Origin of the sequence: Anabaena sp. CCY 9613 (assembly GCF_963920895.1) — a bacterium.
Classification (GTDB): domain Bacteria; phylum Cyanobacteriota; class Cyanobacteriia; order Cyanobacteriales; family Nostocaceae; genus Cyanocohniella.
This window is the reverse complement of sequence record NZ_CAWUDE010000008.1, coordinates 115,344-173,014: the sequence shown is the minus strand read 5'-3', so window position 1 is coordinate 173,014 and position 57,671 is coordinate 115,344. Positions and strand designations below refer to the sequence as shown.

The following is a 57,671-nucleotide window of genomic DNA, read 5'->3' as shown; positions in this document are numbered from 1 at the left end:
TTGTCTACACTCACAGGAACGCTAAACTCATGTTCTAACAACTGTTTGAGAGGAATATTTTCCCAACCAGCCACATGATGAGATAGCCGCACCGTACCAGTGGAAGCGTCAACAGGCCCCCCAAAGCTGACACCAATTGCAGCAGGTTTTTCTCCTGGCAATAGAGAATTAATGAGCGATCGCATAATATCTAAGTCAGTGTTAGCATTTGCATTAACTGGGGAAAAACGACGTTCATAGGATAACCATTTCTGAGAACCAGAATTTACAATTGCTGCGGCTAGCTTAGTTCCACCAAAATCCAGCGCTAAAATTAATGTCATAATTTCTAAGTAATAAATAGGGTACTGATATTAACCCATCACTCATTCTGACTTTTCACGTTATGTAAAAAAGTTTACGGAAAACCTAAATTCCTCGCCCCAAGAAAAATAGATAATTTTCCTGAAACTACGCAAAAGCTGATAGCGTCAAACAAGATAAAATATTTTTGTGGAAGTTGCAGCTTGAAAACCCGTTCTAATTACTGGCAATTATCACCCTATCTTCGACCCCAGTGGCGAAACATTACCAAGGGATTTATTGGTATCTGTGGATATGTACTGGCGACATTAACGCTCATTAATCTGGCGGGTAGATTGGCAACTCCCTTCGGTGAAGGTAATGTAGTAGCGATCGCCCAATTGGCTGGAAGTCTGGTTTTAGTGTTTCTGGTGCGTGGCTTGTTTCAGTCTTTGCAAGATATTTACATGGCAAAAGTTGCTTTAAGGGTAGCTTTTAATCTCCGCAAGCAGGTTTATTCCCACTTACAAAAACTCGATTTAAGCTATTTTGAGACAGCCAAAGCAGGTGATTTATCTTACCGCCTCACAGAAGATATTGACCGTGTTGGGGAAGTAGTAAATAAACTGTTTCACGACTTTATCCCCTGCATTTTGCAACTGATAGCCATACCCATCTACATGATTTACCTGAATTGGCAATTGACACTAGCTATAGTGATTATTGCGCCACTGATGGCTGTTTTAATTACCTGGTTTGGCGAACGGTTACGCAAATATTCTCTCAAAAGCCAAAATCGCGTTTCTGGTTTATCGGCAATTCTTACCGAAGTATTTAGCGGTATTCGTTTAGTACAAGCTTTCGCCGCCGAAAACTACGAAATTGCCAGGTTTGGTAATGAAGCAGAACGCAGTTTTCAAGCCAAATACTCTGCCGAACGCCTAAAAGCAATTCAAATACCCATAGTGGGCTTTCTGGAAGCCTTAAGTGCCATATCTTTATTAATAGTAGGAACTTGGCAAATTTCCCAAAATAATTTAACGGTAGGGGAATTTTTCAGCTACTTAGCAGCGGCGGCGTTATTAATTGACCCCATTGGTCACACTACTAATAATTACAACGAATTTAAACAAGGTGAGGCATCCGTTGACCGGGTTTTTGAATTGATGGCAATTCAACCCACGATATTAGAAAAGCCCAACGCTATCGCCTTACCTCCAGTTAATGGCAAGGTGGAATATCATCATGTATCTTTTGCCTATAAACCGGGTGAACCTGTAATCAAAGATATCAGTTTATTGGCGTTACCAGGAGAAGCCATCGCCCTTGTGGGTGCTTCTGGTGCTGGTAAAACCACATTTGTTAATCTCCTTCCTCGTTTTTATGACCCGGCATCTGGGAAAATTTTAATTGACGGTGTGGATATTCGGGATGTGAAGTTGCAGAGTCTGCGGCGACAAATTGGCATTGTTCCCCAAGAAACCGTGATGTTTTCGGGAACTATTGCCCAAAATATTGCCTTTGGCCAAGACTCGTTTGACATGGACGCAGTAGCCGCAGCCGCGAAAATTGCTAACGCCCACCAATTTATTACTCAACTACCAGAAGGTTATTATACCTGGGTAGGTGAACGGGGTGTGAATTTATCTGGTGGACAAAGACAAAGAATTGCCATCGCCCGTGCAGTCTTTCTCAACCCGCAAATTTTGATTTTGGACGAAGCCACATCGGCGCTAGATTCCGAATCAGAAGCACTAGTCCAAGAAGCATTAGAAAGACTGATGCAAAACCGGACAGTATTTATTATTGCCCACCGTTTAAGTACAGTGCGCCGATGCGATCGCATTTTAGTACTCGAACGGGGTCAAATTGTCGAATCGGGAACCCATGAGGAATTGATCGCACTTGAGCAACGCTATGCTCAGTTTTATGCTCAACAGTTTAGTTAAAGCGATTGATTATTTTTTAAAGCGGTGCGATTTTCATAAATAAAGCCTGCTGATGCAGGCTCAACATCTTAATTTCTTGAATCCACCCAGGTTAACTTTCCTTTGAGAGATTAACGATTATCAACAACATATTGAATCAACTGGGTAATCCGTTGACGTAGGGTTTCTAATCCCAAGCGTTGACTTGCGGAAATAAACACCGCTAGAGGAAACTCTTCCTGCGCTAGAGCCAATGTTTCACTGTCAACTTGGTCAATTTTGTTAAACACAACCAAAGCTAGTCCAGGAGTTACTGGCATTTGTGCCAAAATTTCCCGCACTGAGCGAATATGGCTCAACCAAGCCGGATGGGATAAATCCACCAAATGCAGTAGAGCATCAGCTTCTGTGACTTCCTCCAATGTGGCGCGGAAGGCGTCCATTAAGGAATTAGGCAGTTCATGTATAAATCCTACCGTATCTGTCAGTAGAATCTCTTGAGTTTCCCCAGTTTCACCATGAGAAATTACCAGGCGGCGGGTAGTCGGGTCAAGAGTTGCAAACAATTGGTCTGCGGTATATACTTCAGCATTGGTTAGGGCATTCAGCAAGGTAGACTTACCAGCATTGGTATAGCCCACCAAAGCCACCGAAGGCACTTCCTGATGTTGGCGACGTTGGCGCAACCGCGAACGATGAGCCTGCAACTGATTTACTTCTTGTTGCAATCGGGAAATCCGTCTTTGAATAGCCCGGCGTTCTGTTTCCAGTTTAGTTTCACCGGGGCCACGAGTCCCAATCCCACCACCTAACCGCGACATGGCTAGACCTCTACCACTTAGTCGCGGCATCATATATCCTAACTGTGCTAGTTCTACTTGCAATTTACCAGCACGGGATTGGGCCCGTTGGGCAAAGATATCCAAAATCACTTCAGTGCGGTCAACTACCCTGACACCAATTTGTCTTTCTAGGTTACGGACTTGGGCGGGTGAGAGGTCGCGGTCAAAAACCACGAGATTAGCTCCCAGGGTTTGGGCCGTTAGAGCAATTTCTTGCACCTTACCCTCACCTACTACTGTTTGGGGATGAATGCGCGATCGCTTTTGTTGTAATGTTTGTAGTACCTCGCCGCCAGCCGTATCCACCAACCGCGCTAATTCTATCAGGGTATCCTGGAATTGTTGGGCAGTCACATGATCTGTTACTACTCCCACAATTAACACGCGATCGTTTTCCGCATCTACTTCCTGGGCAACAAATTCTCGCTGAAATTCTGCTTCCAGATTTTCCACCAATTCGATGAAATCCTGTTCTGCCAGCATATCTAAGCTCATAGGCGGCGATACACTGGAGAAGATTTCCGAATTTTGCGTACCGATAGCTGATTGCTGAGTTGAGACTAGTTGTTTAGTATTAGTGTTTGATACTAGGTGCGCTAAATAAGCTTCTTTAACGTATCCAGTAGAGCCGCCACCTCGTCGCGTAAATCCTGTCCCCGTAATATTTAATACTACTAGGGCATCTAAACGTTGCATCGCCATGGCCGTCAGTGCCGATTCATTGGGTGGTTCTGGCTTCAGATGGGTTGAAATACAACGAATACCGCTGAGACGTTCTGCACCGTAACGGGGCAATTCCAGCGGTGGGATTTGTGTTTGACGCGGTGTGCCTACCCCTACCCGGAACACTTGTCCACGACGATTGAGGTAGGCAGACACAGGCTGATTGATTTCTGTGCTAATGGCTGCCAGACGCTGGGAGAACTCAGGCGTTGTGATGCGATCGCCTGGTATGCGCTGGTGGTACAGTCGCTGTAGTTGTTTCAGCTGACTGGACTTTAAGCCCTGAAGATTTCCAAAGATAGTTTCTATAGGCGTTTATGACCAGTAAATGGCCCCCCGAATCCTGCTTATGTCTATTTTACAACAGGGTTTGGTGTGCAAACTCTTTCTTTTGGTAGTTGCAATCTTGATTAGTATCCACATACTAGTCATTTACAGTTGTTGTTAGTGGTAGTTAGCACCCCATCAAGTTATGGTCACTATACGCACAGCTTCTGAACAAACTGGAGTTTAGACTATTTACTACTTGCTTATTTCGGAAAGTGACAGAACAGAGGTATATTATTTCTCTTTTTTCATTTCTTGACTTTTGAAGTCGTTGTTATCCTTATTCATCAAATTTGCTACTTCTTGTAGAAGTTCTTTTTGCTCTTCTTGAATTACTTCCAAGCGATCAATAATTTCTACTAAACGCTGTTGTTTATCTTGATAAATAATCTGAGATGTTGTAGGTAATGATTGTAGCTTATTATTTACTTTCTGGTATGTTGCTTGTTGAATAGTAGAACTATACATTATTTTTTTTAAATAAACAAAACTGTTTTGGATAACAGATTGAATTAGTTTTAGTGGAAATTGTATAATTGACCAACTTGCTGTCTCAATCAAACGAATAATAGCTTTGATAATACTCCAAATAAAAGCAATGCTGAATAGTAAGACTACTAAACTCAAAATTGGGTGATTGATTGCCGAAGATAAAATTTGTAATAACCGCAAAATTGCAGGATGCTGTGCTAAAAAATCATTTACATAAGAAGTCATCCCTGTCTTAATTGCTAATGATGTTGTATTATGAATTTGTTCGGCGGTTTGCCATGTCTGGTCTATAGAACTTTTAGCTTGTTCAAGGGTATTTGTAATTTTATCAATTGCTATATCTGTTGTTGTAGCTGCTGTTTCTTGTAACGACGAACCAACTTGTTGAAATGAGTTAGTAAGAATACCAACTCTTTGTCTGACAATAATTTTGGCATTTTCCCAGGTTGAAACTCCTGCTAAAAAATTGATATTTATTTTGATGCTTAGTATTTTAAACATACAATTTATGTATACTTTTACTAGATCATGCTAATTATTATAGTCAAAATACAAAATTTATCTGTCGATATCCGTTACAATTAATCTCTATGTTTGAACTGATAGCATTTTTGATTTAAATATAATATATCCAGGAGAGTGTGTAGCCTAATTTTTGGATATTCTAGTAATTAACAATGTATTAACTATGCTAGGTTTTAATCTAAATTATCCACAAACCGGATGTACAGCCACAAGGTTTTCTCTTTCATCTAGTGTGATGCGCGCCAGTCTAAATTGTTCAATTATGGCTGCATTAGTTGTTAAATGTGTACTCAATTCAGCTACTCGATATTGACTTTCATTGCTAGATAACACAGCAGGCAATAATAATTGATCTGCTAAATGTTCATCTACTGGTGCGCCAGTTTGATGAAATCTCATCAGTTGTTTGCAAGCAATTTCTGCCACTTTTTCTGATGTCATCCGCAAACGACCAAATCCACCAAAGCCAGTTAAACTATTTTGATATTCAGCAGTTAAGAAAATACCTGCCCCTGGTGCTACACCCTTTTCTCGCAAAGCCTGTATATTGACTTTTAATCCTGCTTCTTGCAACAAATTTTCGGCCCGATTCGCCATGCGTTGGGGAATATGTGCGGGTAGTTGCGTAACTACCGCTAGTCCCCGTACTTGCTGTAAATCTCCACGTTCTACCAAGTTGATTCCGCTGAGTTTTCTACCACCCCTCACCCGCAACTTGATTTCTCCCCCACCTTGGGGATACCACCCCCAAGCACCTAATTGAACTTCTGCTTCTATCCCCATACGCTGGAGTATTGGTAGATAGACTTGTTGAATATATGTAATTGTGGGGCTGAAGTTGACATGAGTTCCACCCCGCAGCGTCACCAAAGAATCACCAGAGGCTAGGGACAAAGGTAAGAGGATAGTCTGTAAAACTAAAGTAATTGCACCAGCCGAACTACCTTGTCGAGCTTCACTGACATCAAAGGTATAATTTCCCGCTTGTACATAACTACTGGGAATGAATTCTAAGTTCAATGAACCTAAAGCATCACCGTGCATTTGGGCGTGACAAACTCTCGCAGCTGCGCGAACAGCTGTTAAGTGTTGCGCTGCTAATCCTGGTTTTTTGCGTTTGGCGCGAATCCCTGCAATGCGTATCGGTTGGCCAGTGATGGCGGCTAAACTCAAGGAGGTACGAAGAACCTGTCCGCCTCCTTCTCCGTAGGAACCGTCAATTTCAAGCATGGGAGATGTTGGATATTGGATTTGAGGATAGTCTCCACGGTTCTGGAAACATACCATAGATAAACACAGATTAAGTATGATCTGTGATTTCTTAACTTAATGTGAAATTTGGCATTGCAAAACTTTGCTTTTACCAGGATTCATCAATCCATAAGGATCAACCATTTCTTTAAATTTTAACTGCTCAGGATCAATAATTTTTCTCCCGCCATCTTCAATAATGTATGTGTGAGGATTGGCAATGAATACACCTTTAGCTTCGTGATAGCGAATAATTTCATTGAGACGTTCTTCGGTGCTGTAACGCACAAGCTGTAAAGCACCAGGAGTTACTCTACCATTCACCCGAATAAATTCTAAGTGCATCATTACTTCATCACCAAAATGATGATACATATGCTCCACCAATTCTAAGCTGGTATCAGCAGGGAACATACTTTGTAAGTAAGTGATGGAAGTATCGACAGTCCGGGCGTGTAAGGTGGTGTGATTCCAAGTAAATTCTCCTAAATTCGCACCTTTATCATTTGCTGGTTTTTCATAAGTAATTTTACCGCCGTATTGCTTTACTAAACCAGGTAATGATTCTAAGTTGGGTTCAGCCAGCATTAATAATACTGGGTGAGTACCTTCGGGAATGTACTGTTGTAAGGGATGAAAATATTGGGATATTGGCGATGCAAAAACAGCAATTAATTTTTTCATCATGCCATCGGCATTACCCAGGGCTTGCCCAAACTTGGCGGCTGCCATAAAGTCATCAAAGGTAACAATGACTTCGGCCCAAGGATAAGCTGGCCCTAAGGGAATTTCTATTTCGGTGATGATGCCATTAATTCCCCAAGCATGATTGACCTTTTGCACATCGTCGCCGCGTAATTCGATGACACGGGGTTCATCTTCTAAGGTAACAACTTGCAGACCTAAAAGATTACCGCGATCGCCTAATAATCCATATTGAATTGAGCCAATTCCCCCACTCCCACCAGCAATAAATCCGCCAATTGTGGCTGTACGGTATGTGGAAGGTGCCATGCGGATTTCCCAACCGATGTCTCGCGCTTTTTTATCTATGGCTACCAACTTTACGCCAGCTTCTACCCGCGCTACTCCTGGTTTTACCCAAGGAATATTGTGCATTTTGGTCATATCCAGGATGACACCGCCATGCAAGGGTACGCATTGCCCATAATTACCTGTTCCCGCACCCCGCACTGTTATGGGTATTTTATTTTTAGCGCAAGCGGCTGCTACTGTGATAACTTCTTGTTGGTTAGCAGGACGCACAACAATATCCCCCACTTTTCCCTCTAGCTTTGGTACTAAAACAGGGCTAAAGGTGTGGTAATCCTGAGATAATTTGGCTACTTGAGGCGGATCTGTAATAATTTCTATGCTTTGTAGAGAGCTAATTAATTCATCTAATTGCGTCATAATTTATTTCTGGTTGTAAACTTATAAAAGTGCTTTTGTTGACATCCTCACCGGGCTGAAGCCTCGGTGATTCCAATCTAATCAAACAGACTTAACCCTTCGGGTTCGCCACTTTGCCATCGACGCAAAGCGCCAAGACGGCAAGTGGACTCACTGAATGAATTCTTGGCGGGTTGACGCTTCGCAGGATGCTGCTACTTTTGTCGTAGTCTGACGCTTTCCTCCACGTCCGTTTTGAGCCTCCGAATATCCTCCGGCGGCTTTAATATTAGTCGCGGCGTTCACGTCCCTATCGTGTGTAGATTCGCAATTTAAACAAATCCATTCACGAATTGAAAGGTCGAGCTTACCGCCTCTAAATCCACAGCATGAGCAAGCTTGGCTCGTTGGTTCCCATCTGTTGATAATGCGAAATTCGCGCCCGTATTTTTCGGCTTTACCTTCCAAAAATGTTCTAAACTGTCTCCACCCTAAATCGCTAATTGCTCTGGAAAGTTTACGGTTTTTGAGCATTCCTGAAACATTTAAATCTTCTAAGATAATCGCTTGATTTTCACGAATTAACCTAGTAGATAACTTGTGTAAAAAGTCTGTTCTAGTGTCCTTAAGTTTGGCTTGTAGTTTAGCTTTGCGTTTACGCGCTACTTCGTATCGTTTTGACCCTCTTGTTTTGCGAGATAAGTTTTTGCTGAGTCGCCGCAGTCTCCCAATACGCTTTTTTAACGGTTTTGGTGCGTCTACCTTTTCGCCAGTGCTGAGAGTTGCAAAAGTTGTTATACCTAAATCTACTCCAACAGCATTGTTTAGCGACGGCAAGGGCGAGGACTGAATTTCTACTACAAAGCTAGCAAAGTACCGCCCCGCAGCATCTTTGACAACAGTTACAGATGATGGCTCGGCAGGTAGCTGCCTTGACCAAACAACTTCTACTTGCCCAATCTTGGCAAGATAAACCGATGTTTGGCATACTTTGAAACCACCCTTCCGAAAACGAGCAGACTGAGCAGCGCGACGCTTTTTCAACTTGGGAGGTCGAGCAGGTTTACCTTTGCGCTCCTTCCTGCATGATTTAAAGAAGTTTTGATATGCCTGTTCTAAGTCGTTTAGAGATTGCTGTAAGGGGATGTTTGATACTTCAGATAACCACTCCCTTTCAACTGTTTTCTTGGCTTGAGTGATGAACAGCTTTTGCAAGTCTGCACATGAAGGCTTTTTATTGCCACCAAGATATTCAGTCTTGCAATGAGCAAGCGCGTCGTTCCACACCACACGAACGCACCCAAACAACTTGCTTAATAGCAGCTGCTGGGCATCAGTCGGATAGATTCGGTAACGATAACGTGCTTTCATAGTGAGTCCAGTGCGGTCTTGGGGTTTCCCCAAGTAGAGCAACTGGCGAACCCGAAGGGTAAAATTATACCATTTGGTCTACCACTATGAATAAAGAATATGGACGCGGTAAACACAGCGTTACATCGCTTAAGTCTCATTTGGTCTTTGTTACTAAATACCGTAAAAAGATATTTGATGCCGAACGTCTGGATGTCTTAATCCAAGCATTTGAGGGAGTAGCAAAGAAGATGGATTTTAGTATTCTTGAGGTTAACGGGGAAGGCGACCACGTTCACTTGCTGGTTGATTATCCACCTAGGTACTCTGTATCTCAGCTGGTGAACCACCTTAAAGGCGTATCATCAAGGCTTTACCGCAAGCAGTTTGCAGACTCTCCCCACGCTGAACACCTTTGGAGTCCTTCTTATTTTGCTTGTTCTGTAGGTGGCGCACCTATTGAAGTTCTAAAAGAATACATCCAAAATCAAAAGTCGCCCTAGAAGGGCGAGGCTTGAATCCCATTCTTTTGGTCATCAAAAAAACCATACTTGCCTTGAAGTAATAACAACTCAGTGACATTAACAACCGTAGAAATATAAATAGGTTAGCCTTTGAGGTTAGAAAAAATGTTAATTGCTGTGTTGGGATGGGCTATGAGACATTGCGGGTGAAAGATGGCCGCTACAGAAACTTTGGAAATTCCCTGGGCTATGGCGTTTCCGGCATAAATTCCGCAACCCATAAACAAGGTTACTCTGAGTACAACCAGCTAAAACACTGCTACCCATGTAAATGAAAGCAAGTTAAAGCAATTGGGACAACTCAACCAATGAGTTGCAGTTGACGTTGGTGTGATCAAATCCATCAAACAATAAAATCAACTTTTTATTTAACACCAAGATTGGTACAACTGCTGGTTTAGCTGAGTCTGAGTGTACATTCTAAAATTAATTTTTGATTTACCAAGGAATAAGGCTGAATTTCTAAAGCGCGCTTAAAGGCTTTGATTGCTTGACTATATTTTCCTAGTGCGGCGTAACACAAGCCCATGCCATGCAACGCTCCAAAATGAACTGGATTAATCTGAATCACCATTTGGCAGTCTGCCAAGGATTGTTTATAGTCTCCTATGCTGTAGTAGAGAAAAGCGCGTCGATTCCAGGCTTCGGCAAAATCTGGTTGGTCTTTGATGAGTTCTGTCAACATGACTTTGGCTTCAGCTGTTTCCCCAGCATCAAGTAACTTTTGACTCTGGTCAATTCTCTCCAGCCCATAAATTCCCTTTTGTTGAAACCAGATCCGCCAGAGTTTTTTGGTAGCTTGGTCTCTAACAGTGGCGTCGGGGTTTTTCAAATCTTCAAGTAAAGAACTGATAGATAAAGAATCCATGAATTTGAGATAAGTGATTATATCTTTGTATCTTTGTATAAAGGTATCAACTTTCCCAGGAAATCTACTAAGTCTTTTTTAAAGTCATCTTTAAAATTCTCAGCCCGGAATTGTAAAGTCAGCAATTTCTGTGTTACTTATTGTATTAAGCAATACTATTGACCCTAAAAGCAACCTGTAAAGTAATGAGTGATTAGTCGTTAAAATATCAACATTTTAAAAAGAAAAACTAACTATAAGTAGTTGACAAATCACTGGTGACTAATAGTTTATAAAAACATCACAAATAAACATATGACTATGCCAAAGCAAAATAGCGTTTCCAGGCATATTGTTCTCACTTCCCATCCCAGTAGCTTTGGCCCTAAGCCAATTGCCATTAATTGGGGAACCGCAGAGCCGATGCAACGTGGCCCGGTGATTGCTACTTTGACCAAACAAGCACATCGCAACGTGATTGGTACCCACTCTGGCAGTTATGCAATTTATCGCGCTTTAGCCGTGGCTAGTGGTGCTTTACAGACAGATCATCGAGCTGATTTAACTAACACTTCCCCAGTAACAAAGATTGGGCCCCATCCTAGTTGGGCTGACCCTGATAAGATTGTCTCACTAGACCCATTCGGTGCGATCGCCTCTGAAGTCTTTGCTTCTTATTGTCAACAGGGTTACGATATCCGCCCCACCATCGCCATCACCACGGCTCATATCAATATGCCGGAATTGCAAGACGCTGTAGCAAAAGGACGTTTGCAAGCGGATGGTCGAATTATGAAAGCAAACGGGGATTTGGTAGTCACTAAAGCTGCTATAGAGCCTGTGTGGTATTTACCGGGAGTAGCTAAACGCTTTGGTATCGCCGAACAAGATTTGCGCCGGGCTTTATTTGAACAAACTGGGGGAATGTTCCCCGAACTAGTAACACGTTCAGATTTGGAAGTATTTTTACCGCCCATTGGTGGACTGACAGTGTATATTGTCGGAGATCTCGCAGCCATTACAGATCCTAGTAAACCTGTAGCTGTACGGGTACATGATGAATGCAACGGTTCTGATGTCTTTGGCTCGGACATTTGCACCTGTCGTCCTTATTTAGTACACGGGATTGAGGTATGTATCCAAACGGCACAAGAAGGCGGTGTGGGAATTATTGTTTATTTCCGCAAAGAAGGCCGAGCATTGGGAGAAGTCACCAAGTTCTTAGTTTACAACGCTCGCAAGCGTCAAGAAGGAGGCGATCGCGCTGATGCCTATTTTACACGGACAGAATGTGTGGCAGGGGTGCAAGATATGCGTTTCCAAGAATTAATGCCCGATGTGTTGCATTGGTTGGGCATTACCCGCATTGACCGTATGGTGTCGATGAGTAATATGAAATACAACGCTATTACTGAGGCGGGAATTGAAATTGGCGAAAGGGTCGCAATTCCCGAAGATTTGATTCCTCAAGATGCACGGGTGGAAATGGAAGCTAAAAAGGCTGCTGGCTATTACACTACAGGTGATGTTTTAGATGCTGGCGGTTTGGCAGATGTGAAGGGACGTTCTTTGGAATAGAAAGATGAGGGGGATGGAATGTAGCACTAGCTTCACATATTACCTAGTCCCCCAGTCCTCACAATTTCTTTAGGAGTTACAGAGTGGAAATACTTAGACGCACAAGCGGCGTGTCACAGGCTACCGCGAAGACGCAAAGAGAAGAGAATCAGATTGCATATCTTCGTTCTCCAATAGCTATTCGGGAGCGTTGTGGACAGGTCTTTGCATGGGTATGTGAAGGTAGGTCGCATTATTTTAGCTGTGATTTGGCACAGTTGGGACGGGTGGCAGACTATGTGATTGAGGTGATGCGCTGTGATTACCCGCATCTGCAAGTTCCGTTTCACAGTCGTTGGCGACATTTTGAGGTTGGGGGTATGCCACGATTAAATCAACTGAATAATCAATTGGCAGAAATTACTCCTTTGGAAAGGGCGATCGCTAAGTTTGATTTGGCAATTATCAGTGTGCTGTTGGATGCTGGTGCTGGTGAAGTTTGGCGTTTTCATGAACAGTCTACGGGATTGAGTTGGGGACGTTCTGAAGGGTTGGCTATTGCGAGTTTACAAATGTTTTGTCAGGGAGTTTTTTCTAGTAAGAATTTACCGCAAGTAGATGCGCTGGGATTACAAGCGTTAACAGCAGCAGAATTAACAACTCAGTTTCAAGTAAATGAAAAAAATCCACTTGTGGGTATTGCTGGACGATGGGGTTTATTACAAAAATTAGGTCAGGTATTAATCTCCTTACCGCATATATTTGGAGGTGAAAACCCCCGTCCCGGCAATTTAGTAAATTATTTGTTAGACAAATCAAAAAATGGACAGTTAGCAGCTACAACGGTTTTAAATGCAGTTCTTGCAGGATTTAGTGATATTTGGCCAGGAAGATTAGAAGTTACTGGGGTGAATTTAGGTGATGTGTGGCAACATTCAGGGGTTGCAGATGATCATTTAGTGCCATTTCACAAATTATCCCAATGGTTGACTTATTCTTTATTAGAACCACTCCAAGAACTGGGTTTGGAAGTCATTGATTTAGACGCCTTAACTGGACTACCAGAATATCGCAACGGTGGATTATGTTTGGACTTAGGATTAATTAGTGTTAAAGACCCGGAAATTTTACAATTATCCCACTCTGTAAGCTCAGAATTTATAGTTGAGTGGCGTGCTTTAACAGTGGTTCTTTTGGATCGAATTGCTACTACTGTACGCGAAAAATTAGGGATGAGTCAGGAAGAATTACCCTTGGTGAAAATCCTGCAAGGTGGAACCTGGACGGCGGGACGCAAAATTGCTGCTGAACTTAGAACAAGTGGTAAATCCCCCATAGCGATGGCCAGCGATGGCACTGTATTCTAATTTATCAGTCAAACAATTTTAAATTTTAGTCAACAGTTCTCAACCTGTTGGCTGACTAAATAATTAATAACTAATGATTAATCAAGTAAACATCATTGAGCATCCTTTGATTCAGCACAAACTGACGCTCATGCGTAAAGCGGAAACTAGTACAACAAAATTTCGTAATCTCCTCAAAGAAATTAGCTTATTGTTAGCTTATGAAGTGACACGAGATTTACCTTTAAAATATGAGTCGATTAAAACACCACTAGCTCCCATGAATGCCCCCATATTGGCACCTGATAAAAAATTGGTGTTAGTTTCTATTATGCGGGCAGGACAAGGTATTTTAGATGGAATGCTAGAGTTGATGCCATCCGCACGGGTGGGGCATATTGGTTTATATCGTGACCCAAAAACTTTGATTCCGGTTGAGTATTATTTTAAAGTTCCCCATGACGTTGAACAACGAGACATGATTGTGGTTGATCCAATGCTGGCCACTGGTAATTCAGCCATCGCCGCGGTGGAAAGGCTCAAATCAACAAATCCTTTATCTATGAAGTTTGTTTGTTTACTCGCAGCACCAGAAGGTATTGAGCATTTTTGTGCGGTACATACTGATGTGCCGATATATACAGCAGCCATTGATGACCATCTGGATGAACATGGTTATATTATTCCAGGATTAGGAGATGCAGGCGATCGCTTGTTTGGTACACGTTGATCACTGTATTTTTGGAGCAGTTACCGCAGGTTCGCAACCCTGAATCTATTCCCAATACAAATTTGAAGTACTTACCCGACGGAGATGGCGATTAATAACTATTTCTAATCTACTTAAATCATAGGGTTTGGTAATATAATCATCAGCACCTGTTAAGCAAAGACAATTCATATTTTGTGCAGAAGCTAAAGGTATTACTGAAATTATCGGAATAGTTGCGGTTTTTTTGTTGTGTTTGAGGTAATCAATTACTTGACTGCTATTTAAATCACATAACATCATATCTAAGATAATTAAATCAGGTTGATGAGTTTGTGCCAATATCATCCCCCTCAATCCCTTGGTGGCACAAATACATGATAAATTTAATTTTTTCAGGTAAGAATCTAGCAGTTCTAAGTTATTCAGATTTTGTTCTACAACCAAAATTAACGGTTGTTTGTGCATAAGTAAATAGTCGCTCTTTCAGAAAGGTCATACACCCAGAATTAATTTTTTAGGTGGGGATGTACGAGGTTTCCTTCAGGCGGCAGAATGCGGCTTGAAATAGACTAGCTCGTATCAAGTTTACTAGGTTGTGTGCTTACGCTCATCTTGAGGGTAGATGTTAACAAACTAGTAGTTTTATCAAGCAAATACCACCATAAATATCATAATTTTAAATTTAATCAAGCAGTAATTTTTCGTAAATAAAGTATTAAATTTTTACTAAATGCTTAACAATACTTAATTTTGGAAAATTAGGCGAGTCAGAACAAAAGAATTGACATGAAACAGAATATATACTGAAATCTAGGAAAAACAACAGTAAATATACGCTAATATTTTGCTGATACCATTAATCAAAGCTATTGACAAACTTCGCGCTGATCCTAGCTGCGGGTAAATCTACTCGTATGGGTACTTGTAAAACCTCCCTAGCTTGGGGAGGAAAAACATTATTAACTTATCAAATAGAACAGTGGTTAAGTGTAGATTTTATCCCGGTAATTGTGTTCGGTTTACACAATAGCCACAAACAACAAGATTGTCCGCCTGGTAGTGTAACAGTAATTAATCCCCATCCTAATGCTGGTAAAACCACTTCAATTCTGGCAGGATTAGAACATATTCCCGGAAATTTTCACATATTAGCAATTTCTGCTGTTGATCAACCCCGGAAATCAGAAATTTATCAGCAACTTATTTCAGCACATGTAAATAATCCTACCTTGATTACAGCACCCACCTATCAAGGTAAAATAGGACATCCCATACTGTGGGGAAATCACATGCGATCGCACTTACAAAATATTCGGGAAGAAACTTTAGGATTACGTCAAATTATCCAAGAATTTTACTCAGATATTCATCAAATAGAATTTAATTGTGCGGATGTATTACTAGATATTAATACCCCTGAAGTATATCAAAAACACTTCTTACTTTAGAAAGAAAATCAAGTTATTTGAGTAATGCCCTAAATCATCTCAAATTCTACCTGACAACTTTGTAAAAAATCATGAGTGAAATGGTCTACCACATTAGTATCAGCAAGCTCTAAATTATAAAAATCCACCACCTCATGCTCAAAATAGGGGCCAGCGTGCCAAGTCCCTTGATGCAACTTAATAAAACAATTTCCGGGAATGCGGAAAGCTGCAATTTCTGCTAATACTGGTTCTGGCAAATCATTATGGGGCGGACAAACTGCAATTAACCAATCCTTACCCTCCAAAGATCCTAAACATTGAGTACATTGCAAATGACGAGTAATTTTATGAAACTTCCGCCCTCTTTTCTCCAGTCTCATAATATAAAAGCGCGGCGTGCCATTGTTTAAATTTAATTGAGCATCTTCTACATCAAAGTTTTTACCATCTGGGCTAGGAAAAATCACTTGTCCATAACGCCGAAAATTTTCTGAATTTATCAACGTAGTTTGTAATTGCTGTACTGTTTGTGATGTATTCATAATTAATTTTATTAATTTAAAAATCAAATCTTCAAAGTCGTAAAACTCTGTATTTTTCTCTTAATCTTCTTCTTCATGTACTACAGCCCTTGTGGGCATCACTGGGCGCGTGCGTATTTTGCGGTTTGTTAAAAAAATAACTTTGATAACGCAGAAAAAAATTGCTATATTTCTATAGTGTAAATTCAATTTTACTATGACAAACACCCCTTTTTTCAAGACATCTGGCTGAAAACCTGCTGATATTATTCCTAATTCCTAAACTTGATCTATGCCAATTTATGTTTACTGGGGTGAAGATGATTTCGCCATTGAAAAAGCGGTGACAACGTTGCGCGATCGCATCCTTGATCCCCTCTGGACAAACTTTAACTACACCTCATTATCTCCAGATCAACCAGACGCAGCAATTGCAGCATTAAATCAAGTCATGACACCAGCCTTTGGCGCTGGTGGACGCTTAGTTTGGCTAATCAATACTACCCTTTGTCAGCATTGCCCAGAAAATGTCTTAGGAGAACTCACACGCACCTTACCAGTCATCCCCGAAAACTCATTTTTATTACTTACCAGTCGCAATAAACCAGATGAACGCCTCAAATCCACAAAACTGCTGAAGAAACTAGCTCATGAATTCCGAGAATTTCCCCTTATTCCACCCTGGAAAACCGAATTGCTAGTCCAGTCTGTCAATCAAGCGGCTCAAACAGCAGGATTAAAACTAACTCCCCAGACTGCGGAATTTTTAGCCCAGGCTGTAGGCAATGATACAAGGCTACTTGATAATGAAATTGAGAAGTTACGTCTTTATACCTCAGATACCCGTAAACCTTTAGACGTAGATACAATTACGCAATTAGTCAGAAATACTACACAAAATAGCTTACAATTGGCTACGGCAATTAGAATGGGAGATACGGCTAAAGCCTTGACTATTTTGGCGGATCTTATGAATGCTGCTGAACCGGGATTGCGGATAATTGCGACTTTGATTGGACAATTTCGTACTTGGTTGTTGGTAAAGATGGCTATAGAAAGCGGTGAACGTAATCCTCAAGCGATCGCCCAAGCCGCAGAAATTAGCAATCCCAAACGTATTTACTTTCTACAGCAAGAAGTCAAATCACTTTCTGTGCAACAACTAATCTCCTGCTTCCCGCTACTGCTAGAGTTAGAAGTTAGTCTCAAACAAGGTTCCACAGAAGTATCGGCACTGCAAACCAAAGTAATAGAACTTTGTCAAGTATGCCAACACGGATATTAACTATAAAAATTTATATCAAAATTTAATTGACATATGCTTGCCTGGAACTTCTCGCTCCTAAAATAATTCAAAGCCATTAACATCTCCCTACTATGGTTCTGTGTCAAACATCTTATGAAAAGAATTACTAATTTGTTTTGCCAAAATCCCTTGCCATATCTACTTTCCCAACGCTTATTTTTTGGCATGATTGCCACAGCTAGTTTGGTTAGCAGTTTAACTTTCAGTAGCAAAGCCAACGCACAAACAGCATCAGTTAACAATGCTGATATTGACAGCTATGCTCAAGCTGTGTTGGCAATGGAAACACCGCGTCAACAAGCCTTTGAAGAAATTAAGAGATTAGTTGGAAGTGGAGATATGCCGAGGATTGTTTGTAACGATCCCAACAGTATGAGCGCTTTACCACGCAAGGCTCAAACCATCGCTGTGAATTACTGTAACCGCTCTCAACAAATAGTCGAAGAGAATGGTCTAAGTATTGATCGATTTAACAATATTACTGTTGAGCTACAAAATAACAACAACTTAAAAAGACAAGTTTACAACAGCTTAATTCGTCTGCAAACAACTCCAGAATCTCGGTAGATAAACACATGAAAATAGGGCGTTGCTGGGTGCGGTATGAATTACCTAAACAGAGGGATAGAACCATACTTCAAGTAATGAAGTAATAATCGAACAGAGTACTTAAGCATTTCTACGGATTTAGAATAACACAGTGTTTTTCGATGAAGTCGAGCTAAATAATGACGCAAACGGGAGTTTTCCCCTTCTACTCTGGTCATATAAATCTTACTCACAATTTGATCGCCTGGGTCAATAAACTGAGGATCAACTTTCCATCCATCTGTGACATAAAAATGGCAATGCCAACAGCAAACTATTTGCCATAAAGGTTTGAAGGTTTCTGCGCTATGATCACCCAACACCCAAGCCAGAATACCTTTTTGAAAGTGATTTACTGCTGTCCATATCCAAATTTTGTTTTTTTTAAGCCAACAAAAGTTTCTAATTACCTCTTTTTATCCCATTATTACGGATATGATGAGAGCCACATTCAGGACAATTCATGTTTTAGCACCCTATTATGCAACGCCAAAAAAAATACCCCCGAAGTCGAGGGTAAGAATTACAGCAGATTTCATAGCGGTGAGGTACACAATGGCGGGCAAGATGCCCACCCTACAAGATTTACAATAGATAAGTCTGTACCTCATTTACTTGCAAAGCGCTGTAATTATTAATGATGACTAATTAATAACTATTAATCATTTTCACTGTCACTCATTAAATGTTTGACCTCATGACGAGAAATTTTGACTTTTTGTCCATCGAACTTAGTGAGTGTGAAAAAGTTGTCTTCGTTATAAGTAAGTGACTGCTCTTGCAGAAGTCCAATTGCTATCTGTTCACCTAGTTTGACTGATTCAGTATAATCAGTGCGCCAGTGAACACCAGCCCCATCACGACCAAGTGAAATATTGGCAGCCACTTTGTTCAACTCACCACCGACAGTCAGTTTTCCCGCATCAGCGCCAGTGTATGCGACTAGTTCGGTACCATCTGCATTGGGAACCACTGGCTGGGTAATTACAGATGATTCGTCAAACCAAGCTTTGAGAATGGTCACACAAGCACCGGCTACAGTAGCGTGTCCAGCACCATAGGCGGGATGGGTAGGAGAACCTTCAGGAAATGCCATTGGTAGTAAATAAGTACCATAGAGATTATGGACTTTTTCCAATGCACTGGATTTAAGAATCTCTTGATCAATCGGATATTTTGCTCTTCCAGTCAGATGGTTATGAATTAGTCCACCAAATGCTTCTGGACGCAGGCGGCGATGCACATACCACTTTTGGAACCATACAGCTTTGAGGGCGCGGGTTGCTACTTCAGTTACTAAACTGAGAACGTGTGGCCCACCGAAAGTACCAAACCCCATTTGATTTTTCGAGTTCTTATAGGGGTTACCCTCATATACTTCCACTTCTCCTAGATCTACTAGTTTTAACAGAATCAAACAAGCATTTAGGTAAGCTTCATAGAGAGCATCGACGTGGACATACTGACCGATGTCTCGAATGTTGCGGATATAGCGGCGTTGTGGATCAAATTTATCTTGACCTGATTTACCGCCGTTTTGCACATTTAACCACTCGTCATATTCAGTCATGTAATTAATATCTGACACGACAGTTTCCTGTCTTTGGGAAATTGTCAGGGAACCGTAGGGAATATCCTTGAGCAAAAACTGAGAAATGTAAGGGCCAACTAAATCACCTGCATAATTACCTCGAAAAAGAGTCTCTGGGGTAATTTTCCCGCCTACCTTTGGCCCCTGAAAATCAGAAAATTGGGATAAATCTGCGATCGCTTCTGCTACTTCTGGACTTTGGTTAAAGTCAGTAAAGTTAATATCCCGCAACAATGCCATCCAGTAAACTTCCGCCGCTTCCCCTGAGTTGAGTGGTGAATCAATGCGGGGTGCTGGAGGGATAGTAATTGCATGACCGTCAGGCCCTTGTAGGTCAAAACCCAGCCCAGCTTGGGGATTAGTCAACTTACGACCTTTGCCCAAAGGAATAGCTTCAAAGTCTTGTGATTTACCACTTTCTAGTGCTTTGAGTAGGGCTTTGTAGGCCTTGGGATCTACTTCACCTAGTTGATTGTGTGGCAAACCTTTGGAGAAGTTAGCAATATAATTAGGTGATCCATCTGCACCCCGATATTCCTGTTCTTCACCATTACAAACATGGTCTTTAATCCCTCTGTTAAAGGCAATTTGGGCTGCTTGACGGCGGATTGTGCGAGATGACTGTTGCCGTTGTTTATTATTTTCCGGCCCAAGTTCTTGACAGTCTGGACAGTCTGGACGACCTGGACGATCTGGACGACCTGGACGTGTTGGACGCTCGTTTTTCATAATGTGAAGTTCCTTGAGAATTTTAATAGAATGAGGCCACAAAACTAATAAGTAGATACGCCTGAAATTCCCGATATGCTTGCCTAGTAGGTCTAACGGGACTGTTTGACAAGATCGGGAAAGTAGATTTATGAAGTCAGATGCTGGAAAATTTCAGTTATTCAGGTTGGATAAGCACAGGTCTTTTCAAACTTGAATAACTTGTGTTTGTTGAACACACCGATATCTACTAATTGCCTGCACAGCATTTCGGAAAAGTTGGGAGATTTTTCCCAAAGTTCCTAAAAACCGCCCCAGAAGGGACGGACACCACCACCCTGAGAAAGATTAAAGCTCCTTAACATTCCGTTACAATAAAGACATCGAGAGGAGTTAAAGCAAATCTCTCGCGTATTAATTCAAAGGTGTACGGCATGAATGGCACAATTCGCGTTGGTAATCTCTTCGGGATTCCCTTCTATATCCATCCGTCGTGGTTTTTAGTTCTGGGCTTAGTAGCTTGGAGTTATAGCAGTGGACTAGCGGCACAGTTTCCCTGGTTATCTGGGGGATTAACTTTAACACTGGGATTGATGACAGCGTTGTTGTTGTTTGCCTCTGTCGTCGCCCATGAATTAGGACATAGCTTTGTCGCCATTCGCCAAGGAATTGATGTCAAATCTATTACATTATTTATCTTTGGTGGCTTGGCTAGTTTAGAAAAAGAATCAGAAACCCCAGGTGAAGCATTTTGGGTAGCGATCGCCGGGCCGTTAGTCAGCCTACTATTATGTGGTGTCTTTACAGTCATTGGTGTCACCACCGCAGCCACAGGAGCAGCCGCAGCTATTCTGGGTGTTCTTGCTTCTGTCAACTTAGCGTTAGCATTGTTTAACTTGATTCCTGGTTTGCCCTTAGATGGTGGTAATATCCTCAAGGCTGCTGTGTGGAAAGTTACAGGTAATCCTTATAAGGGTGTAGCTTTTGCCAGTCGAGTGGGACAAGTATTTGGTTGGGTAGCGATCGCCTCTGGTTTAATTCCTCTATTATTCTTTGGTAGCTTTGCTAACTTCTGGAATTTGTTAATTGGTTTCTTCTTACTACAGAATGCAGGTAACTCAGCGCAATTTGCCAGAGTGCAAGAAAAATTCACAGGCTTAACAGCAGCAGATGCGGTAACTCTCAATAGCCCTATCGTTTCTGCTGATCTTAGCCTCAGAGAGTTTGCTGACCAACGAATTTTAAATAATCAAGACTGGCGACGGTTCTTAGTCACTGATGAAAGCGGAAAATTGGTAGGTGCAATCAATATTGATGACTTGCGAATCATTCCCACAACCCAGTGGTCAGAGACTCAAGTTAGAGAACTCATGAAACCCATAGCCCAAACTACCACAGTGACATCAGATCAACCCCTGTTAGAAGTAGTGCAACTACTCGAACAACAAAAGTTATCTGCACTACCTGTGATTCGTGATAACGGTGTATTGGTGGGAATTTTGGAAAAAACTGCGATTATTCAACTACTGCAAAATCGGACTCAACCAAACCCTGCATAGTTATTACTCTTCACCAATACTCCCTCAGCATTTGGGGGAGTTTTTTTATGAGGAGGTAATGTCGTGTTATCAACCAACGGTTAGACTGGTTAATAATTACAGGGTGAAAGATTCATGATGAGCGATCGCGACTATACATTAATCATTGATAAAAGCGGAAGTATGTCTACCCCTGACCAAGTTGGCGGTAGAAGTAGATGGGAGATAGCCCAAGAATCTACTCTGGCTTTAGCCAGAAAGTGCGAACAATTTGACCCCGATGGCATTACAGTTTATGTATTTTCTGGCAGATTTAAACGCTACGACGATGTGACCTCAGCCAAAGTCGCCCAGATATTTCTAGAAAATGACCCATCTGGAACCACAAATTTAGCCAGTGTACTCCAAGATGCCTTCAATAATTACTTTCAACGCAAAAGTGCGGGTCAAACTAAGCCCAATGGCGAAACAATATTAGTAATTACTGATGGCGAACCCGATGACCGCCGGGCCGTATTTGAGGTGGTGATTCAAGCCACTCGCCAGATGGATAGAGATGAAGAATTGGCAGTTTCGCTCATTCAAGTAGGTTCCGATTCCCAGGCTACAAAGTTTCTTAAAGCTTTAGATGATCAGTTGCAAGGCGTTGGTGCTAAATTTGATATTTGTGATACGGTCACTTTAGATGACCTAGAAGATATGAGTCTCGCAGATGTCTTAATGAACGCGATTACTGACTAATTTTTTGAGTAAATGGAGAATTGAAATGCTGGAAAATCGAGACTATACCCTAATTATTGATAAAAGCGGTAGCATGGCCACCCCAGATCAGAAAGGTGGTAGAAGCAGATGGGTATCAGCCCAAGAATCTACTTTAGCTTTAGCTAGTAAATGCGATCAATTTGATCCAGATGGCATCACTGTTTATTTATTTTCCGGTAGATTTAAACGCTATGAAAATGTGACAGCAGGCAAAGTCGCACAAATTTTTCAAGAAAATGACCCTTCGGGATCTACAGATTTAGCTGGTGTATTAAAACACGCAACTGATGATTATTTTCAACGCAAAAGCGCGGGTCAAACTAAACCCAATGGGGAAATTATTTTAGTTGTGACTGATGGTGAACCAGATGATCGTAAAGCAGTAATGAAGGTCATTATTGAAGCTTCTCGCAAAATGGATCGGGATGAAGAATTAGGTATTTCTTTCATTCAAGTGGGTAAAGATGCCCAAGCTACCCGCTTCTTAAAAGTCTTAGATGATGACTTACAAAGTGCTGGAGCTAAATTTGATATTTGTGACACCATTACAATGGATGATATGGAAGATTTGAGTTTATCGGAAGTGTTGTTGAATGCTATTACGGACTAGGGGCTAGAATGTACCTGGTGTAATTGGGAACTACTATGTATGGATTCTCTTGATAAGCTGTTAGCTCAACTTAAAGCTGAATATGATGAAGATAAACCCACTTTACAACATTCACAGGTGGCTAAATCATTTAGCACCCAAGAATCTAAATCATCATCTTTAATAGATAACCTTTTAGCAGAAGTTCAAGCTGATTTTGCAGTCCAAGATGCAGCTGAAGAGTTAAAAAAACAGCAAGAACTAGAACAAGAAAAAATTCGCCTAGCACAAATTAAAGCTCAACAACTAGAAAGTTTAAAAGTTGAGGCAATAACATGGTTAGAAAATTTAGATTCTTTCTCATCAGAAGGACTGTGGTTTGAAAGATTTGCTCAAGGTTATCCCTCGAAATTAGAGGCGGCTATCGAATATTTACAAAGCAACTCTTAAATTCAAAATATACTCAAATACACTAATCGTTAATTTGCGAAAAGTGTTCAACAGCCCAATTGTGCATAGCATAAAGAATAGGTTTTAAAGTTTCCCCCATAGGAGTTAGTGAATATTCTACCTTTGGGGGGATTTGTGCATACACTTCTCGATGTATGATTCCGTCTTCTTCCATTTCTCTTAGTTGCTGTGTGAGCATTTTTTGGGTAATTCCTGGCAAAGCTCGTTGTAATTCTCCAAAGCGTTTTACCCCAGCTATTAATTCTCTAATAATTAAAACTTTCCAGCGTCCACCAATTACCTTGAGTGTGGTTTCAACTTCACAAGTGAGTCTGCTCTGGTGTTGTAATTCAGCTTTCATAGTTACTTTTGAGTAAGTATCTTACTTTGAAGTGTCTACTTTTTATATTAACTTTAATCGATTTAAATTATATTTAGTAACTTTTTTGATCTTTGATTTTTCCTGAAGCAGCTTATGATTATCAAGAATCTTACCTCCGCGCCATTTTTGGGTATATGGGACTGACAGATCTTACCTTTATCCATGCTGATAATTTAAATGCGGGTGATGAAGCGCGTAACAAATCTCTAGACGCAGTCCATGAAGCGATCGCCCAAGCCGTGGCTAACTGGTAACGTTAAATATGGGGGTTTTCGCAACCCCTCTTATAAGATAAAACTCATTCACACATTTAACCCTATGGTTCAGTCTTCTAATAAACGTATGACCTTAGAGGAATTTCTCGCACTTCCTGAAGGTGATATTACATATGAATTTGTTAACGGTGAAGCTGTACCCAAATATAAAGACAATGAAATGTCTCCTAAATTTTTTCATTCTACGGTACAAAAATATTTACTTATTCTTCTAGACCAATATTTGAATAATCAAGGTCGTGTGGTGGTTGAATGGGCTGTTAAATTAAAACTGGATCATGAAGATTGGATGCCCATACCTGATTTAACTTATATTTCTTATAGCCGTCTTGCTGCTGATTGGTTACAAGATGAAGCGTGTCCTGTCGCACCAGAATTAGTAATAGAAATTATCTCCCCTGGTCAAACATTTGGAGAAATGACTGAAAAAGCCACTGATTATCTTAAAGCTGGTGTTGATCGCGTTTGGGTAATTGATACAAAAGCTAAAACTATAACTATATTTGCATCATCTTCCCTGCCTATGACTTATCGAGGTCATCAAATAATTACTGATGATTTACTACCAACGTTAGAAATTACCCCCCATACCATCTTTCAACGTGCTGGAATAAATACATAAACTCCCAAACCAAAAACGGTAATTGAGAAGAAATGAGTAATTAACCTGAGTGCGGGATAATCTGAAACCTCGATTCTGTGAATACTTACGATATGTTCGCCGCGAGTGAAAGAAGCAGAACGACGTAATTACAAGGGTTTTGGGATTGCTTCCCTTTGCTCCCAATGACAACTTTTATACTGGACATGATATTTAGTTCTTCACCCGAACTGACGTTACTTAAATTTGTAAGGCTTTAAACCAACGACTAACAACTGTGTTAATGGTTTGTTTAATTTGATGTTGGCGATACCATTTTTGAAAAGCCATTTCATACTCTTCACCTTTAGTTTGAAAAGTATTCCAAACATCCAGACCTAATGTTAGTCCACAAAATAATAAAATAGACAACGACCAAGTTAGACCGCCACCAGTCACCAAATCTAGCATGATTAAAAAACCATTGACGATCGCATAATTGCCAACGCGTTTTTTAAATCTGCTGATACGGTAGGTCTTAAATGCCTGCCGCTGCTGGATTTCGCTGCATTGCGATCGCCAGTCCTGTTCCGCCAAATTTAAAGAACTTGGTGATATATCTAACTCCGTAGCAATTTCCAACAGTTGTTCATAAGAAAATTCTTTATTTTGATCATCAGCTTGACGAGCGATCGCTAACTGTAAAATACGCTGTACATCCTCTTGACTATAAGAATAGAGGCTTTTAGGTTCTGTCGTCATAATTATTTTCTCTTAATGTGACTTTTACTAAGAACTTGTCACTGACCAACAATATTGACTGGTACTATCCCTAGACTAACAAATTTAGTCATTAGTCATTGGTTATTAGTCATGGCTAAAAACTTTCCCCAGTCCCTAGTCCTTACTCCCCACACCCCAATCTCCATGACGCAAAGCATAAATATCCTGGATAGCTTGCACCCAACCATTAGAAACAGATTCGAGGATGCGATCGCCTTTTTCTTTAGTTGCGGTTGTAGCATCGCCAATGACACCACTTTTACTGATATCTTTTGTCACCCAAGACACAGGTAACTTGCCCTCTAAACTTAGTAAACTGCTTTGTGTTGGTTCCGGTGGATACTCAGCAACGGCTTGATCCATTTTTACCTGTTCCGGCAAAATCGCCAGCATAATACTAGTTTCCGCATCTCCCGCGTGCATTCCTTGGGCTGCTTCCTTGGGAGTTAATAATTCTTTAGTAATATTAGGCACACGCCAAGTAAACAAGGGAAACACCAAAAAGTCTTCATACTTAACATGCAAATCTCGCGCCGCCATTTGCATCACCTGGGGTTGTCCACCGTGGGAATTCATCAACACCAATTTTCTAAACCCAGCACGGTAAATACTTTCACCCATTTCCATAATGGTTGCTGTCAAAGTTTCCGTACTCAAAGTAATTGTTCCCGGAAAATGCCAATGCTCATTCGATTTACCATAATAAAGAGTAGGTAGAGCATAAGCGGGAATGCTAGCATTCAACTTTTTCAGGGCCTCTCCCAAAACTCCTACACCAATGGCAGCATCGACAATCAGCGGTAAATGAGGGCCATGTTGTTCAATGGCCCCAACTGGTTGAATGATCACCACATTTTCCTTATTTGGCATAGCCTGGATATCAGTCCAAGTGAGGTAGGGAAAAAAGCGTTCTGGGGGAATAAAGCTGTGCATTGTACTACTGTCGCGTCATTTTTATGTTATCGGGATTTGGGAAATGAGGGGATAGGGGGATGGGGTAGATGAGGGAGAGATGAACAACAAAGATGTTGGTACTTACCGAAAGTCTTTCCCCCCTGCTCCCCTGCTTCTTCTTTCCAGTCCCCGGTACACCAAGCAGTAAACAAAAGGACAAAACTCAATGTTGGAAGATAACGGATCTATTCGTACCCTATCTGTGGATATTGGTGGTAGTGGTGTCAAAGCTATAGTTTTGGATATCACGGGTACTCCAGTGACGGAAAGGAAACGTTTAGAGACTCCCCAACCTGCTAAACCAGAGACAATTATCAATGCCATCGCCGTGTTAGCATCTGCCCAAGGTGAATTTCATCGTGTGGCTGTAGGTTTTCCCGGTGTGGTGCGCTGCGGGGTGACGGAAACAGCAGCCAATTTAGATCGAGATTGGATTGGTTTTGATTTGGAATCAGCGTTATCACAACGTCTCCATAAACCTGTACGAGTAATTAATGATGCCGATATGCAGGGGTTTGGCGCAGTTGCAGGTAAAGGTGTGGAATTGGTAATAACTTTGGGTACAGGGTTTGGTTCGGCTTTATTTGTAGATGGCAAATTGGTACCGAATATGGAAATGGGACATCATCCGTTTCGTAAGGGAAAAACTTACGAAGAACAATTGGGACGTGCAGAGTTAGAAAAAATTGGTGAGAAAAGATGGAACAGACGTTTAGATAAGGCGATCGCTTCTTTACAAAGTCTGTTCAATTATGATTACCTTTACATTGGTGGTGGTGAAGCTGTGCGGGTAAATCTTCAGCTACCTTTAAATGTCAAACTCATCCCCAATATTACTGGTTTATTGGGTGGAATTGCTTTGTGGCGAAATTAGAAATTAGCGAGTAAAGGGGTGGTGGGGAAGCAAATACAAGAAACGCCGGAAAAATGCGCGTATTTCTTATCCAGTAGGTATTGTCGGCATTTAACCAGCAATGAGAATTATTTTCTTTTCTCTCCCGCTCCCTGCTCCCCTGCTCCCTGCTCCCTCCCGATTACGGTAAAGTTGCAGATAACCGTGCATCTTCGGAGGAAAAATTCGTGAAAGCAGTTTTAATGACAGCAGCTGGTAGTCCTGAGGTTCTGCAATTACAGGAAGTGGTAAACCCTAGCGTACCTTTAGGAAATACTGAACTTTTAGTCCGCTTAGTCGCGGCTGGTGTGAACCCCATTGACACTAAATTGCGTCAGCGAGGTACTTTCTACCCTGAGCAAATGCCTGCAATTTTAGGCTGTGATGGTGCGGGAATCGTTGAGGCGGTGGGTGCTGGTGCGGAACGGTTTCGCCCAGGGGATGCAGTATTTTTCTGCTATGGCGGTTTAGGCGCCCATCAAGGTAACTATGCTGAATATACAATTGTTGATGAGCGATTTGTGGCACGTAAACCCGCTTCAGTATCTTTTGCGGAAGCAGCGGCTGCACCTTTAGTCTTAATTACTGCGTGGGAAGCTTTGTATGAACGGGGAAGGTTGGAACCTGGGGAACGGGTGTTAATTCATGCAGGTGCGGGTGGTGTTGGTCATGTCGCCATCCAACTGGCGAAACTTAAAGGTGCTTTTGTCGCTACTACGGTGAGTTCTCCGGAAAAGGCAAATTTTGTCAAGCAACTCGGTGCTGATGAAGTAATTTTTTACCAACAAACAGACTTTGTGGAAGCAGCTTTAAATTGGACTGGTGGTGAAGGCGTAGACTTGGCTTTTGACACTGTTGGGGGTGAAACCTTTCATAAAACCTTTCCGGCGGTGCGGATATATGGTGATATTGTGACGATTCTAGAACCAAAGGCTGATACTGTGTGGAAAGCTGCCAGATTACGTAATCTCCGCATCGGCTTGGAGTTAATGTTGACTCCCATGTTAGAAGGTTTGGCAGAAAGTTTACAGCATCATGCAGAAATTCTAGAACACTGTGCAACCTGGATGAATGAAGGAAAATTAAAAGTTCAGGTGAATCATCAATTTCGGTTGGTGGAAGCGGCTAAAGCACATCAATTACTGGAAACTGGCTCTATCGCAGGTAAAATTGTTCTGCTAATGAGTGATGAGTGAGTGTAAAGCAGTTTGTTTAATTTTTGGGAGAACCGCAAAGAATGGCTAAGGGATACGCAGAGGAGGGCCAAGAAATATCTCTGTGTATCTCTGCGTTTAACCTCTGTATGTTTGTGCGTTTTCATTGTTTTATCACTCTTGTTACCTGCTGGGGCAATTTCTACTCAGCCAGAACGGACAGTTTTAACTCTGGAATTATTACAAGAACGAGTCAGTAAACCGACCATCCGCGAAGGTAATTTGACTGTGGATTTGCGGGAAATGATTATTGATTTGCGACCAGAGAATGGGGAATTTCGGGATAATTTTTACCAATTGCTGCGAAAGGAACTGCAAAAATCTGGGACAAAGCCTTTGGGTTTAGATCTGAGTAATTCTCTGATTCAAGGGGATTTTGTCGGGAGTGATTTGGGTTTAAGAACTCCTCTTTATGCCCCAGTTATATCTAGTAAAGAGTCTGCGAGTGTCTATGCACCGATTTTAACTGCCAATGAACAAGAACAACTGAAAAACTTACGTTTGGTTTGTTTACAGTCTCTGGCGATCGCCTTACCTGATTCTAAGGACTGTCGGGCGCTTTTGGGAACTCAGCCGAGTGCATCTAGCGAAATTAGTGTGTTTCGTGGTTCGCTGACGCTGGTGCAAACTCGGTTTAATGGGGAAGTGCGGTTTACCAATACATACTTTTTTCAGGCGGTGGATGCGGAAAATGCTAGTTTTTTACAACCAACTAACTGGAATGAAACGCGCTTTAGTCGTTCTGTGAGATTTACTGGAGCTAAATTTTGGAAATCAACTAATTTTCAGACGAGTGTGTTTTTTGATCAGGCTAATTTTAAGGAAGTGCAATTTCAAGAAAATGTTGATTTCCAAGACAGCACTTTTCAAAAAGTTAGTAAATTTAATGATGCCAATTTTAAGCAAGCAGCTAAATTTAATAGGGTACATTGGCAAGAAAACGCTGATTTTTCTGGGGTGCGTTTTGTTAATCAAGCCCAGTTTACTCAGGCTAATTTTAATCAGTATCTTTTCCTGAAAGAAGCGATTTTTGAGCAAGCTGTGGTTTTTCGAGAAGTACAGTTTAACCAATCTGTAAATTTACGTGGTGCGAGTATTTTTAATCAAGCAGATTTTAGTGATGCGAGTTTTGCTCAAGCGGCTTTTTTAAATGTCCCTGGTTTAACCTTTAATTCTAACCAAGCCAAAATCTTAGGTAATCCTGGTGAAATTGGCAAGATATTTTACATTCCTAGCTTGCAAGGTAATCAAAATATTTTGCGAAATTTAAGCCAAAATTTCCGTCAACAGCAGCAAATTGCCGATGCTAATCAGTTAGAGTACACAAAACAAAAACTGCGCCTGAGAGAATTAAGCCATGTTTTGGTGGATACAAATATTAATAGTGCTACCCGAAAAACTTTGATGCATCTGGGTTTTAGTACGACTCAGACAGAAGCGATCGCCACTCGTCGCCTGATCAAACCGTTTCGGAATAACAATGATTTGTTAAGTTTAGCAGACATCGATTTAGATACATACAACCAACTGAGCGATCGCTTGGTGATTGCGGAACCACTTCCACCAGGCGGGTGGTTACTCCTAGCTGTGAGATGGTTGGCGTTGAGTGTATTGCTACTGTTGAGTGGCTATGGTACCAGCTTTTGGTTAGTGTTTGGTGTGGGAGGCGTAGCGATCGCTTTTTTTGGTTGGCTATTTTGGTTAATAGATCGCTATCGTCGCTTACATCCAGTTCCCATTATTCCTACATATTATGAAACTGTCTGGATATTTGCCGGATTTAGCTTTTTAACACTTTTTAGTTTATTAGCTATTTTTCGCAATGCTGAACATCCTTGGCTGACGCTAGCATGTCTTTTGATGATTATTGTGCCCTTACCAGTAACTTTAATCATCCGACTTTACCAACAAGGACGCTATCACGATTTAATGGATGTTTCTTATTTTACAGAAGACGGTACTTTTCGCCAATTAAGATTGTTGATTGGGCGATTACCTGTAATACCTAGAAATCAAATATTCCGTGAGCGATATATGCATTTGTTATGGAATCGCCGTTGGAATTGGCTGAATTATTACGACTTTAGTCTGAACAATTTAGTCAGGTTAGGCTTTAACGATATTCGACTGCGAGATGAACATTTACCAGGAATTATCGCTACACTTGCTTGGTATCAGTGGAGTTTGGGTGTGCTTTATATTACACTAGTTTTATGGACGCTTTCCCGCACAATCCCCGGATTGAATTTACTAATTTATCTCAAATGATGAATCCAGGAAATACAGTCGTCATCCCATCTTCCAAACTCTTTGTATCTGCGTACCAGCATTTTGATAAGTTAGTACATAGTTTGCAACATTGTAGTTAAAACAAAGAGGGGATTACGTTGAGTCAACATCCAGATGCCATTGCACCCCACGGTGGACAATTGGTTAACCGTATTGCGACGCCCGAACAAAAGGCCGAATTCCTCTCCAAAGCCGACTTTTTGCCGCAAGTGCAACTAGATGAGCGAGCGGTTTCTGATTTAGAGATGATTGCCATCGGCGGTTTTAGTCCACTGACGGGTTTTATGAACCAAGCCGACTATAATCGTGTCGTCAAAGAAATGCGGCTAGCCAATGGTCTTGTGTGGTCAATACCGATTACACTCTCAGTGACAGAAGAAGTAGCATCCCCACTCCAGGAAGGCGAACTGATTCGTTTAGATAACCCCAAGGGTGAATTTATCGGTGTTTTGCAACTCGCGCAAAAGTATATTTATGATAAAAACCTTGAAGCCGTTAACGTTTACCTGACTGATGAAGCAAAACATCCAGGTGTCCAGGTAGTCTATAACCAAGGTGCTGTCAATCTTGCAGGTGACATTTGGTTATTACAACGTGATCCCCATCCTCATTTCCCTACTTACCAAATCGATCCCGCTGCTTCGCGGCAAATGTTTAAAGATCGGGGTTGGAAAACCATTGTCGGCTTTCAAACTCGCAACCCCATCCACCGCGCCCACGAATATATTCAAAAGTGCGCTTTAGAAACCGTTGATGGTCTATTTTTGCACCCATTGGTAGGGGCGACAAAAGAAGATGATATTCCCGCCGACGTGCGGATGCGCTGCTATGAAATTTTGCTAGAACACTATTACCCCGAAGACCGGGTGATTTTGGCAATTAATCCGGCAGCAATGCGCTATGCTGGGCCACGGGAGGCCATATTCCATGCCTTAGTACGGAAAAACTACGGTTGTACTCACTTTATTGTCGGACGGGATCATGCAGGGGTGGGTGATTATTACGGTACGTATGATGCTCAATACATCTTTGATGAGTTTGAGCCTGGTGAATTGGGCATTGTGCCGATGAAGTTTGAACACGCTTTCTACTGCACACGCACTAAACAAATGGCTACAACTAAGACTAGCCCTAGTAAACCAGAAGAACGCGTTCACCTGTCAGGAACCAAAGTCCGAGAAATGCTGCGTCGGGGTGAATTACCACCACCAGAATTTTCTCGTCCCGAAGTGGCGGCAGAATTGGCTCAGTCCATGCAAGTCAAAGTCTTGGCTTAAAACAGTTTGTTAATTGGCAAACACATCAACTTTCAATTTACACTACCGACATCAGCCCTTTAAGCTAATAGCTGATGGGCTGATGACTGATGGTTAATTTTGACATACTCCTTGACCTAAAGGCACAAGGATTATCTAAACCTCACGACTTAGATTTCTGCTTCCTAGCAACTGCCTCCACCCCGAAGGTTTTTCGGTCTTATGTTTGCTCCACAGACTTAAATTCCCGGATGTCCCTCGGTACATAGTTTTCACTTTACCACGTAAAGCCGTGCTAAAAGCACGGGGTTTGAGACCCAGGAGTTTCGATGAAGCGTCGGACTTTTTTACAACGAATTGGTTCCATACTCGCGGTGTTGGGTGTAACTGAAGCCGAGTGGTTGACTTTAAGCGATCGCTATTCCCAAGCTTTGGCACAACCTAGTACACGGAAATTAGCATTATTGATCGGCGTTAATCAGTACCAAAGAAGTCCCTCTTTGAGTGGCTGTCTCACTGATGTCGAACTGCAAAAAGAACTGTTGATTCATCGGTTTGGCTTCCAATCCTCAGATATCCTGACATTAACTAATGAACAAGCAACCAGGAAATCGATTGAAGCGGCTTTTTTAGCACACCTGACTCAGCAAGCTAAAGCTGATGATGTTGTTGTGTTCCACTTTAGTGGCTATGGTACCCGCATCAAATCGGGCAAATTTGTGGATACGGTGCAAAATGCTTTAGTTACAGCGCATGATCGTCAACAACCACAAAATGAAGAAATAGTCAATACCAATTATTTATTAGTAGAAACCTTAGAACTATTGGGGCGATCGCTGCCTACAGAACATGTGATAGCTGTCTTGGATACTAGTTACCATGTGCCTAAGACACCCCAGCCACCAGGATGGCGCATCCGCGCCCGTCAAGAATTAGCAGAAGCACATCTGGCCACAGCAGAATTGGAGTTGCTACAACAACTCAAAAGCAAAAACACAGCCGCTAATACAGGTATTATGCTATCTGCCACTTCAGATCCCCAACAGTTAGCCAGGGAAGTACTATTTTCTGGTTTTAGTGCGGGATTATTTACCTATGCCTTGACACAATATCTGTGGGAAACAACATCAGCAACGACAATTCAATTCAGCCTTTCTCATGTGGGCAGTTTGATGTACAAACTCGGTAGCCAACAGCAACCAGGATTAATCAGTGGGTCAAAAAATCAACAGGGAACTGTCAGCATCCAAAATTTACTTCCAGATCCCCAAGTGGGTGCAGAGGGAGTAATTACCGCCATCGAAGACGATGGGAAAACAGCCGATTTGTGGTTAGGTGGCATACCGCCGCAAGTATTAGAATACTACGGAGCTAATTCCCGCATTACCCTATTAACTGGAGAGCAATTAACATTGCGATCGCGTGCGGGGTTAACAGCAAAAGCCCAAATATCTAGAGTAAAACCAGAAACACCCCTGCAAGTTGGGCAACTCTTCTGGGAAAAAGTTCGAGTATTACCGCGAAATCTCAATTTAACTGTGGCTTTAGATACTGGATTAGAAAGAATTGAGCGCGTAGATGCTACAAGTGCCTTTTCCGGCGTTGCCCATATTTCCACCTTCATGGCGGGAGAACAACCAGCTGATTGTATATTTGGTAAACTCCAAGAAACTCCTAGTCGCTATGGTTTATTTACTCCAGGCGGCGAACTAATTCCCAACACAGTCGGGGAAGCGGGAGAAGCTGTAAAATTGGCAGTGCAGAGATTATTACCCCAATTACCAACTTTATTAGCAGCCAAGTTGTGGCGACTCACAGAAAATGAGGGTTCTTCTCGCCTACCAGTCAAGGCAACTTTAGAAATTGTTAACGGCTTATCATCTCGCGTAGTTATGCAACGCGAAACTAAACGAACTCTGAATGGCGAAAAATCAACCAGCAAATTACCACTAACAGCCCTGAGTAATCCTACTGTGCCTATTGGTAGTAAAATGCAGTATAAATTGCAAAACAAGAGCGATATCCCGATATATTTAATGCTCCTGGGATTAAAAAATCATCGCAGTGCTATCGCCTTTTACCCTTGGACATCCCCGGAAGAATCTACTAGTGCCGACTATAAACCAGTATTTCAACAAGTAATAATTGCTCCAGGACAGACAGTTATATTACCAAAAAGTTTTATCGCTTCTGAATGGATGATTCCTGGGCCAGCTTACGAATGCGAACACCAAATGATTCTCAGTATTGCTCCCTTTAAAGAAACCTTGAAATCTTTAGAAACCTCTAAGTATCCGATTACAGACCAAAGACCATTTGGTGCATTAGTGAATCCTTTAGAAATTGCCCAAGCACTACTCCAAGATTTACATAACACCAGTACAGCCAAATATGATACTAATAGCAATAATTCTACTGACTCTTATATCTTAGATGTGAAGTCTTGGGCCAGTTTCAACTTTGATTTTCAAGTTGATTGAGCATCTTAGTCCGGGCAAAAAATAGGTATAAATTGCAAAAGTTGCCCCGACTTATTAGCCTAGGCAACTTCTGCTACACCCCTTGCACAATAAAAAAGATACCATTTTCCCAAAATGTCTGTCTGCCAAATTGCCACAAACCCATATTTTGCTGACAATCATGCTAAATATTCGTCTCTTGAGCCGTGGTATGATTTTATCCGAACACTCGGATAAATACTAGAAATTTCGCGCCTGTCTTATGTTAAGTCCTGTATTAACACTCAGTATCTTTCAAAAACAACCCGATCCTCAAGCATTTTCCGCAGGTCAAATCATCTTTGAAGAAGGACAGGCTGGAGATTGTATGTTTGGTATTTTAGACGGAGAGGTGGAAATATTAGTCAATGGTAAAATTGTAGACAAAATTGGGGAAGGTGAGGTTTTTGGCACAGGTGTTCTAGTAGGGATCAAAGCTAGAACTTATACAGCGATCGCTAAGACTAACTGCAAACTTGCGTTCGTAGATGAGTCAGGGTTTCTATTTGCTGTTCAAGAAACACCTATGTTTGCCCTCAAGGTGATGAAAAGTTATTCCGAACGTCTGAGTCGCTTGCAACATAAGTTCTAACTCCATGTCTATCTGTAGTAGTGCGATGCACGAGTGTGGCAAAGTTATACTTGAAATAAAAATAAATTTAAGCTTTAAGTAACAGTGCGATCGCGCAGCTTAATGAAGTTATCGCCAGGCTAAACCATGACTGAGCAAAATGATACTCAACATAACTCAGTTGATTCTCAGCAAATTAGTGAAACAACTGATCATGCGGTGACTAAATCAGATCATGCTTGGTCGAGCCGCATTGAGGGAATCTGGAAGCAAGCTACAAAAAACTTAGTTAACCTCATACCCGTAGAACAAGTGACACAGACCATTGTGCAGTGGTTCAGTGTCAGTGAAGCCGAAATTGCCGAGATTTTAGACACAGTTCGCTCAGAATTACCCACCACAGAAGCCTTGCTGATTGGTAAACCCCAAGCTGGTAAAAGTTCAATTGTCAGGGGTTTGACGGGAGTTTCTGCCGAGATTATTGGTCAAGGATTTCGCCCCCATACCCAAAATACCGAGCGTTATGCTTATCCTTCTAATGACCTACCTTTGCTGATTTTCACGGATACCGTAGGACTAGGAGATGTCAACCAAGATACGCAAATAATCATTCAAGAATTAATTGGTGATTTGCAACAATCGAGTCGCCGTGCCAGAGTTTTAATTCTCACAGTGAAAATCAATGATTTTGCGACTGATACACTGCGACAAATTGCTCAACAACTACGTCAGCAGTATCCCGATATTCCCTGCTTACTAGCGGTTACCTGCTTGCACGAAGTTTATCCCCCAAGTATTGTTGATCATCCTGATTATCCACCAGACTATGAGGAAATTAACCGAGCTTTCGCCGCCATTGAGCAAGATTTTACAGGGCTGTGCGACGGCTGTGTTCTCATTGACTTCACTTTAGAAGAAGATGGTTACAATCCTGTTTTTTACGGCTTAGAAGCATTGCGGGATTCTCTAGCCGACTTACTCCCAGAAGCAGAAGCCCGGGCAATTTATCAATTATTAGATGATGTCGCTGGTAAACAACTAGGCGATGTCTACCGTGATGCTGGACGGCGTTATATTTTACCATTTGCTGTGATGGCAGCGGCCTTGGCGGCTGTACCTCTGCCATTCGCCACCATGCCAGTTTTAACTTCCTTGCAAGTATCAATGGTGGGTTTGTTGGGAAAATTGTATGGACAAACCTTGACTCCATCCCAAGCGGGAGGTGTTGTTAGTGCCATAGCGGGAGGGTTTTTAGCCCAAGCTGTAGCACGGGAGTTAATCAAATTTGTGCCTGGTTTTGGTAGTGTCATTGCTGCTTCCTGGGCTGCTGCTTATACTTGGGCCCTGGGGGAAGGTGCTTGTGTGTATTTTGGTGACTTAATGGGGGGCAAAAAACCTGACCCTGAAAAAATTCAAGCAGTCATGAAAGAAGCATTTCAGAAGGCCCAAGACATGTTTAAAGGCATCAAAAAATAGAAGATTTACTTTCTATAGCTTGCACAAACGCCTCAAACTGACCATCAGGTGTCCATTGAATAGCGCCATCGTCTCTAGTAAAAAATAGTTGTGTCTGGTGTTTACTCAATTCAGATAAGGTTTTGGCATCAAGATTAGCAGCAGAGGCGATGGCCACCTGTGGCTGTAGTATCTCTACTAAATCTTTCAAAGACTGGGGACTACACCACAGCACTTGGGGACGAATTAAATTCCCTGTCTTAACTAGCTGTTCCACTTCTCTAGACTTGACATTCCCCACGAGGAGCCAATTCTGACCTTGAATCTGCATTTGTAAAATAGGCAACTGCTCATTAATTAATTGAGTAATTACCGAACCTGTATTTATAGTTTGACCGGGTGCTAAAGGTTGGTAGATGCCTTTTTGTTTTTGGACTTCTTGTTGAATTATTTGAGTAGCAATGGTGCCTTGGGGATTGGGTGAATATTCATAAAAATTTTTAATTGACAGACCTTGTAAAAGTTCCAACCAAGCATTACTTTCTTGATTATGAAAATTACTAGCGATCGCCCAATCAATTTGATTCACACCCTGCTGTTGTAAAAACGGTAAGATGGTGAATCTTCCAGTACCCTCATCGCCACTATTAATCAAGGTTACTGTTCCTCGGTCTTGAATCACTATCACGGGTTCGGCCCCAGTTGCTAAGACTGTAATTCTAAATAATGTATTTGCCGAATGCCACATGGGAACCAGCACCAAACCAATGGCAATAAAACTCGCAAACCACCACCGTTGCTGCCACCAACGCATCAGCCAAACTAAGATCACCAGTGCATATATGGCCAGTAACTGCCACACAGATATACTGCCTACAGCCAAAGAATTACCCGGCAAGTTACTGAATAATTCCACTAACTTAATTAACCAATCAATAGGGAAGTGTAAAACTCCAGCTACAGCACTGCCAGCTTCCGGCCAAATTAAGGCGGCGATCGCACTGGTAATGCCACCGATACTAATCATGGAAATCAAGGGTGTGCTAATAATATTCAGTAACAAACCATAAGCAGGTACAACCCCAAAGACAAACAATTGCAGGGGTAACGTCCAAATAATTGCCGCCAGAGGGACAGCAACTAAAGAAGCCATAGCCAGTGGTAACCAATCTAAGCGTTTAACTAGGGCGGGAACTGTAACAATTAACCCCAAAGTTGCTAAAAAACTTAATTGAAAGCCTAAATCCCAAATCCATAAAGGGTTAACTAGTAATAATAAAGTTGCCGCTAATAGCAAAGAGCCAAATTGTTTAACCTTTCTTTTTAATAGTAAACCAACTAACGCCGCAAAACCCATAATTACGGCTCGCAGTACCGAAGGTTGAAACCCGGTTAAACTCAGGAAAATTAATAACCCTAAACAGCCAAAGGTAAATTGTGTCCCCTTAGATGCACGCCTAGTCAACTGTAAAATCAAACCCAAAACCAAAGAAGTTTGAAACCCGGAAGCTGCCAAAGTATGAGCCAATCCAGCTTTCACAAACAAATCGCGGATATCGTAGGGTAAATCAACAGCTTTGCTACCCAACACCATTGCACTCACCAACGGCCCTTCGGGAACACCCAGCCAACGAACTTGCGATCGCACAATTCGCTGTCGAATTTGCCACCATCCCCATTTACGCTCTTCATCCGCATCTAAAATATTTATTTGCCGTCCAGTCAAACCTGCAAAAGTTCCTTCTTGCTGAAGAAACTTCTGAAAATCAAAAGCCCCAGGATTTGACGCTGTTCTCGGCTTATACAAAACTCCAGTCACATCAATTTGTTGCCCAGGGTATAACCCGGTAACCTGAAGCATCGGCACTGTTACATACAATTTACCCGTGACTCCTTTAGGGACATCTGCCGGGCCTTTGTCGTTTTTTACCTCATCCAGTTGAGTTGCTGCCAACCAAAATTGACCACGCTGGCTGCGAGTCAACCGGGGATTACTGACAACTTCGCCACGCACAATTACCAATTGCTGTTGATTATTATTGCCTGAAGCCAGCAATGCACTAATATCTTTCTCTCCCGGTTGTGGTATCCGCCATTGAAAATATAAAGTGGCTAATAACCCTACTAAACCAGCAACAAGCCATACTCGTGGATGGGGAGTTTGCCAAGTGTGAGGTACTGTCTTAGTTTTATTACCACCGTTTTCCGGTGTTTGCACAAATTTCCCTGTTCTGCGCCTGATAGACAGAATTGCTCCTACTATCCCTAAACCTAAAATCCAGAAGCCACCCCCAGGAACTGCTGTCAACAGTAATCCTAAAATAAAACCAAGACAGATCACCACACCACTTGTTTGAATCATAAATAACTCGTTAATAAACCTATTTGTTCGTAATCAGCGGCTCTAGCACTGAAAATCCTTGTCCTGAATGCTAAACCACTCACCACAAGCTTCAGCAAATAAATTCACTGTTGTTTAAAAATAACTAGAAAAAAATAGACACAATTATTGTGCTTGTTAGTGAAGTATAGTTTATCGGATTTTTACAACCAAAGCCCGTATCAGTGTCGGTAGGCTGTCAATTTAAATAGCTTCCCCATATTCAAGGGTGTACATGTCTGGTTCTTCATTGAGAAAATCAAAAGTTCCACTAATATCAGCAAGTTGCATTAATTCAGGGGTAGAAGGCTGTGATGAATCGGAAAATAGTCTTGTTTCTACAAGCGATCGCTCTTCATCAGAAAGAGATAGGATAATTTGCAATAGTGATTCTACAAGTTTAGGATTCATTAAACTACTATCGATAGTAAATGTTGAAAGGGCGGGCAAGATGCCCACCCTACAAGACTGAATAAAATAGTTGAGGTTATTCTGAGGTTTGCCAAAAGAAAGGATAATCTTCTGGTGTAGAAGAAAGCCCTGCTTTGACAGGGTTTTGTCTGATGTATTCCCAAAATTGTTGAAACTCTTGCTCATTCCTAACAATACGGTCATATCGTTCATTTTGCCATACTATTCCTATATGATTCATCACTTTAGGGATTTGTTTAGCACTATAACTTTTAATGCTATTCATGATGCTACTCAATGACCAATAATCCTTTTCAGACTTCAGTAGAGGTTGAATGAGTAAATGTACATGATTTGTCATTACTACTAAGACAAATATTTGATATCTTTTGTTGTTAAAAAATAGGCAAGAATTAAAAGCTATTTCTCTAGCTTTTAAATTCAGTTCTAATTTTTCCCAAGTATTAAAAGTAATAAAGTAAACTGCTCCATCTAATTCCCAATGAGGCAATCTTCTGTGATAAATTTTAAATCTCGACTCTAGCATTATATAAAGATATTATTAATTTCTCCTGTAGGGTGGGCATCTTGCCCGCCCTATCTTTATAGTTCCCATGAATGAAGAAACAATTTTAATATCCAAAAAAATGCTCCATCAGAAGACAGAGGATTTTAATTATTTACGCTAACAGACGCTGAGGAAAGGGTTTCCGTACTGACAAGTAACTTATAAAAATGAATGAATTAATTCATTAACTTGAACTTGCAGGTTGTCTCTAAATTGTTGTACCTGTTGATAAATTGCCGCACGTCCTTGGACTAAGTTGACTCGTTGTACAGGTTGAATAAAGTAACGCAGACGAGTTCTCATAGCCCAAACTCCCATAGAGGGAAATATCATTAAAATGATGATAAATGGCGAGAGGGGCAAGAAAGGTAATTTAAATAAACGTTGCAATCTCTGAAGATTTACTGTCCAAGGATGTAAAGATTCGCTACCAATGCACACAACTGGGACAATGGGAACTTGATAGCGATCGCTCAATTTCATAAAGCTGACATTAAACTTTTGCAACTGATAACGTTGACTCCAACCTTTCAGGGGGCCACGCACTCCTTCTGGTGCATAAACGAGAATTTTACCTTGTGCCATTGCGGCTTCAAAATCACCTAACTCGGCGCGTACCCCACCTAAAACTTTTGACCATTGAGGTGGTAACCACCACACCACCCAAGGATGTTCAAATAATGATGCTTCTGCTATGGGTTGCACTATCCAGCCTTGGGCTTCTCCTAATAAATAACTCAAGGTGATAAAATCCCAGGGAAAACACATCCCTGCGTGATTCATGGCTACAATTACTGGCCCTGTAGGTGGCAAATTTTCGCTTTGTTGCAACTCTCCGCGAAAATAATATTTAACGATGAAAGCCAGAATTTCTTGACTAAAGGCTTTTTGATATTGAGGGTTAAAATCGCTAACGTCTTGTCTGGGTAAACGACAACCAAGACGCAACCACCGATTAAGTAGCGCTAAATAAAATCCCCCAGGAATTAAAAATAATACATATTCTAGCCAATTCCAACCATCTGGATCGGCGTGATAATGCTGCCAGTGTCGGTTAAATAAAATCAGCCAGCCAGGAGGATACCATAAACACAACCAGTCAAACCAGCTAAATCTATAACCTTCATCTGATGTTTTTGTCTGTTGAGTGCTGAGGATGTTTTCAGCATGTTGATGAATCACAAGCACTGAGTAGACTACACAACAATTATATTTATATATATTGTGCTGATTTGTATCATACTCAGGGATTAAGTTTTAGTTTTTGATTTGAAAAATTGTCCTCCAGGTTTGAGCTATCAAGATAACTGCTGTCTCTACATGTACCTTACTAATTGCACCCGGTAACGATCTTTTTTGGTCACGGCAATTTCTCCAACTTCCAAACGTCCTTTACCGCGAATAGCGATTAAGTCGCCTGATTTCACCTGAGAACTAGCTTGAGTGACTTCCTTCCAATTGACGCGCACATCACCACCGTCGATGAAATTTACCATTTTGCTACGGGACATACTAAAACCAGCGGAGGCGATCGCATCTAACCGCAATGAAGCTTCTACTGTGGTTAATTCTTTTTTCTTCGGTTCCCTAACCTTTAACTCACTGATGTCAATTTGTTGAGTTTTTACCGGCACCGATCGCACTTGTTGCAGACTCATAGCTAAAAATTCAGCCAACTCTGGGGCGACGATAGCCTGGGCCCCGCGTTCTCCCAGCACAATGATATCTCCGGTCTTTTCACGGATAATACCTGTACCCAGCATGGCCCCTAAAAAGTCGCGGTGTGTAGCTGTATCAAACAAGAAATTCCCAGCTATTTCTAAAGCTAACAGGGCCACTTGAGATTGATCTAAGGGTAATTCAGAACGGGCGATGGCAATTCGTTGGCGTTCTGCTTGTGGATAGCCACCCCAGGCGACTAATTGTACTTCTGTTAACCGACTGAACACCCGTTGAATTTCTGCTAATTCTGGCGGTGACAAAAAATCTGTCAACACTACTTCCCAAGTTTTAATGGCTTGTTCTGCCTGATCAATGACACGAGCTACACTATCTCGATTTTCAACACCCTTTAACAGTTCTTCTCTTGGCAACATGCTTACAAATTATGAGTTATCTTTTTTCAGCTTTGATTTGAGAGTTCATTTGCTGAAACTGGAGGCATCTCAGTAAGAGAAATAATACTTACTCAAGGCAAAACGCTCTGTCGATAGCACTTCAAGTGATGCTTGTCTCCGCGTAACCTTGGATATTTTCTGGGTCAAACTGACGTAATATTCGGGTAGCTTGCCGAGTCAGAGTTTCTGAACCCTGAACTACAACGATGTATTTACCCATATCTAAGCGATTACGATAGGGTAAAGCATCACCACCTCCCAAAACTAAACCTACTCCCCCACCAACAAACACACTACCCATAGCACCACTAGCAGCCCCTAAAAGTCCGCCAACAATATGATTACCAATTTCACCAGCCCAGGCAAAGGTATCTAAACCTGTAATCAGGCTGAAGGTAAACCCAGCGAAAAAGCCGAAAGGTATCAACCAGTAGGACATTAGCTTTGCTTGCTTTTTAGCTTGTTCCTTGGGGTCAATCAAACCGAACTCATCAGCAGTTTTATAACCTCTACCGAGAATGGTACTATCGATGGCTTGTTTTTCTAAAGCTAAGTAAGCTGCTTCGGCTTGGAAGCGGTCTGGTAATACAGCAACAAGGTAATTCATTGATGGAATAGTAGTTATCTGATAAAAGTTTGTCTTAATTAACAGCTTATCAGTCTAGGGTTGATCAATCCTGTACCTAATTTCAGATGGACATCTAACAGGAGGAATACTTCATAGGCGATCGCTAACCTCGATATGTCTACCCTGCCTTCATCTGTAGGTACATATCAGAAAAATAGTTATTTTGCAAGATTATTGTTATACTTATTTACATGACACATAATTTAAACTTCAAATCTCCTCAGCTATTTAGCCCTGTCGTTTTCAGTTCTGAGTTTAATAGCTTTAAGAGTATCAATGCTTCCCAAGCCTGGTCTTTATTCTTTACAGGTGGTAGAGAAGATAGAAAATTAGATTCTAACCCTCGAATAAGTCTGCTTTTTACTAGTGTTTTACTAGCGCTTGGTATTTCCGGATTTGCCAGAACACTGATTCTCCGGAGTTTCTTTCCTGCTTAAGTACTGAACTAGTAGTTAATACTATGTCTTTTTTGAACCATCAAGAAATTGGTGGTTCAAATTATTAAGTAAAACATTAGCCTTTAAAATATTAGAAAAAAAATTCATCTAAAATTTGACAACTTAGCCTAGGAGAATTAATGTTAGACTTCAATACCTTAACGGTATTTTCCAGCACTTACTGTATTGGTATTTGTGCCTTTCTTATTCCCGCCAACCTAATTGCTACCTCGTTGACAATAGGATTCACATTATCATCTCGTCCAGCTATCGAGGTTTGGCGAAGTGCAGCAATTGCCAGTATCTTTGCTTTATTAATGATACTTCACGTATTCGCTTGGTTCATGATTGGAGTTGTCATGGCTCCAACCTACATTTTATTGGCACTGGGAAGCATCTGCTTGTTCGCCAATTTAGGAGCGATTATCTTACAACAAATAGGGAAGAAAATCCTCCTAAGCGACGAAACCCGCTAAGAGCAGAGAGTTTTTATAGCATTCATAAATTAGCATTCAGAACTTTTGAGTGCATCTAGAGGTTCACAAAACTCATTAACGCCTTGCTTAAGAACATATATTAAAATCGGTGTTGCTAAAGGCTGAGGGAATGCCGGCATTGATTGGAGATGTGCCATCATCCCCACAAGTGAATTATTGAGTAAATCTGACCGATATTCTTGCTCACAAATCACCACCCGCCATCTTCTGGCCATAGCATCTAACCACTCTGAGTTAGTCATCCCTGGTTCTTGACCTACGCGGATAGCGAGGGTCATGGCTGCATCTTCTAAATCGCCGTCGCAATCCTCAATTAAATCCAACGCTTCCATAGCACTGGGATAGTCTGCTAATTGAGAGCGAAATAGGGCAATTTCCTGGGATGTAACTGTAGTCATAAAATCTTCACAAGCTAAGTATGGGAATACTCAGATATGGTAGTCGAATATATTCCACTTATAACAGGGAACAAACTTGAAAGTTTCTAAGCATCTGGAGTTTGATCAATAAAGACTATTGGTAAATTAGTCAAAAGTTTTAGCCTATAATCATTTTCCTTTAAATAAGTACTAATGACCAATGACTCATGACTAATGACTAATGACCAATAACTTATTCAGTAAATGCCCTAGAGGTGACAGCACGTTGTAACTGAGCCAAAGCGCGGTTGTAATCTAAGATAGCGGTGATGCGATTACCTTCGGCTCTTGTGAGGTCGTTTTCGGAGTTAATCACATCGGTTTGAGTACCTACACCGGCTTGGAATCGCAACCGAGCTAAACGGAGTGCTTCTCTAGCTTGTTCTAAAGCAGCATTGGCTGTTTGCACGTTTTCCAAATTAGCTTGCTGGGTAGAAAAAGCTTGCTCTACTTGAAAACGGATTTGGTTACGTTGTTCACTAAATTGAGTTTCTGCGATCGCCACATTGGCTTTTGCCTGAGATGCCCTAGATCTGGCTGCTCCCCCATCATACAAATTGAGGCTGGCCCGGACTCCGACAGAGTAACCATCGCTAATGCCAACACCGTCATCAAATTGATCTAACAGGTTGTAACTAGCAATCAAGCTGACTTGAGGCCCTAGAGATGAAAGTGCCTCTCGCCGCTGTTGTTCACTGATATTACGTTGTGCCAATTGTTGTTGCAATTCTGGGCGATTTTGAAATGCTAAAACAATGCTACTTTCTAGGTCTTGATTCCACAAACCTGCTAATTGTACTGGATCTGCGGCACTAATATTGGCCGATTGTGGCAAACTTAAGCGCAACGCTAAACGCCGCCGGAAAATTTGCTGCTGGGAGAGGCCATTAGTCAGTTCTTGGGTAGAGTTGGCTAAATTTACTTGCGATCGCAAGACATCAAACCGCGTACCTACACCAGCTGCTTCTAAGGCTTGAGCATCACGTAAACTAGCCTGGGCGTTCTCCACAGATGATTGAGCAATCCGTACTTGTTCATCAGCTTGTTGCAAGTCGTAATATTCTGTGGTGACATTCAACCGAATTTCTTCAGATTGACGCTCTACAGCTAATTCATCAAATTTTACTCGTTCTTCCGCTTGCCTGATGTTGGCTTGTCGTCTGCCCGAAGTGAAGATGTCATAGGTGAGTTGTGCTTGACCACTAAATCCTGTACTAGATTCAGCACTAGGCGATGGAATACCTGTTTGTTGTTCTTGTTGTCTTAACTGTAGGTCAGAGCCGGCAGAGCGACTACGAGTGACATCAGCACTCAGTCCTACATTAGGCAATAATGCTGCTTGTGCTTCACGCAGAGCGGCTTGAGAACGTTCTAACTCCAATAGCGACACTTGCAAATCCCGATTGTTACGCTTGGCAATTTCTAATGCTTGTGCCAAAGTAATCGGCTGATTTTCTTCCAGTGTCACTTCCTCTGGTTTAGTCGGAAATTGTAGAGGATTTGCATCAGGAATTAAGTTTTCGGGAATTGGCACTGCTCCTGCTGGAGCAAATTCCCTAGTTTCTGGTTGAGTTTCTGGTTGCTGAGGCAATTGTCCGGTATCAGCTGGGTCCGAAAATTCCTCTGATTGCTGTGGCGTAGGAGTTGCTTCCCAAATAGTCTCTTCAGGGCTGGATATGCTGTCAGGAGTAAAGTTATAACCCTGAACTACCCGATTTCTATTCAGATTTTGAGGTCGGCAACTACTGGCAAGCAAGGATGCAGAAACCAATGTACTATTGTGCTTCTGTGCCTGGGGGCAATTGTTCGCTGCTAGTAAATTTGCTGCTCCTGTACCTCTAACCGCAGTTGGTAAAACTTTCGATAACGGAGTTACAGAATTTGTTGATGATACTACTGGTTGTCGTAAAGCAGACAGAGAAAAACTAGCTTTCTGATCAACATCTGGTGTAGCTACAGCCGTAGATGCAACTATTTGTTGCTCAGAAGTATCAATGTGACTTTGTTGTTGACTAATTTTAAAATCTTCATCTTCTGAACGTTTAGCAGATTTTAACTTAGCCCTGAGATGGGAAAATTTACCTTCGTCTTTTTTAGATATTTGTTCTCCAAATATCCCAGTAGTTCTTGTTAAGACTACTAGGTTACTCTTACTACTTGAAAGCCGTAAATTAAGTGGAGTCAACCCAGGTTTGGGTACTATATCCGGAAAAATCTGTCTTGTACTATGAGGCAGTTGGGTATTAATATGATCTGCAAACAAGGTTCGACTATCAGTAGCAGTCAAGACATCAGGAGAAGACGCCAGATGTACCTCACTGACTGTCCCAGCCAAAGCAGGCTGGGTTGTTAATACCGCTGCTGTGACACCAGGTAAGAAACTATGGAATAAGTATTGTCCTTTCACCGCATCCCCTCACACAAAAATCAATCTAGCGGCAGAAACCCCTTCTTCTCCACAGAATATAACACGATCCTAAATTTAGAAATGAATATATCATGACACTAAATTTAGGAATCAGCACTCGGTTTATTTTCAAAGCGTTGAACTATGCGCGAAAGTTCCGCCTTTTCGTCGACACTCACGCGGCTAGGAGCGCCACTGACAATGCGTTCGTAATTTCGGAAAGAATCTCTAATTTCTGGGCCGTCAGCAGTAATATTGTACTCACGGATACCTTTGTCATGCCACGAACCGCGCATTTTAAATACATTGATGGCTCGCGACATTTCCCCACGAATTTCTACGTACTGTAACATCAAAATTGTGTCAGTAATTGTAGAAATATGGGAGTCAGTAATCGAATGAGAACCCATAAATTGGTCAGTTGTATTGGTAAAAAACCCAGTTATTTCTTCTTGCTTGGCATAACCAGTCACGCCGATAACGAACTGACGAAAAGCGTTATTACTTACGCCTCTAGCTAGTGCTGATAAAGAATCAATGGCAATCCGCGCAGGTTTAAAAACGGCAATTTCTGATTTAATAATTTGTAGGTGATCTTCTAAACCAGTTGATTCAGGATAGGTACAAATAATTTTCAGTAACCCTTGACGCTCTAATTCCTCAAAATCAATTCCCCAAGAAGAGGCATTGCGCGATAATTGGGCGCGTGATTCTTCATAGGCAAATAATATGGACTGTTCACCATTGACGCAGCCATTTTGGAGAAATTTGCTTACCAAAAGCGTCTTACCAGTACCAGTGGCTCCCGTGGCTAAAATAATCGAATCTTTAAAAAAACCACCACCACACATTTCATCTAGGGTCTTTACCCCAGAAGATACTCTGACATTAGATGACCTTTGGGTTAAACGCATTGCTCCCAAGGGGAAAATATTCACTCCTTCATTGGTAATTGTGAAGGGATACTCACCTTTCATGTGAGTTGTACCGCGTAACTTGAGGATTTCAATTGTCCGGCGGCGACGTTCTCCTTCTAAAACGTTGCGGACAATCACCACATTATCAGACACAAATTCTTCTACCCCAAAGGAAGCCACAGAACCATATTCTTCGCTTCGTTCAGTGGTAATAATTGTCGTGACATGCAGTTGTTTCAAACGTGCTACTAAACGGAAAATCTCCCGGCGCACTACTCCCATCGCTTCGTACTGCTGAAAGACGGCTGTAATTGAGTCTATGGAAACTCTTTGGGCTTTGTACTTGCGAATAGCATATTGCAAGCGCTCAATCAGTGCCGAAAGGTCGAAGTTACCAACAATATCTTGACCTTCTGGGTCGGGGGATGCATCTAGTATAAATAATTTGCCTTCATCTATCAGGCGTTGCAAATTCCACCCAAAAATATGGGCATTTTTAATAATGTCACTGGGAGATTCTTCAAAGGTAACAAATACTCCCGGCTCATCAAAACGGGTAATACCATTATAGAGAAATTGCAGAGATAATAAGGTTTTGCCTGTACCAGAAGTGCCACTCACTAAAGTAGTTCTACCAACAGGCAAACCACCATGACTAATATCGTCAAAGCCCTCTATCATCGTGCGAATTTTTTCGATGCCACCAATTGATGGATTATTCGGTGCTGCTTGGTCTTTTTCGCTCATTGCTTCATAATAAATGGGTAGTAAACCCAGTTTTTATATTACTCAAGTTGCTACTTTGTCGTCAAAATTATGTTAAAGATGATTTTATTCTTCCCAATCTTCTTCGCTCAGTTCTTCATAAAGTAAATCTAATCCAATCAACACTCTTTCTCTGTCTGATAGATCACCAATTATTTTGCGAACAGGTGGCGGCAAAATTTTAGACAATGTTGGCGTAGCTAATATTTTATCTTCTTCGGCTAGCTGTGGGTTCTTCAGCACGTCAATTACCTTCAAAGCGTAAACACCTTGAAATTCCTGTTCTAAAATATTTTTGAGTATTTTTAACGCTCTTACTGAGTTGGGTGTATTCCCTGCTACATAGAGCTTGAGAACATAAGTCTTCCTTGCTTTATTCATATAAGGTAAAGCTAAATGTGAAAATGAAAATACAGGTTTATCAAATGAATGCAGCGGAATTGTATCCGTTAATTGGCATCATTTTAACTATGATAAATTTAATTTATTTAGAAACAGAACATCTATAGCGTTCGCAGAGGTGCGCTAGGATATCTATAAGTGTTAGACGATAATCCATTAAAGCTTCATCACTCCTACCTTCTAATCTTAGCTGATTGGAAAACTCTTCAATTAGTTCCATGTGAAATTCAATAATCTGGGGCACAGGAATATTAGCACAAAATACTGCATTGATAAATTTATCAATTTGTTCTTTCAATGTTTTGTCTGTAGTAAAGTAATTTATAAGAATCTGGCGATAATCTGATTTGAGTTGTTGCAATAATACCTGCTGATCAACTTGAGTCATGTGGGGAAAGAACTGCTGTGATTTTTGCCTTTGACATGCAAACACATAAAAATATTTATTAGTGAAATTTTCCTTAAGATATTGTTGCCACCGATGCAGTAAGTAGTAAATTTTAGCAGTAGCAACTATAGGCGATAACCAAAATTCATTTTGGTTGTACTGTCTATAACGCCACATCTGCCCACTCAATCTTGGTTTAGTCGCTAACTGAGTTGGGTTATCTAAATTTTTCTTAATATCTGTGGGAACAATCAAGATGGGTAGTAACATCTATATGTAGTAACATTTGTATACTTATATATTTTATTAACCATCCTGACCAAGATTTAGTGAACTAATAGGTTAAGGTCACATTTGTTGATTCTGACTGGGTGTTGAGGAAAGTTACAAGTTCAAGCTGAAATCACACGGCGTGTCAACAGCTAGTTTACACATGAGAACTTCACAACATAATGCAATTTAATCAGCGCTAGGATGGAGACAAGTTGCTGATCAGGTGTTCTTGGTAAATGTAGTTACATTACTTAATTGATGATTCGCATATGCATATCTCCCTAGATACAGATCCTTTTATTTCTCTTGTTGATAAGATACTTAAACTAACTTAAAGTATCGTCGCATTCTAAATCATTATAATTCCTCAAGGTTCTAAAGCGAATCTTTGGGGCCATAATTGTTTTAGTTGTCACTTATCGAAGAGAAGTTTCAGCACCAGTAGAACACTGACAATGATCTTCCCCCAAAATTCAAAGTGGCAAAGACGATCACTGCTACTCCCAAAACGAGCAAATCTAATCAGCGGTGTATCTTGAGAATCAAGTTAATTGTTTCAATGGCGTTGAAGCTGTAACAAGAATCGCTTAAATGAGTCTTCTGCAAGGATATTACTTCAGGTGTAAATACTATTTGCCGCAATGCTGATGGTGCAGCCCGCAGGTTTCCCCAAGAAGAATGACCCCCAAAGCCTTATGTCAATGCTACAGTACCCGCTTTATGACTTTCTAACAACCGTACCCAACTGCGTAGAAACCAGCACTCTGGCAATGGTGCTGGAGATTTTTGAGCAGGAGCAGTGCGATCGCTTAGTAATATTGAACCAGCAGCAATGCCCTTTGGGATTGGTGTACTCTGCCCGATTAACCCAAAAATTGTTGGCCACATCTGGTGAAGAACTAGATGATAATTTGCAGCAGCCATTATTAATTTGGGATCAAACTATTATTGAGCCATTAAAAACAATACCAGCAACTTATTGTATAGATCAATTACGGCGACTTTTCAGTTACCAACAAACACAAAAAAACAATAACTTAGATTGGGCGCTGATAGATACAGATGGTACGTTTCTGGGGCTACTGAATAGCGCCCGGTTATTAAAATTATTGGCCAAGGAAAAATTAGGAGTTAATGCAGAGGGAAAGCGCCCTGCATCTGCCAAAAGAAATTCTCCAGAGCCTATCAACAACTCCGGTAAACCAGTGAAAACTCACTGGCGATCGCGTCGCACTCATCAACGCCAGTCAGTAGGGAATCAACCATTAATACAATTATTGGAATTACTACCTTGGCCTTTGATGTTGCAAAGGGGATCAGGTGAGGTAGTAGCACAAAACCCGGCTTGGTGGCAACAACTAGGAGCATTGAAAGATCCTGAAGGCGTCCGACAACAGGTAGAAACCATACTGGCTCCAATTCGCGATCAACAGCCAGAATATGCCAGTCAGCCAAGCCGTAATAAATATCGTCCTCATCATAGAAGCAATGAGCATGACAACAAGGAACAATCCTCACCGTTAAATACAGCAGAACATAGCTTTACGGTGAAAAATGAAGCTTCGCCACCAAAAAACTTATCGCCCTTGGCATCATACTCTGCGCCATTAGTAAATAACCAAAAAGAGCAGCCAGTAGGCACAAATATTGCATCTAGTCGCTGCTTTTTAGATAATCAGATGGGTAGTTGTACTTGTATTGTGGAAGTGCAAAATGGTCAAGAGCGCATCTGGCAATTTACCAAAATTTCTTTAGATAAACCAGAGTCGGAACTACTATTGAGTGAAAAGTTACCAGCGAGTTTAGCATTAGAAGCAACCGCGCTCACCATAGGGGCTGAACTAGGCAATGACCTCTGGTTGGTATTAGCTACTGATGTCACCGAACAGCAGCAGATTTGTAAAGAACTAGCAGCTAAAAATGCCGACCTTATTCAACTAAATCGGTTAAAAGATGAATTTTTAGCTTGTATTAGTCATGAATTAAAGACACCCCTCACCGCAGTGTTGGGATTATCGCGGTTATTAGTAGACCAGCAATTAGGAGAACTCAACGAGCGCCAAGCCCGTTATGCTGGACTAATTCATCAAAGCGGACGGCATTTAATGAGTGTGGTCAATGACATTTTGGATTTGACCCGCATGGAAACCGGACAGATGGATTTGGCATTAGTACCAGTGAAAATTCAGACAGTGTGCGATCGCGCCTTATCAGAAGCCAAAGCTGTTCATACTCAAACCACCAAAGCTACAACCACTCAGCCCCCAGTAGTCAGTTCTGCTCCAGAATTTACTATTTGTATTGAACCAGGTTTAGACCAAATCGTGGCAGATGAATTACGCTTGCGGCAAATGCTGGTACATCTACTGTCCAATGCCTTTAAATTTACAGAAAACTCTGGTGAAATTGGTTTGCGGGTAAATCGCTGGGAAGGCTGGATTGCTTTTACAGTTTGGGATACAGGTATTGGCATTCCCGAACATCAACAACATTTAATCTTTCAAAAATTCCAACAATTAGAAAATCCCCTGACTCGCCAATTTGAAGGTACTGGTTTAGGGCTAGTCTTAACTAGGGCTTTGGCGCGCCTCCACGGGGGTGATGTCAGCTTCTTATCTCGTGAAGGTAAAGGCAGTCAGTTCACATTATTGCTACCACCTAGCCCACCGACAACAAACTTCACCGAAACAGAACAGGTAATTGAAGAAGACCCCCAAAGCCCAAGTACTCCAACAAGAGAAGCCACAAACTCCGGTCTTCAGCGCGTCGTTGGCACTACCGCCCATCATCCCATTAGCTCACAAAGGTTGGTCTTGATAGTTGAGGCAGTAGCCCGATATATTGAAGACGTCACCGAGCAGCTCAAAGGTTTGGGTTATCGGGTGGTAATTGCCCGTTCAGGAACAGAAGCCGTAGAAAAAGCTCGTCGTCTACAACCAAAAGCGATCTTTTTGAACCCCTTATTACCGCTACTTTCGGGTTGGGATGTGCTGACTTTACTAAAATCTGATGATGCTACTCGCCACATTCCCGTAGTAGTGACAGCAACGGGAGCCGAAAAAGACCAAGCATTTGCTAACCGAGCCGATGGTTTTTTGAATTTGCCAGTTGAGCATCAGTCTTTAGTACCACTTGTGGAAAAGTTATGTGCTACGCCAGCAATTTTGCCGTCAGGATTAGATAATCCGGAAATCATCCCTATTAATCCACTACGAATTCTCAGGTTAGTTGATCACAATTTAGAATCAATTAACCCCCATCCTTCACTGCGAGAGCATCGGGTGATAGAAGTAGATGATCTAGACCAAGCAGAACTTTTGGCGCGGGTTTGGCAGTTCGACGTGATTTTACTGGATATAGAAACTTCTGTAGCCCAAACTTACTTACAACAGTTAACTCAGCATCCCATTTTGGCCGAGCTGCCCCTAGTAACTTGTGATGTTGAAACCACCCTGGCAGCCTCCCAGATTCCTGGTTTATCTGTATTTCCTTATTTAACACCATTTACTCAAGACAATCACAACCGTACCGATAAAACAGATCCCTTATTATCGGTGCTGCAAATTGCCTCTGGTGTCTCCTGTCCACCCAGCATCTTAGTAGTAGATTTAACCATGCTGCGTGACATACCACAAATCAAGGGCAAACAGTCCAGGGGTCAGCGCCCAGCCAAAAATTCCTCCCTCAGTGGTGACACTACTGAAAGGGGATCTGAGTGGTTTCAAGCTTTAATTCAGTACTTACAAACAGCTGGATTGAAAGCAGCAATGGGTCATTGTTGGGCAGAAGTGCTGCAACAAATTCGTCACCAAAGTGTTGACTTACTATTAATTTGCTTAGGTGAGTCATCGATTCGTAAAGAGGCACTAACAGCGCTGAAAGCCTTAGAGAATTTGCCTTGTGATTTACCACCTATTCTGGTCATTGATCAGCGGTTAAGTAGTCATCAAATCAATTCTCTGCCAAATATTTCCTCAGCAGCCAGTGTCCAGCAGAAAAAAATCAGGTCAAATTCATTAGCAGCTGTGATGGGTGGTATGGTTGCCCAGATTTTGCCTCGTTCCATCTCCATGGAGGATTTATTAAGTCAAATCAATCACGCTTTAGCAGTTAGTAGTCATTAGTCATTGGGAAGAAAGTTTTCCCTCATCTTCCCAGTCCCCAGCCCCTCATGATATTTTGAGCTTTTCTTTTTTCATTTTCCTAAAAGAAACTCTAATCAACTGGTAATTACCTCTGGTAGCTAAATTTTCGTAACTATCTGGCGGTAAGTCCATTTTTACGAAAGTTTTCGGTTCAGCCAAGACTAGCAAAGAGGGATACTGTTCTTGCTGGGCACGCCGTTGCTGAATATGATCTAAAGATTCTTTGGTCAGTTTGAGAAAATTTATTTGCTGTTGGGTGTAGAACACTACACTCGGTTTTTTGAAGCCAACCATAAGTAATTCTTCATTTGGTTCTTGGACTTCTAACATCAGTGCAGACAGTTCTCGCAAAGGTAGTTGGCGTTGCTGATCCATTAAAAACAAAGCAGGCATCAAGACAATGATCAAAAATGCCATAAACACTGCTAAATTCATCTTGATCAGTGAGTGCCAACGGCGACTAAGGATCAAAAATGCCATGATGATGGCACCAAATAGCCAAATAAAACCGCCTAGTTCTGGTAAACCTGCATTTTTAATCAGTAATGGGTAGTCTGGTGCTACTGAATTATCACCTAGTAAATAAAATATGTGAAACAGTGCTACTGAAAGTACAGTGGCAAATACGACATTTATCCAAGCACTGACCTTGATAAAAGAGGATGCAGAGCTAATTTCATGGTTTTGATCCGAGAAAAAATCGCTCCACAACAGCGCTACGAGAATAGCGGCGGCTGGCATTAACGGTAAAACGTAGCTAGGGAGTTTAGTAACAGCAATAGTAAAAAAGCCAAAAATACTGATAAACCAGACACAGGCAAATAAACCCAATTGCTGAGAGCGTTCTTGAGATAGCCAGTGCGATCGCTGCCAAAATTTTAGTCTAGCCAGCGCTACAGGTAAATATATTGAGTATGGCGCAAAGCCTAGCAGCACTACTAAAAAGTAAAAATACCAAGGTGCAGAGTGATTATTAACTACTTCTGTGAACCGTTCTATGTTGTGGTATCCAAAAAAAGCATTAATAAAATCCCACCCATTCCGCCAGGTAACTAACAAATACCAGGGGGCTGATAACCCAAAAATAATCAGCGCACCCATGAAGGGACGCATTTCCCAGAATACTTCTTTAAATTTGCCTACATAAAGTAGAAATGCCAGAATAATTAGCCCAGGTAGAACAATTCCTACAGGCCCTTTACTCAAAATCGCACCCGCGATGAGTACATAAAAAGCCAAATACCATTTGTGAGGGAAGATAGATCTAGTTTGAGGTGCTTGTCCCTGAGTACTGACATTGCTGGCATATCCCAAATAAAAGCACAATAATGCCGATGCCATGCACCCAGTCAGCATCATATCTGAGACACCCGTTCTGCCCCAGACAATCATTTCTGGATTAAGTGCCAGCATCGCCGCTGCTATGGCAGCTGTGGAGTAGCGACGATGAGGACGTGAAACTTGTTCTAAGGTATCTTTTTGCGTGAAATACCAGTGTAAAGTGTAAAAAGTTAAACCAATTACAGCCCATGCTGCCATGGCCGACGGCAGACGTACTGCCCACTCATTCACCCCAAAAATTGTATAGGCGATCGCCTGACACCAATATATCAAAGCGGGTTTATCAAACCGAGTTTCGCCATTGAAAAAAGGAGTGATCCAGTCACCTGTGACAAACATTTGCCGGGAGGCTTCAGCAAACAACGGCTCTGTTTCATCAACTAAGCCGACATTGCCCAAATTCCACCCGTAAGCAACCCAACTAATCACAACTAACACAGTCACAGTAAACACCGGACTCTTCGCTAAATTATTGAGCCACTCGTTAACAGTACGCGGAACACTCAATTTTATCCTCATAAGTTATTAGTCAATAGTCCACAATTAAACATAACTAGTCCATAGTCGTTAACTAGCTGTGTTTTGTTCTTAAAAGAATAGAGAGTCGGGAGTCGGGAGATGAAGACGTATTTTTGTTCTTGGGGACTTCCAAAGAATAAATTATCCAATTTACTCAAATAATATTTGTTGTCTTCCCCCCATTCCCTACCCCCTGCTCCCCTGCCTACCCCAGCTATGGGATATTTTTTTAGTTGGGAGTCCCTTGTACTCGCTCCTCTTATGGATTTAGTACCAATAACCATTCTTGATTTTGCTGATTCCATTCAGGCAAGGAAGTTTCCCCCACTACATAGGGCCCCCAGTAGCGCCGGGAACCATCTTGTGCAAAGGCAATTATAATATCTCCTGGCTCTAACTTGAGATTCCCATTAGGTAGGGACAGCTTCAACCCTTTTTCACTACCTTCTTGGGGATCAAAGTCCCAATGGGCTGGAACATCATAGTTTATGTGTTTATTATCAGCATTTTTTGCCTGTGATTGCCGAGCCAGTAAGGCTAAACGCACAGGTTGATTTGTGCGATTGCTCATGCGTAAATTGCCCTGATTTTTGACATCAGCAACTGAGTTTTGCCGATCTGCCAAAATGTGAGTCTGGCTTAATTCCTCTGGAGGAGTTGGGGTGGCAGATGGATTGGTGGTGTTAGTAGAAGTAATTGTTTGATCCAAGACAGGTGATACTGGAGCTTCATCTAATTGTGATATATCTGGATCGACTGACTCAAAAGAAACACTGATATCCCAGAATCCCACTAGTAAACCAAGCAGCCCCAAAGCACAAGCTGTGATAACAGCGTTACGATACACTGTAGATTTCATCTAGCACCCCCAGGAGACTCCCGCTATACCCGCAAGGGTTAGCGGCGAGGATGCCAGTCGCCTGCGGAGGGAAACCCTTCCGCAGCGCTGGCGCAGGAATGGGGCACAGCAAGGAGCTTCACCCCCAAATAATTCTGAACGTAGTTTAGACAATGCGCGGGGTGAGCGAGTTGCTGTTAATAGTCTGTGTGGATGAGTTACAATATTAGTATGACTCAATCCATATCTGTTAAATGCCAGCTTGTAGTGCCCCCTAACTTTGTCGGCGAAATTGACCGCACAATGGAGGGGTTCGCTGATGCTTGTAATCAGATATTGGAGGTGGCTAAGTGTGAGAATTGCTGGAATACTACTAAGCTTCACCACAAGGTTTACAAACCTGTGCGCGAATCGACTAAGTTGAAAGCTAATCATGTTTGTCAGGCTATTAGACGAGTTATTGGTAACGCCAAAGCGGTTAAACAAATCCACAGATTTAGACCCACCTCTATCAGTTTGGATGTTCGCACCTTTGTTTATAAGGAAGCAACCCAATCTGTAGGGGTGACTTTGATGTGTGGGCGAGTTGAATTTAAGTTGTCCATTGGTGGTTATCAGATTGCATTGCTGAGGGGTCAAACTCCAACCAGTGCAACATTGAATAAAACTAAACTTGGACAATACTTTATCAACTTCGTTGTCGATATCCCAACACAACCCACGGGCAAAACTCCCAAGGTAATTGGGGTTGACTTGGGCAGGCGAGATATCGCCACTACTTCTACGGGTAAATCGTGGCGTGGTAAACAAATTCAATCGACTCGTGACCGCTACAGCAAGGTCAGGGCAAACGCTCAATCCAAACGCACTCGGTCTAGTCGTAGACTTTTGAGAAGGCTTTCTGGGAGAGAACGGAAGTTTCAAGAATGGTTGAATCACAATATTTCTAAACAACTTGTCAGTAGCGCAAAACGGATAAACGCGGCATTGGCTTTTGAAGATCTGACTAATATTCGAGAGTCTTTGAATCAAAAACGACGAAGCAAAACAGAGCGCCGTAGAACCAATAATTGGGCGTTCTATCAGCTGCGTTTGTTTGTTGGGTACAAGGCAAATATTGCTGGTGTTCCGGTTGTCTTTGTCCCACCTGCCTACACATCTCAAACCTGTTCCCGATGCCACCACGTCCACCCAATCAAGGGTAAATCGTATCGCAACGGAAAAGTCTTTAAGTGTGGGCATTGTGGATTTGAGCATGATGCTGATATAAACGCGGCGTTGAATATTGCTGCTCTTGGGGTGACTTTTGTAAACTCGCCCGAAATTCCGGGGATTGCTTGTCAACTAGAAGGACAATTGTCCCTCTTTCCGATAGGTGAAATCTGGGATAAAGCTCCCGCTATAATCGGTACTCCGATTTAGCGGCGAGTTGTTTACATTAATAATGGTTAGCAATAATATTTTGTTTAGCCTTGACCAAATACTAGCC

The 57,671-nt window shown here is 41.7% G+C and carries 50 protein-coding genes and 2 pseudogenes (1 of these 52 only partly in view); 24 read left to right on the top strand and 28 right to left on the bottom strand.

Features of this window, described 5'->3' with window-relative positions; all coding sequences use genetic code 11:
- Positions 1–323, bottom strand: the 5' portion of a protein-coding gene (locus ACM0OT_RS11915; protein ID WP_414564548.1) for an ROK family protein. Its footprint begins 625 nt before the window's first position; the window shows 323 of its 948 coding nt (coding positions 1–323); the start codon lies at positions 321–323; the stop codon falls past the left edge of the window.
- A gap of 183 nt (positions 324–506) precedes the next feature.
- Between ACM0OT_RS11915 and ACM0OT_RS11910 the strand changes: the two genes are divergently transcribed.
- Entirely contained in the window at positions 507–2,231 is a 1,725-nt protein-coding gene (locus ACM0OT_RS11910; RefSeq protein WP_414564547.1) for an ABC transporter ATP-binding protein, read from the top strand.
- A 110-nt stretch (positions 2,232–2,341) separates the two neighbouring features.
- On the opposite strand, the gene hflX is transcribed toward ACM0OT_RS11910, so the two are convergent.
- The 5 genes from hflX to ACM0OT_RS11885 form a co-directional block, all read right to left on the bottom strand.
- Positions 2,342–4,084: a GTPase HflX gene (gene hflX / locus ACM0OT_RS11905; RefSeq protein ID WP_414564615.1), complete on the bottom strand. Its 1,743-nt coding sequence runs from the start codon at positions 4,082–4,084 to the stop codon at positions 2,342–2,344.
- A 252-nt stretch (positions 4,085–4,336) separates the two neighbouring features.
- The gene (locus tag ACM0OT_RS11900; protein WP_414564546.1) at positions 4,337–5,095 is read right to left on the bottom strand and encodes a hypothetical protein; all 759 of its coding nucleotides are present in this window, start codon (positions 5,093–5,095) and stop codon (positions 4,337–4,339) included.
- Positions 5,096–5,302: 207 nt separating this feature from the next.
- A complete protein-coding gene (gene rtcA / locus ACM0OT_RS11895) occupies positions 5,303–6,349 on the bottom strand; it encodes an RNA 3'-terminal phosphate cyclase (RefSeq protein ID WP_414564545.1) in 1,047 nt (348 codons plus the stop codon).
- Between the two features lie 96 nt (positions 6,350–6,445).
- Positions 6,446–7,783, bottom strand: a complete 1,338-nt coding sequence (locus ACM0OT_RS11890) for an FAD-binding oxidoreductase (protein ID WP_414564544.1) — start codon at positions 7,781–7,783, stop codon at positions 6,446–6,448.
- Positions 7,784–7,933: 150 nt separating this feature from the next.
- Positions 7,934–9,133 carry an RNA-guided endonuclease InsQ/TnpB family protein gene (locus ACM0OT_RS11885; RefSeq protein WP_414563574.1) on the bottom strand — a complete coding sequence of 400 codons (1,200 nt, stop codon included), beginning with the start codon at positions 9,131–9,133 and terminating at the stop codon, positions 7,934–7,936.
- A gap of 86 nt (positions 9,134–9,219) precedes the next feature.
- Between ACM0OT_RS11885 and tnpA the strand changes: the two genes are divergently transcribed.
- Positions 9,220–9,615, top strand: a complete 396-nt coding sequence (gene tnpA / locus ACM0OT_RS11880) for an IS200/IS605 family transposase (RefSeq protein WP_414563573.1) — start codon at positions 9,220–9,222, stop codon at positions 9,613–9,615.
- Between the two features lie 104 nt (positions 9,616–9,719).
- Here tnpA and ACM0OT_RS11875 read toward each other — a convergent pair whose 3' ends face one another.
- Positions 9,720–9,857, bottom strand: a complete 138-nt coding sequence (locus ACM0OT_RS11875; protein WP_414564543.1) for a hypothetical protein — start codon at positions 9,855–9,857, stop codon at positions 9,720–9,722.
- 176 nt (positions 9,858–10,033) lie between these two features.
- Complete coding sequence (locus tag ACM0OT_RS11870; RefSeq protein WP_414564542.1) at positions 10,034–10,504, bottom strand: tetratricopeptide repeat protein; 471 nt, start codon at positions 10,502–10,504, stop codon at positions 10,034–10,036.
- A gap of 300 nt (positions 10,505–10,804) precedes the next feature.
- Between ACM0OT_RS11870 and ACM0OT_RS11865 the strand changes: the two genes are divergently transcribed.
- The 3 genes from ACM0OT_RS11865 (at position 10,805) to upp (ending at position 14,116) form a co-directional block, all read left to right on the top strand.
- Positions 10,805–12,061 carry a GTP cyclohydrolase II gene (locus ACM0OT_RS11865; protein WP_414564614.1) on the top strand — a complete coding sequence of 419 codons (1,257 nt, stop codon included), beginning with the start codon at positions 10,805–10,807 and terminating at the stop codon, positions 12,059–12,061.
- A gap of 83 nt (positions 12,062–12,144) precedes the next feature.
- Entirely contained in the window at positions 12,145–13,407 is a 1,263-nt protein-coding gene (locus tag ACM0OT_RS11860) for a URC4/urg3 family protein (RefSeq protein WP_414564541.1), read from the top strand.
- Between the two features lie 73 nt (positions 13,408–13,480).
- Positions 13,481–14,116: a uracil phosphoribosyltransferase gene (gene upp, locus ACM0OT_RS11855; RefSeq protein ID WP_414564540.1), complete on the top strand. Its 636-nt coding sequence runs from the start codon at positions 13,481–13,483 to the stop codon at positions 14,114–14,116.
- A 45-nt stretch (positions 14,117–14,161) separates the two neighbouring features.
- Here the strand turns inward: upp and ACM0OT_RS11850 are convergent, their stop codons facing one another.
- Positions 14,162–14,563 carry a two-component system response regulator gene (locus ACM0OT_RS11850; protein ID WP_414564539.1) on the bottom strand — a complete coding sequence of 134 codons (402 nt, stop codon included), beginning with the start codon at positions 14,561–14,563 and terminating at the stop codon, positions 14,162–14,164.
- A gap of 404 nt (positions 14,564–14,967) precedes the next feature.
- Between ACM0OT_RS11850 and ACM0OT_RS11845 the strand changes: the two genes are divergently transcribed.
- Positions 14,968–15,546 (top strand): nucleotidyltransferase family protein, encoded by a 579-nt coding sequence (locus ACM0OT_RS11845; RefSeq protein WP_414564538.1) that lies wholly within the window; start codon positions 14,968–14,970, stop codon positions 15,544–15,546.
- Positions 15,547–15,575: 29 nt separating this feature from the next.
- On the opposite strand, the gene ACM0OT_RS11840 is transcribed toward ACM0OT_RS11845, so the two are convergent.
- Positions 15,576–16,070 (bottom strand): ureidoglycolate lyase, encoded by a 495-nt coding sequence (locus ACM0OT_RS11840; RefSeq protein WP_414564537.1) that lies wholly within the window; start codon positions 16,068–16,070, stop codon positions 15,576–15,578.
- A 271-nt stretch (positions 16,071–16,341) separates the two neighbouring features.
- Between ACM0OT_RS11840 and holA the strand changes: the two genes are divergently transcribed.
- Together holA and ACM0OT_RS11830 are read left to right on the top strand one after the other, a co-directional pair.
- On the top strand, positions 16,342–17,334 hold the full coding sequence (holA, locus tag ACM0OT_RS11835) for a DNA polymerase III subunit delta (protein WP_414564536.1): 993 nt from the start codon (positions 16,342–16,344) through the stop codon (positions 17,332–17,334).
- Between the two features lie 114 nt (positions 17,335–17,448).
- Complete coding sequence (locus ACM0OT_RS11830; RefSeq protein WP_414564535.1) at positions 17,449–17,922, top strand: DUF4168 domain-containing protein; 474 nt, start codon at positions 17,449–17,451, stop codon at positions 17,920–17,922.
- 41 nt (positions 17,923–17,963) lie between these two features.
- Here the strand turns inward: ACM0OT_RS11830 and ACM0OT_RS11825 are convergent.
- Together ACM0OT_RS11825 and ACM0OT_RS11820 are read right to left on the bottom strand one after the other, a co-directional pair.
- Positions 17,964–18,349: pseudogene (locus ACM0OT_RS11825) on the bottom strand (IS1 family transposase); the annotation flags it as partial.
- Between the two features lie 252 nt (positions 18,350–18,601).
- On the bottom strand, positions 18,602–20,263 hold the full coding sequence (locus ACM0OT_RS11820; RefSeq protein WP_414564534.1) for a vanadium-dependent haloperoxidase: 1,662 nt from the start codon (positions 20,261–20,263) through the stop codon (positions 18,602–18,604).
- Positions 20,264–20,676: 413 nt separating this feature from the next.
- Here ACM0OT_RS11820 and ACM0OT_RS11815 point away from each other — a divergent pair, with 413 nt between their 5' ends.
- From ACM0OT_RS11815 to ACM0OT_RS11800, 4 genes are all read left to right on the top strand, one after another.
- On the top strand, positions 20,677–21,801 hold the full coding sequence (locus ACM0OT_RS11815; RefSeq protein ID WP_414564533.1) for a site-2 protease family protein: 1,125 nt from the start codon (positions 20,677–20,679) through the stop codon (positions 21,799–21,801).
- 114 nt (positions 21,802–21,915) lie between these two features.
- Entirely contained in the window at positions 21,916–22,521 is a 606-nt protein-coding gene (locus ACM0OT_RS11810; RefSeq protein ID WP_414564532.1) for a vWA domain-containing protein, read from the top strand.
- Between the two features lie 25 nt (positions 22,522–22,546).
- Entirely contained in the window at positions 22,547–23,152 is a 606-nt protein-coding gene (locus ACM0OT_RS11805) for a vWA domain-containing protein (protein ID WP_414564531.1), read from the top strand.
- 39 nt (positions 23,153–23,191) lie between these two features.
- Positions 23,192–23,581 (top strand): salt stress protein, Slr1339 family, encoded by a 390-nt coding sequence (locus ACM0OT_RS11800; protein WP_414564530.1) that lies wholly within the window; start codon positions 23,192–23,194, stop codon positions 23,579–23,581.
- Positions 23,582–23,603: 22 nt separating this feature from the next.
- Here ACM0OT_RS11800 and ACM0OT_RS11795 read toward each other — a convergent pair whose 3' ends face one another.
- Positions 23,604–23,942 (bottom strand): winged helix-turn-helix transcriptional regulator, encoded by a 339-nt coding sequence (locus tag ACM0OT_RS11795; protein ID WP_414564529.1) that lies wholly within the window; start codon positions 23,940–23,942, stop codon positions 23,604–23,606.
- A gap of 101 nt (positions 23,943–24,043) precedes the next feature.
- Between ACM0OT_RS11795 and ACM0OT_RS11790 the strand changes: the two are divergent.
- Together ACM0OT_RS11790 and ACM0OT_RS11785 are read left to right on the top strand one after the other, a co-directional pair.
- Positions 24,044–24,217 (top strand): annotated as a pseudogene (locus ACM0OT_RS11790) (NAD(P)H-dependent oxidoreductase); the annotation flags it as partial.
- 64 nt (positions 24,218–24,281) lie between these two features.
- Positions 24,282–24,860, top strand: coding sequence for a Uma2 family endonuclease (locus ACM0OT_RS11785; RefSeq protein ID WP_414564528.1), 579 nt, complete (start codon positions 24,282–24,284; stop codon positions 24,858–24,860).
- Between the two features lie 219 nt (positions 24,861–25,079).
- On the opposite strand, the gene ACM0OT_RS11780 is transcribed toward ACM0OT_RS11785, so the two are convergent.
- Complete coding sequence (locus tag ACM0OT_RS11780) at positions 25,080–25,580, bottom strand: 2TM domain-containing protein (RefSeq protein WP_414564527.1); 501 nt, start codon at positions 25,578–25,580, stop codon at positions 25,080–25,082.
- A gap of 135 nt (positions 25,581–25,715) precedes the next feature.
- Positions 25,716–26,534, bottom strand: a complete 819-nt coding sequence (locus ACM0OT_RS11775) for a creatininase family protein (RefSeq protein WP_414564526.1) — start codon at positions 26,532–26,534, stop codon at positions 25,716–25,718.
- A 187-nt stretch (positions 26,535–26,721) separates the two neighbouring features.
- Between ACM0OT_RS11775 and ACM0OT_RS11770 the strand changes: the two genes are divergently transcribed.
- From ACM0OT_RS11770 to ACM0OT_RS11740, 7 genes are all read left to right on the top strand, one after another.
- On the top strand, positions 26,722–27,429 hold the full coding sequence (locus tag ACM0OT_RS11770) for an ROK family protein (RefSeq protein ID WP_414564525.1): 708 nt from the start codon (positions 26,722–26,724) through the stop codon (positions 27,427–27,429).
- A gap of 206 nt (positions 27,430–27,635) precedes the next feature.
- Entirely contained in the window at positions 27,636–28,643 is a 1,008-nt protein-coding gene (locus tag ACM0OT_RS11765; RefSeq protein WP_414564524.1) for a zinc-dependent alcohol dehydrogenase family protein, read from the top strand.
- Positions 28,644–28,655: 12 nt separating this feature from the next.
- Positions 28,656–30,929, top strand: a complete 2,274-nt coding sequence (locus ACM0OT_RS11760) for a pentapeptide repeat-containing protein (RefSeq protein ID WP_414564523.1) — start codon at positions 28,656–28,658, stop codon at positions 30,927–30,929.
- Positions 30,930–31,048: 119 nt separating this feature from the next.
- Positions 31,049–32,227 (top strand): sulfate adenylyltransferase, encoded by a 1,179-nt coding sequence (sat, locus tag ACM0OT_RS11755; RefSeq protein WP_414564522.1) that lies wholly within the window; start codon positions 31,049–31,051, stop codon positions 32,225–32,227.
- Positions 32,228–32,535: 308 nt separating this feature from the next.
- On the top strand, positions 32,536–34,686 hold the full coding sequence (locus tag ACM0OT_RS11750) for a caspase family protein (protein ID WP_414564521.1): 2,151 nt from the start codon (positions 32,536–32,538) through the stop codon (positions 34,684–34,686).
- Between the two features lie 241 nt (positions 34,687–34,927).
- Positions 34,928–35,296: a Crp/Fnr family transcriptional regulator gene (locus ACM0OT_RS11745; protein ID WP_414541894.1), complete on the top strand. Its 369-nt coding sequence runs from the start codon at positions 34,928–34,930 to the stop codon at positions 35,294–35,296.
- Positions 35,297–35,422: 126 nt separating this feature from the next.
- Positions 35,423–36,751 (top strand): GTPase family protein, encoded by a 1,329-nt coding sequence (locus tag ACM0OT_RS11740; RefSeq protein WP_414564520.1) that lies wholly within the window; start codon positions 35,423–35,425, stop codon positions 36,749–36,751.
- On the opposite strand, the gene ACM0OT_RS11735 is transcribed toward ACM0OT_RS11740, so the two are convergent.
- From ACM0OT_RS11735 to ACM0OT_RS11710, 6 genes are all read right to left on the bottom strand, one after another.
- Entirely contained in the window at positions 36,741–39,092 is a 2,352-nt protein-coding gene (locus tag ACM0OT_RS11735; protein WP_414564519.1) for a ComEC/Rec2 family competence protein, read from the bottom strand. The two genes, ACM0OT_RS11740 and ACM0OT_RS11735, sit on opposite strands and share 11 nt — an antisense overlap.
- Before the next feature lie 222 nt (positions 39,093–39,314).
- Entirely contained in the window at positions 39,315–39,521 is a 207-nt protein-coding gene (locus ACM0OT_RS11730; RefSeq protein WP_414564518.1) for a hypothetical protein, read from the bottom strand.
- 76 nt (positions 39,522–39,597) lie between these two features.
- Positions 39,598–40,068: an REP-associated tyrosine transposase gene (locus tag ACM0OT_RS11725; RefSeq protein ID WP_414564517.1), complete on the bottom strand. Its 471-nt coding sequence runs from the start codon at positions 40,066–40,068 to the stop codon at positions 39,598–39,600.
- 180 nt (positions 40,069–40,248) lie between these two features.
- Positions 40,249–41,271 carry a 1-acyl-sn-glycerol-3-phosphate acyltransferase gene (locus tag ACM0OT_RS11720; RefSeq protein ID WP_414564516.1) on the bottom strand — a complete coding sequence of 341 codons (1,023 nt, stop codon included), beginning with the start codon at positions 41,269–41,271 and terminating at the stop codon, positions 40,249–40,251.
- Between the two features lie 134 nt (positions 41,272–41,405).
- The gene (locus ACM0OT_RS11715; protein ID WP_414564515.1) at positions 41,406–42,185 is read right to left on the bottom strand and encodes a photosystem II S4 domain protein; all 780 of its coding nucleotides are present in this window, start codon (positions 42,183–42,185) and stop codon (positions 41,406–41,408) included.
- A 121-nt stretch (positions 42,186–42,306) separates the two neighbouring features.
- Complete coding sequence (locus ACM0OT_RS11710; RefSeq protein WP_414564514.1) at positions 42,307–42,813, bottom strand: hypothetical protein; 507 nt, start codon at positions 42,811–42,813, stop codon at positions 42,307–42,309.
- Between the two features lie 598 nt (positions 42,814–43,411).
- Between ACM0OT_RS11710 and ACM0OT_RS11705 the strand changes: the two genes are divergently transcribed.
- The gene (locus tag ACM0OT_RS11705) at positions 43,412–43,747 is read left to right on the top strand and encodes a hypothetical protein (protein ID WP_414564513.1); all 336 of its coding nucleotides are present in this window, start codon (positions 43,412–43,414) and stop codon (positions 43,745–43,747) included.
- Between the two features lie 29 nt (positions 43,748–43,776).
- Here the strand turns inward: ACM0OT_RS11705 and ACM0OT_RS11700 are convergent, their stop codons facing one another.
- From ACM0OT_RS11700 to ACM0OT_RS11680, 5 genes are all read right to left on the bottom strand, one after another.
- A complete protein-coding gene (locus ACM0OT_RS11700; RefSeq protein ID WP_414564512.1) occupies positions 43,777–44,166 on the bottom strand; it encodes a hypothetical protein in 390 nt (129 codons plus the stop codon).
- 214 nt (positions 44,167–44,380) lie between these two features.
- A complete protein-coding gene (locus ACM0OT_RS11695) occupies positions 44,381–46,594 on the bottom strand; it encodes a TolC family protein (RefSeq protein WP_414564511.1) in 2,214 nt (737 codons plus the stop codon).
- 104 nt (positions 46,595–46,698) lie between these two features.
- A complete protein-coding gene (gene kaiC, locus ACM0OT_RS11690; RefSeq protein WP_414564510.1) occupies positions 46,699–48,258 on the bottom strand; it encodes a circadian clock protein KaiC in 1,560 nt (519 codons plus the stop codon).
- An 84-nt stretch (positions 48,259–48,342) separates the two neighbouring features.
- On the bottom strand, positions 48,343–48,657 hold the full coding sequence (gene kaiB, locus ACM0OT_RS11685; protein ID WP_214430437.1) for a circadian clock protein KaiB: 315 nt from the start codon (positions 48,655–48,657) through the stop codon (positions 48,343–48,345).
- A 103-nt stretch (positions 48,658–48,760) separates the two neighbouring features.
- Positions 48,761–49,336 (bottom strand): KaiA family protein, encoded by a 576-nt coding sequence (locus ACM0OT_RS11680; protein WP_414564509.1) that lies wholly within the window; start codon positions 49,334–49,336, stop codon positions 48,761–48,763.
- Positions 49,337–50,034: 698 nt separating this feature from the next.
- Between ACM0OT_RS11680 and ACM0OT_RS11675 the strand changes: the two genes are divergently transcribed.
- Positions 50,035–53,463, top strand: a complete 3,429-nt coding sequence (locus tag ACM0OT_RS11675) for an ATP-binding protein (RefSeq protein WP_414564508.1) — start codon at positions 50,035–50,037, stop codon at positions 53,461–53,463.
- 45 nt (positions 53,464–53,508) lie between these two features.
- Here ACM0OT_RS11675 and ACM0OT_RS11670 read toward each other — a convergent pair whose 3' ends face one another.
- Together ACM0OT_RS11670 and ACM0OT_RS11665 are read right to left on the bottom strand one after the other, a co-directional pair.
- On the bottom strand, positions 53,509–55,344 hold the full coding sequence (locus ACM0OT_RS11670) for an ArnT family glycosyltransferase (protein WP_414564507.1): 1,836 nt from the start codon (positions 55,342–55,344) through the stop codon (positions 53,509–53,511).
- 259 nt (positions 55,345–55,603) lie between these two features.
- A complete protein-coding gene (locus ACM0OT_RS11665) occupies positions 55,604–56,203 on the bottom strand; it encodes a hypothetical protein (RefSeq protein ID WP_414564506.1) in 600 nt (199 codons plus the stop codon).
- Positions 56,204–56,413: 210 nt separating this feature from the next.
- Here ACM0OT_RS11665 and ACM0OT_RS11660 point away from each other — a divergent pair, with 210 nt between their 5' ends.
- Positions 56,414–57,604 carry an RNA-guided endonuclease InsQ/TnpB family protein gene (locus ACM0OT_RS11660; RefSeq protein WP_414564505.1) on the top strand — a complete coding sequence of 397 codons (1,191 nt, stop codon included), beginning with the start codon at positions 56,414–56,416 and terminating at the stop codon, positions 57,602–57,604.
- The last annotated feature ends 67 nt before the right edge of the window (positions 57,605–57,671 follow it).

Excerpts from the sequence above, each read along its gene's own strand:
- ACM0OT_RS11900 (WP_414564546.1), bottom strand. The coding sequence starts at position 5,095 with ATGTTTAAAATACTAAGCATCAAAATAAATATCAATTTTTTAGCAGGA.
- rtcA (WP_414564545.1), bottom strand. The coding sequence starts at position 6,349 with ATGCTTGAAATTGACGGTTCCTACGGAGAAGGAGGCGGACAGGTTCTT.
- ACM0OT_RS11890 (WP_414564544.1), bottom strand. The coding sequence starts at position 7,783 with ATGACGCAATTAGATGAATTAATTAGCTCTCTACAAAGCATAGAAATT.
- ACM0OT_RS11885 (WP_414563574.1), bottom strand. The coding sequence starts at position 9,133 with ATGAAAGCACGTTATCGTTACCGAATCTATCCGACTGATGCCCAGCAG.
- tnpA (WP_414563573.1), top strand. The coding sequence starts at position 9,220 with ATGAATAAAGAATATGGACGCGGTAAACACAGCGTTACATCGCTTAAG.
- ACM0OT_RS11875 (WP_414564543.1), bottom strand. The coding sequence starts at position 9,857 with ATGGGTTGCGGAATTTATGCCGGAAACGCCATAGCCCAGGGAATTTCC.
- ACM0OT_RS11870 (WP_414564542.1), bottom strand. The coding sequence starts at position 10,504 with ATGGATTCTTTATCTATCAGTTCTTTACTTGAAGATTTGAAAAACCCC.
- ACM0OT_RS11865 (WP_414564614.1), top strand. The coding sequence starts at position 10,805 with ATGCCAAAGCAAAATAGCGTTTCCAGGCATATTGTTCTCACTTCCCAT.
- upp (WP_414564540.1), top strand. The coding sequence starts at position 13,481 with ATGATTAATCAAGTAAACATCATTGAGCATCCTTTGATTCAGCACAAA.
- ACM0OT_RS11850 (WP_414564539.1), bottom strand. The coding sequence starts at position 14,563 with ATGCACAAACAACCGTTAATTTTGGTTGTAGAACAAAATCTGAATAAC.
- ACM0OT_RS11840 (WP_414564537.1), bottom strand. The coding sequence starts at position 16,070 with ATGAATACATCACAAACAGTACAGCAATTACAAACTACGTTGATAAAT.
- holA (WP_414564536.1), top strand. The coding sequence starts at position 16,342 with ATGCCAATTTATGTTTACTGGGGTGAAGATGATTTCGCCATTGAAAAA.
- ACM0OT_RS11830 (WP_414564535.1), top strand. The coding sequence starts at position 17,449 with ATGAAAAGAATTACTAATTTGTTTTGCCAAAATCCCTTGCCATATCTA.
- ACM0OT_RS11820 (WP_414564534.1), bottom strand. The coding sequence starts at position 20,263 with ATGAAAAACGAGCGTCCAACACGTCCAGGTCGTCCAGATCGTCCAGGT.
- ACM0OT_RS11815 (WP_414564533.1), top strand. The coding sequence starts at position 20,677 with ATGAATGGCACAATTCGCGTTGGTAATCTCTTCGGGATTCCCTTCTAT.
- ACM0OT_RS11810 (WP_414564532.1), top strand. The coding sequence starts at position 21,916 with ATGATGAGCGATCGCGACTATACATTAATCATTGATAAAAGCGGAAGT.
- ACM0OT_RS11805 (WP_414564531.1), top strand. The coding sequence starts at position 22,547 with ATGCTGGAAAATCGAGACTATACCCTAATTATTGATAAAAGCGGTAGC.
- ACM0OT_RS11800 (WP_414564530.1), top strand. The coding sequence starts at position 23,192 with ATGGATTCTCTTGATAAGCTGTTAGCTCAACTTAAAGCTGAATATGAT.
- ACM0OT_RS11795 (WP_414564529.1), bottom strand. The coding sequence starts at position 23,942 with ATGAAAGCTGAATTACAACACCAGAGCAGACTCACTTGTGAAGTTGAA.
- ACM0OT_RS11785 (WP_414564528.1), top strand. The coding sequence starts at position 24,282 with ATGGTTCAGTCTTCTAATAAACGTATGACCTTAGAGGAATTTCTCGCA.
- ACM0OT_RS11780 (WP_414564527.1), bottom strand. The coding sequence starts at position 25,580 with ATGACGACAGAACCTAAAAGCCTCTATTCTTATAGTCAAGAGGATGTA.
- ACM0OT_RS11775 (WP_414564526.1), bottom strand. The coding sequence starts at position 26,534 with ATGCACAGCTTTATTCCCCCAGAACGCTTTTTTCCCTACCTCACTTGG.
- ACM0OT_RS11770 (WP_414564525.1), top strand. The coding sequence starts at position 26,722 with ATGTTGGAAGATAACGGATCTATTCGTACCCTATCTGTGGATATTGGT.
- ACM0OT_RS11750 (WP_414564521.1), top strand. The coding sequence starts at position 32,536 with ATGAAGCGTCGGACTTTTTTACAACGAATTGGTTCCATACTCGCGGTG.
- ACM0OT_RS11745 (WP_414541894.1), top strand. The coding sequence starts at position 34,928 with ATGTTAAGTCCTGTATTAACACTCAGTATCTTTCAAAAACAACCCGAT.
- ACM0OT_RS11740 (WP_414564520.1), top strand. The coding sequence starts at position 35,423 with ATGACTGAGCAAAATGATACTCAACATAACTCAGTTGATTCTCAGCAA.
- ACM0OT_RS11735 (WP_414564519.1), bottom strand. The coding sequence starts at position 39,092 with ATGATTCAAACAAGTGGTGTGGTGATCTGTCTTGGTTTTATTTTAGGA.
- ACM0OT_RS11730 (WP_414564518.1), bottom strand. The coding sequence starts at position 39,521 with ATGAATCCTAAACTTGTAGAATCACTATTGCAAATTATCCTATCTCTT.
- ACM0OT_RS11725 (WP_414564517.1), bottom strand. The coding sequence starts at position 40,068 with ATGCTAGAGTCGAGATTTAAAATTTATCACAGAAGATTGCCTCATTGG.
- ACM0OT_RS11715 (WP_414564515.1), bottom strand. The coding sequence starts at position 42,185 with ATGTTGCCAAGAGAAGAACTGTTAAAGGGTGTTGAAAATCGAGATAGT.
- ACM0OT_RS11710 (WP_414564514.1), bottom strand. The coding sequence starts at position 42,813 with ATGAATTACCTTGTTGCTGTATTACCAGACCGCTTCCAAGCCGAAGCA.
- ACM0OT_RS11705 (WP_414564513.1), top strand. The coding sequence starts at position 43,412 with ATGTTAGACTTCAATACCTTAACGGTATTTTCCAGCACTTACTGTATT.
- ACM0OT_RS11700 (WP_414564512.1), bottom strand. The coding sequence starts at position 44,166 with ATGACTACAGTTACATCCCAGGAAATTGCCCTATTTCGCTCTCAATTA.
- kaiC (WP_414564510.1), bottom strand. The coding sequence starts at position 48,258 with ATGAGCGAAAAAGACCAAGCAGCACCGAATAATCCATCAATTGGTGGC.
- kaiB (WP_214430437.1), bottom strand. The coding sequence starts at position 48,657 with ATGAATAAAGCAAGGAAGACTTATGTTCTCAAGCTCTATGTAGCAGGG.
- ACM0OT_RS11680 (WP_414564509.1), bottom strand. The coding sequence starts at position 49,336 with ATGTTACTACCCATCTTGATTGTTCCCACAGATATTAAGAAAAATTTA.
- ACM0OT_RS11675 (WP_414564508.1), top strand. The coding sequence starts at position 50,035 with ATGTCAATGCTACAGTACCCGCTTTATGACTTTCTAACAACCGTACCC.
- ACM0OT_RS11670 (WP_414564507.1), bottom strand. The coding sequence starts at position 55,344 with ATGAGGATAAAATTGAGTGTTCCGCGTACTGTTAACGAGTGGCTCAAT.
- ACM0OT_RS11665 (WP_414564506.1), bottom strand. The coding sequence starts at position 56,203 with ATGAAATCTACAGTGTATCGTAACGCTGTTATCACAGCTTGTGCTTTG.
- ACM0OT_RS11660 (WP_414564505.1), top strand. The coding sequence starts at position 56,414 with ATGACTCAATCCATATCTGTTAAATGCCAGCTTGTAGTGCCCCCTAAC.